Below are 55,750 nucleotides of genomic sequence, written 5' to 3' on the forward strand. Positions count from 1 at the left end.
CGGTGGGTCAGCAATGGAAATTGTCGGCTGATCGTCCGCATTCGCCAGCAAGCCGGCTCCTACAGGGCGCGCGATCTCAGTCAAGTCTTGGTGTAATCATTGAAAAACTTCTTAGTCTCCTTTTGTGGATTGCTGTCTCTTTAACGAGACTCGGCAATCCCCAACGCTGCCATCTTTTTATAGAGCGTCGAACGACCCAACCCCAACTGACGTGCCGCCAGCATCACATTGCCCTGACATTGCGCCAGTTTCGCCTGAATCAACGCTCGATCGAAGCGCTCGCGGGCTTCGCTGTAGGTTTCCTCTTTCGCGGGCTCCGTCCGGGTCATTGCACCACCTGCTGGCGCCATCAACGTACCGATGGCCGCGCGTATCTCCTCAGCGCTCAGTTGCAGGTCGTCACTGAGCAGTGCCGCCCGTTCCAGCACGTTACGCAATTCGCGGACGTTGCCCGGCCAGGCATGTCGCCCCAGCATCGCCATGGCGCCGGGTTCGAGTTCATGCTGGCTATGCAGGTCTTCCAGAATCGCTTCACTGAGTGCCGGCAGATCATCCAGCCGCTCGCGCAGGGGCGGGACTTCGATCGGTAGAACGCTCAAGCGGTAATACAGATCGGCACGAAATTCGCCACGTTTGATCGCAGCTTCGAGATCCTTGGATGTCGCCGCAATCAGCCTGACGTTGCTCTTGATCATCTTGTTGGAGCCTACAGGCTCGTATTCCTTTTCCTGCAACACTCTGAGCAATTTGCTCTGCAAGGGCAGCGGCATGTCGCCGATCTCGTCGAGAAACAGCGTGCCGCCTTCGGCCAGATACAACTTGCCCTGTCGACCGCGTCGATCCGCGCCGGTGAACGCGCCCGGCACCGTGCCGAAGAACTCGGCCTCCAGCAGCGTTTCAGGGATTGCCGCACTGTTGATGCTGACAAAGGGCTTGTGCGCTCTGGGCGAAGTGTTGTGAATGGCGTGGGCGAGCAGCTCCTTGCCAGTGCCGGTCTCGCCCAGCAGCAAAACCGCCGACTCGCTGCTGGCACTGCGCCGGGCACGACGCTTGACTTCGAGACTCGCCGCGCTGGTGCCGATGAAGTGCGCGAAACTGTATTTGGCCTGCCGTGCGCGCAGCAGCGAGCGGGTCGAGGCCAGTTCCTGCTGCATGCTTAGATAACGCTTGAGCAGCGGTGACAGGGCGTGCAGCTCGTCGAACAGGGCAAAGCCAATCGCCCCGATCACCCCTCCGCTGTCGTCATGGATTGGCAGGCGCATGACCACCAGCGGATCTTTGGCGGTATCCATCATGTCCAGCAGGATGGGCTGACCATTGCTGGCGACCTGACGCATCAGACTGCCCGGAATGACTTTCTCACAGGGCTGGCCCACGGCCCGACCGGGATCGTCCAGACCAAAGCGCCGGGAGTAGCGCTCGTTGATCCAGACGATCCGTGCATCCTTGTCCACGATCACAGTACCTTCACTGGACTGCTCGATGATTTCGAACAACGAACGGATCGCTAAGCGCCGAACGCGTCGGTAATCCTTGAGGCTGTCACTGTCTTTCATGCACTGTTCCGAAGTTTCCGTCCGGCATCTGGCCGCCCAGACTGCTGGTTGTGGTGTTTTTCAATTGAAGCCTGGGTGCGCCGCCGCCAGCAATTCCCGGGTGTAGGGATGCTGAGGCGCGTCGAATACATCGTGGCTCGCGCCGCGTTCGACAACCTTGCCGTCCTTGACCACGATCAGATCATGGGCGAGGGCCTTTACGACCGCCAGATCGTGGCTAATGAACAGATAGGTCAGACCGTGCTTCTCCTGCAGTTGACGCAACAGCGCCACCACCTGTTTCTGCACTGTGCGATCCAGTGCCGAGGTGGGTTCATCGAGCAAAATCAAGGCAGGTTTGAGCACCAGAGCACGGGCGATGGCGATGCGTTGCCGTTGCCCGCCGGAAAACTCATGGGGATACCGATGCCGGCTCAATGGATCGATGCCGACTTCCTCCATTACACGAATCACTTCGGCTTCGCAGCGTACTTTGTCCAGTTCGCTGTGCACTTCCAGGCCCTCGCTGATGATCTGCGCCACCGACATGCGCGGGCTGAGACTGCCGTAAGGGTCCTGAAACACCACTTGCATCTGCTTGCGCCAGGGACGCATCTGCTTCTGGTTCAGGCTATCAAGTGCGTGCCCCTTGAAGCGGATACTGCCACGTGATTCCAGCAAGCGCAGAATTGCCTGACCAAGTGTCGATTTTCCCGAGCCGGACTCGCCGACAATGCCCAGCGTCTTTCCGAGCTCGATGCTCAGACTGATGTCATCGACGGCCTTGAGGTATTCCTGATGGCGATTGAAGATGCCACCCCCCAGCGAGAACCAGACGCGCAGGTTTTCGACTTCGAGGACTTTCTCACGGGTATCGCGGGGCAACGGTTCGCCAGCGGGTTCAGCGTCCAGCAGCAATTGGCTGTAAGGATGTTGCGGATGCTTGAACAGGGTATGGCAGTTGGACTGCTCGACGATCTCACCTGCACGCATCACGCAGACCTTCTGCGCGATGCTGTGCACCAGATTGAGGTCATGGCTGATCAGCAGCAGTGACATGTTCAGACGTTGCTGCAACTCCTTGAGCAGAAAAAGAATCTTGCGTTGCACGGTGACATCGAGCGCCGTGGTGGGCTCGTCGGCGATCAGCAACTCCGGCTCGCAGGCCAGCGCCATGGCAATCATCACCCGCTGGCGCTGGCCGCCGGACAATTCATGGGGGTAGGCCTTCAGACGCTTTTTGGGGTATTGAATGCCGACCAGCTCCAGTAATTCGAGAATGCGTGCCTGTGCAGCCTTGCCGCTCAAACCTTTGTGCAGCAACAGGGTTTCGCCGATCTGTCGGGAGACCGTGTGCAGCGGGTTCAGCGAGGTCATCGGCTCCTGGAAAATCATCGCGATCTGGTTGCCACGAATGCGCCGCATCATCTTGCCGTCGGCACCCAGCAACTCCTGGCCGCGATAGCGAATGCTGCCGGTGCTGACCGTCCCGGACTGAGGCAGCAATTGGAGAATGGAGTGCGCCGTCACCGACTTGCCGGAACCCGACTCGCCTACTAACGCCAGACATTCACCGGCCGGGATGTCGAGGCTGATGTTCTTGACCACTGTATGGCCGTTGAAGGACACCGACAGGTCGCGGATTTCAATGAGATTTTCGGACATGTCAGGACCTCGGGTCGAAGGCGTCACGCAGCGCCTCGCCAATGAAAACCAACAGCGAGAGAATCAGCGCCAGGGTGAAGAATGCAGTGAAGCCAAGCCAGGGCGCTTGCAGATTCTGCTTGCCCTGGCTGATCAGTTCACCCAGCGACGCACTGCCAGCGGGCATGCCGAACCCCAGGAAATCCAGTGCGGTAAGGGTCGAAATGGCGCCAGTGAGAATGAACGGCAAGTAGCTCAGGGTCGCGTTCATCGCATTGGGCAGAATATGGCGCAGGATCACTTTGCGGTCATCCAGGCCTAACGCTCGCGCCGCTTTCACGTACTCCAGATTGCGTCCGCGCAGGAACTCGGCGCGCACCACATCGACCAGGGCGAGCCAGGAGAACAGCGCCATGATGCCCAGCAGCCACCAGAAATTCGGCTCGACGAACCCCGACAGGATGATCAGCAGATACAGCACCGGCAGGCCGGACCACACTTCAAGCAAGCGTTGACCGATGAGGTCGACCCAACCGCCGTAGTAGCCCTGCAAGGCACCCGCAGCGATGCCGATCAAGGCGCTAATGAAGGTCAACGCCAAGGCGAACAGGATCGAGACCCGCGCGCCGAAGATGACTCGGGCCAGCACGTCGCGCGCCTGATCGTCGGTGCCCAGCCAGTTGATCGCTGAAGGCGGGCTGGGTGCGGGCTTGTTGAGGTCGTAGTTAGGTGTGTCATCGCTGAACGGGATCGGCGCAAACAGCATCCAGCCGTCGCCTTTGCTGATCAACTGGCGCACGTAGTCGCTGCGATAATCGGGCTGGAACGGCAACTGACCGCCGAATTCCTGTTCGGTGTGGCGTTTGAAGGCAGGAAAGTACAACTCGTGTTGATAACTGAGCACCAGCGGTTTGTCGTTGGCAATCAGTTCGCCGCACAGGCTGATGATGAACAGGGCGCAAAACAGCCAAAGAGACCACCAGCCGCGGCGGTTGTTACGAAAACGCTCGAAACGTCGGCGAGCCACCGGCGACAGTCTGCGCATCAGGCATTCCTCGCGCTGAAGTCGATTCGGGGGTCAACCAGGGTGTAGCAGATGTCTCCGACCAGTTTTATCAGCAGCCCGAACAGCGTGAAGATAAACAGCGAGCCGAACACTACCGGATAATCGCGGGACACAGCGGCCTCGTAACTCATGCGGCCCAGACCGTCGAGGGAGAAGATCACCTCGATCATCAAAGAGCCTGCGAAAAACACGCTGATGAACGCCTGCGGAATGCCCGCCACCACTAACAGCATCGCGTTGCGGAACACGTGGCCGTAAAGCACTTGGCGTTCGCTCAAGCCCTTGGCGCGTGCAGTGATCACGTATTGGCGGGTGACCTCGTTGAGGAAGGAATTCTTGGTGAGAATGGTCAGTGTTGCGAAGCCGCCGATCACCAGTGATGCGACGGGCAGGACCAGGTGCCAGAAATAGTCAGCGATCTTGCCCAGGGTGGTCATCTGATCGAAGTTTTCCGAGACCAGCCCGCGCACCGGGAACCAGCTCAGCGAAGTCCCCCCGGCAAACAGCACCACCAGCAGCATGGCGAACAGAAACGCCGGCATGGCGTAACCGATGATGATTGCCGTGCTGCTCCAGATATCGAAATGACTGCCGTGTTTGACTGCCTTGCGAATGCCTAAGGGAATCGACACCAGATAGGTGATCAGCGTCGCCCAAAGGCCAAGGGATATGGAGACTGGCATCTTCTGCAGAATCAAATCGGTCACTTTGGCGCCGCGGAAAAAGCTGTTTCCGAAGTCCAGGCTGGCGTAGTTCTTGAGCATCAGCCACAGACGCTCGTGCAGCGGTTTGTCGAAGCCGTACTGGCGTTCGATTTCCTTGATCAGCTTGGGGTCCAGGCCACGGCTGGCACGGGACTGTCCGGTGTTCATGGTTTCGGTATGCCCAGCGCCGATGGTGCCTCCAGCCACGCCTTGCAGCTTGGCGATGGCCTGTTCGACCGGGCCGCCAGGCGCCGCCTGGACGATAAAGAAGTTCACCAGAAGAATGCATAGCAGCGTGGGAACGATCAGCAGCAGACGCCTCGTCAAGTAGCCGAGCATTACTTCACCTCCGACGGAATGGCTGAGGCGCCCCGTTGCTGGGCGAATTGCTCAGTGGTCAGCGCTTGCGGACTGATCTCCCACCAGGTGTCGATCGCTTCGCTGTTGCTGGCCTGCACCTTGGGAATGCCGAAGCGGTTCCACCAGACTGTGGAAGAGCCTGGCGGATAATAGTTGGGAATCCAATAGAAGCCCCATTGCAGCACGCGGTCCAGCGCATGTGCGTAGTCGATCATGGCGGGTTTGGTGTCTGCCTTGGCCAGGCCGTCGATCAGGCTGTCGACAGCAGGATCGCGCAGCACCATGTAATTGCTGGAACCGGAATCCTTGGCGACCTTTGAGCCGAAGTTGTTGTACAGCTCCATGCCCGGCGAGGTCGATACGCCGTAGCCGGTGACGATCATGTCGTAGTCGCGGGCCATTACCCGGTTCAGGTACTGTGCCGAGTCGATGCGACGGATTTCGAAATCGACGCCGATCTGCGCCAGATTGCGTTTGTAAGGCAGCAGGATCTTCTCGAAACCGCTTTGGCCGTTGAGAAAGGTGAAGCTCAAAGGCTCGCCAGCGGCGTTGACCAGCTTGTCTTCCCTGGGCATCCAGCCGGCCTCTTCCAGCAGCGCCAACGCTTGCAGCTGTTTGTCGCGAATGAAGCCGGTGCCATCGGTTTTCGGTGTCTGGAATACGGTGGTGAAAACTTCAGGAGGGACCTGGCCGCGCAACGGTTCCAGCACTTTCAACTCGGACTCGGTAGGTAATTGCGTGGCAGCCAGATCGCTATTGGAGAAGTAACTGTTCTGGCGCACATAGACGTTGCGCATCATCTGCTTGTTGGTCCACTCGAAGTCCCAGAGCATCGCCAGCGCCTGGCGCACCCGGCGATCCTGGAATTTGGGCCGATCCAGATTGAACACAAAGCCCTGAGAGCTTTGCACCGCCCCCTTGGCCAGGTGCGCGCGCTGCAGGCGGCCCTCCGTCAGCGCCGGACTGTCGTAGCCGATGGAATAACCGGTGGCAGAGTACTCGCGGTTGTAGTCGTAACCGCCGCCACGCAGCACTTGGCGGGCAACGTCGGTATCACCGAAGTATTCGACGCTGAAATGATCAAAGTTGTACATGCCTCGGTTCACCGGCAAATCCTTGGCCCACCAGTTCGGATCACGCTCGAAGGTGATGCTGCGGCCCGGGTCGACCTTGCCGATGCGATACGGGCCGCTGCCCACCGGAACCTCGAAACCGCCGCCGTTGGTGAAATCCTTGTCCTTCCAGTAGTGCTCGGGGAACACCGGCAGGGACGCAAGGTCCAGCGGCAGGGTGCGGCTTTCATTGCTTTTGAAGTCGAAACGCACCTGCGTCGGCGACTCGACCTCGACGCCTTGTACGTCACCAAATTCGGTGCGGTACGACAGGCTGCCCTGGGTCATCAGCAGGTTGTAGGTGAAGCGTACGTCCTCGGCGGTAATGGGCGTGCCGTCGGAGAAGCGCGCCTTTGGATTGAGGAAGAAGCGCAATGACATACCATCTGCGGCGCGTTCCATTTTTTCGGCGATCAGGCCGTAGACGGTGTAGGGCTCATCCAGTGACTTCACCGCCAGCGGCGAATAAAGCAGACCATTGACCTGGGCGACGCCGGTACCCTTGTCCAGGTACGGCATGATGTGATCGTACTGACCGATTTCCTGTGCGGACCGGCGCATGCTGCCGCCTTTTGGGGCATCCGGGTTCACGTAGTCGAAATGTTTGAAATCTGCCGGATAGCGGGGAGCTTCGCCATAGACAGTCAACGCGTATTGAGGCGCGGCGGACAGGGGTTGAAAACCTGAGACAAGGACCAGTGTGGCAACGATCAGCGATGAAAAAACAAAACGCATTACACGAATCCTGACTGACGTTGTCGCGCAACATCAGGGTTGAAGGTCATGGACGAGCGATCGCTGCCGTCCTGTGGTTTTTATTCGTTACCTCCGGTGGCAAGGTACCGCAACGCCGTGATCTTTGTAACCGCACAGTACCTGTGGCTGCCGACTCGCTGTATTGACGTTGAAGCTTGCGGGGCCATTCAAGCGCCCGCAAGCCAGTGAACATGACAAAGCGAAGCAAATTCTTTGCCGAAATCGGTTCGGCGGCGCATTCCTGTACAGCAAATGCGAACGGCCCGCTTTTCAGGGCGGGCCGTTCGAGATGAGCATCCGGCAGGATCAGTCCTGACGGCTGGTCACTTCCAGCAGGTGGTAGCCGAACTGGGTTTTCACTGGGCCTTGCACGACATTCACTGGGGCGCTGAACACGACGGAATCGAATTCCTTGACCATTTGGCCTGGTCCGAAGGATCCCAGATCACCGCCCTGGCGGCTGGAAGGACAACTGGAGTTGGATTTCGCTACTTCGGCGAAATCAGCGCCACCTTCGATCTGAGCTTTGAGTTCGTTGCATTTCTCTTCGCTGGAAACAAGGATGTGGCGGGCAGTGGCTTTAGCCATGTGGGGTACTCCTGTCAAAAAAAGGAAAGAGCCTACCGGATTAAGGGACGCTTTTCCCGAGAAAGTTCCAGCGCGCAAACCGAGCGGCTTCATCCTGTCGAGTACTACAAGCCTTTTCTGAACAACAAGGCCGCATGTTCGACATACAGTTGCACTGGGTCGATATCTTTGCGCACCGTGTCAGTCGTCTGATTCACGGTCGCCAAATGATCGAGGGGATAATCGGAGCGGATGACCTTGCCCAGATGCGAGCTGTAGCGTCCGACGATTCCATCGTTGTTGGCAGCTTCGCGCTCGAAAAGGAGGGCGAACTGCGCAGCGCCAAGTGTAGTGGGTCCAACGTATTTTGTTCGTCGTCGAGCGGCGACCGCTGAATGCAACTGCCCCAGGAATAATAGTGCACGCCGTCCATGCGCTCGGGCTTCCATCGATGGGTTGGGCAGAACGGGGAACAGGTCTGAGCGGCCGTTGCTGCGTTTCCTACGACCTGAGTCCAGAAGTCGGGAGTGGCGCGCTGTCAACGGCGACACGCGCCTGGGAAGCAGGTCGCAGAACCCTGGCCGGCTTCCCATGTGCACCTGTTACCTGTAGCGCAGTTTGTCCACTGCTCCACGCAGCAAGCGCTCGGTGCCATCCCAACCCAGGCAGCCGTCGGTGACCGAAACGCCATAGCGCAGTGATTCACTCATGGGCTGGCAACCTTCGAACAGATGACTTTCCAGCATCATCCCAATCAGGCTGCGGTCACCCGCCAGGCGCTGCTGCAGGACATTGTTGAATACGTGGGGCTGGCGCAATGGGTCCTTGCCGCTATTGGCATGGCTGCAGTCAACCATGATGCGAGCGGCGATGCGGTTCTTGTTCAGACTGGCATTGACCTTGGCCACGCTCGTCTCATCGTAATTCGGCCCGCCGTGCCCGCCGCGCAGCACGATATGGGTGTCTGGATTACCTTGTGTTTCGATGATCGACGGATGGCCATGTCGATCAATGCCGAAGTGGCGATGGCCATGGGAGGCCGAGCGGATTGCATCGCATGCCACGGAAACGCCGCCGTCCGTGCCGTTCTTGAAGCCGACCGGCATTTGCAACCCGCTGGCCATCTCCCGGTGAATCTGCGATTCGGTGGTCCGCGCGCCGATGGCAACCCAGCTCAGCAGGTCGTCGAAGTAGCCAGCAGCCATCGGTTGCAGCAGCTCGGTCGCAATCGGCAGACCGAGGCTGATCATTTCGCGCATCAAATGGCGTGACAGTGTCAGGCCAGCGGCCATGTCGTCGCTGCCATCAAGGCGCGGGTCGTATGCCAGACCCTTCCAGCCGACCGTGGTCCGCGGCTTTTCGACATAGGCGCGCATCACCAGCAGCATCTGATCGCTGACTTCGATGGAGAGGCCGGCCAGGCGTTCGGCGTATTCAAGCGCGGATTTAGGATCGTGGATGGAGCACGGTCCGACGACCACCAGCAGGCGGGAATCCTCACCGTTGAGAATGGCGCGCACCGATTGGCGATGGGCTGCGACTTGTGCGCTTAGCGCGGCGTTCAGCGGTAACTGGTTTTTCAGCGCCAGGGTGCTGGGCAGGCGTTGTGGGGCAGGGTGGCTGTCGATCAGGGTCACAGGACTGGACGACAGGTCAGACAGGCTTTTTGCAACGACGGACGAATTCATGATCAGGGCTTCCTGGCCGGCGGGCGATATCCCGCGCGGACCTACTGGGGTGTTCGACAATTTGCCGTAAGGGCTGTGTGTGTGGATTTGCCACCTGTCAGTGACCGATCGGAGGCGGCAGGCTCTCCCGAGCGGAGGTTGCTAAATCGCCATGCAAAGTCGATGTCGTTGCGGTAATAGGTGCTGTAGTTCATGTGGTGTTCCTCAATTCGAAGCGTTAGTCGGTTTTTACGAAGCGTCAGCTGGTTTTTAGGCAGCCCAGAAAAACAAAACCCCCGGTCGGGAGGCCGACCGGGGGTAGAGTTATCTCTGGTTGGCGTCCCGTGATTCGTGGGCGCCGGTTGGGTATCAGGCGCGCCAGTGGCTAAACCAATACCCATAAAAATAAGAAGCAGGTGACAAGATTGTCGTTGCATCCCACGCAGCGATGTCCGCTACCGGACGTGAGACGTCGGCAGGGCGCTGAAGCTGTTGAAGGATGGAAGGCAACATGATCTGTCTCCGTGGAATGTCGGCGAGCTTACTTCAGGGACGCGGGGTTATTCAATTGGAAATTTCAATCGCGACGATGGATCGCTGTTTGTAAGGTGGCGAAACGGCCGGAAGACTGGTCAAGCCTCTGCACAACAGTAGAATGGCGCGGTGATGATTCGGGTGTCGAAGGCCCAGGTAACGGGCGATCAGGAGGATCAGCAATGCGAATGACTCAAAGACCCAGCACACAGATGTTCGCTGTAGCCCAATCCCGCTTGGCGGTGGGGAATGTCGAGGCGAATGTACCGCGTCCTCTGCAGTCGGTCGCGTTGTAGATGGCGACCGTGACCAAGATCAAAGGCAAACCACTCCGATTGCAACCCGCAACCAACGAGGATCTGGCCTTCGCCCGTGAATTGACCCGAGTCAACATGCGCGAGTATTACATTCGTTATGGTCTGGTATGGCAGCCTGAAGCATTCGATGCAGAGTGGCCGAGGCGCGAGAGCTATCTGGTTGTCCAGGCGGGCAGAGCAATCGGCTTTCTCGGATTGACCATCGAAAGCGCCTACCTTTATGTGCGCGATGTCCAGTTGATCGAAGCTTACCGCGGCGAAGGCGTGGGGGAGTGGGTCATGACCTGCGTTGCGCAGATGGCCACAGAGCGGGGGTGTGCAAGCGTTCGGCTGAAGGTGTTCAAGAGCAACCCGGCCGTGGGGCTGTATGCCAGGCTCGGCTATCTCCATGCAGGAGAAGAAGCTGCGCTGTTCTGGATGGAGCGCGTGGTAAATCAGTGACGTCTGGCGCCCGCAAAGGCAACCTGCCCCGATCAGCTGCGGATTGAAAACGGGTGCGCGTGTATTTGTGCTTAATTAAGGCCAACTTTGCATAAAGGTCCTACAAAAATATGGGCCTAACTAATTTCCCAACGTATCCGCCTTAGTCGATGGCGCCGGTATCACGCCTACTTTCATGCCTAATAGCACCGCTACTTTATGTGATTCGCCTCGTCGGCCTTTTTTTCGGCCGGAAAGAATCTGATAGGTCGTGGCCGGGTCGACGCTGTTTTCCCGGGCAAACTCTTGAACAGATTTACCTTGTTGTTCCAACCAGGCCTTGGCTTGTGCTGCGCTGCGTATTCCGGGCATAGTTCAAAACCGTTCAAGTTTGTTCAAATTTATCTGGATTCTACCATTCGTAAGGATGGGGTCAACAAGGTTACGCATTCAAATGAGTGGAATTGGTGCCCGACTTAGGGAAGAAAGAGAACGCTTGGGACTTTCGCAACGAGCGTTTGGAGAAATTGGTGGTGTCGAGCCCAATGCGCAAGGCAAATATGAAAGCGGTGACCGCACGCCCAAGGCCAACTATCTGGCGGCCGTAGCTGCCAAGGGTGTTGATGTGCTCTATGTATTGACCGGCTCACGCACGCCAGCACCCCTTGATAATCTCAGCGAGGTGGAAGAGTGGGTGCTGGGCAGTTACAGGACGCTGGTCAAAGAAGATCAGGACGCCATTCTTCGGCTGACGACCACGCTGGCAGAATATAAGGCGACCTATGCGATGGAAAGGAGATTAACTTCAGAAGAAGACTGACATTTCATTACGCCTGCCTCCATGCGTTTGAAGATTTTTTGCAAGTTTCATGGTCGATGATGATAGCTTGTCGGTATCGTTGTAGATCATCTGGCACGGCCAGCCGAACATTGCTTCGCTAGGTTCTGCACTTTCTTTTTTGCTAATGTGACGAGCTGTCGTCATGAATCGTTTGGTGAGGTGTCTGCTTGATTAGGGTGCTGGTTGTCGATGACCATGATCTGGTTCGGACAGGTATCACACGCATGCTCGCCGACATCGACGGTCTGCAGGTGGTCGGGCAGGCCGACTCTGGCGAGGAATCGTTGAAAAAAGCCCGTGAGCTCAAACCCGATGTCGTGCTGATGGACGTGAAGATGCCTGGCATCGGCGGTCTTGAGGCCACCCGCAAGCTGTTGCGCAGTCATCCTGATATTAAAGTGGTTGCGGTGACGGTATGTGAAGAGGATCCGTTTCCCACGCGCTTGCTGCAAGCGGGGGCTGCAGGCTACATGACCAAGGGGGCGGGCCTGACTGAAATGGTCCAGGCCATTCGCCTGGTGTTCGCCGGTCAGCGCTATATCAGCCCGCAGATTGCCCAGCAGCTCGCGCTCAAGTCCTTTCAACCGCAAACCAGCAATTCACCGTTCGATCTCTTGTCCGAGCGCGAAATCCAGATCGCGCTGATGATCGTCGGTTGCCAGAAGGTGCAAACCATTTCCGACAAACTTTGCCTGTCCCCTAAAACCGTGAATACCTACCGATACCGCATCTTCGAGAAGCTTTCGATCGGCAGTGACGTCGAGCTTGCCTTGCTGGCCGTTCGTCACGGCATGGTCGATGCCAGCGCCTGAAATGACCCAGCCGTTTGATCCCAGCGCCTTTCTTGCCACCTGCAGTGGCCGCCCCGGTGTTTATCGCATGTTCGATACCGAGGGGCGGCTTCTTTATGTGGGCAAAGCCAAGAACCTGAAAAAGCGCCTCGCCAGCTATTTCCGCAAAACCGGCCACGCGCCGAAGACTGGGGCGCTGGTAGCGCGTATCTCTCAGATCGAAACCACCATCACCGCCAATGAAACCGAGGCGTTGTTGCTGGAACAGACGCTGATCAAGGAGTCGCGACCGCCCTATAACATCTTGCTGCGGGACGACAAATCCTACCCTTACGTGCACTTGTCCGACGGCGAGTTCCCGCGCCTGAGCATCCATCGCGGCGCCAAGAAGGCCAAGGGGCGCTACTTTGGGCCTTACCCGAGTGCCGGTGCGATACGTGAGAGCCTGAGCATCCTGCAAAAGACTTTCCATGTCCGTCAGTGCGAAGACAGCTTCTACAAGAATCGCACCCGCCCTTGCCTGCAATACCAGATCAAGCGCTGCAAGGCACCCTGCGTCAACTTCGTCGAACCGCAGGTTTACGCCGAAGACGTGCGTCACTCGGTGATGTTTCTGGAAGGGCGAAGCAATGCCCTTACCGATGAGCTGAACATGCTCATGGAGAAGGCGGCGATGGCGCTCAATTTCGAGCAGGCCGCCGAGTTGCGCGACCAGATCGGCTTGCTGCGCCGGGTCCAGGATCAACAGAGCATGGAAGGTGGCAGTGGCGACGTTGATGTGGTCGCAGCCTTCGTCAACCCAGGCGGCGCCTGTGTGCATTTGATCAGCGTGCGTGGCGGGCGGGTATTGGGCAGCAAGAACTTCTTTCCTCAGGTGGGCATCGAGGAGGAGGTCGGCGAGGTCATGTCGGCGTTTCTGGCGCAGTATTTCCTCGGCGGCGGCGAACGCGAGCTGCCGAGCGAAGTGATCGTCAACGTGGTCAACGAAGACTTCCCCGCGCTGATCGAGGCCATCGATGCCTCCCGTGGCAAGGAGGTCACCATCAGCCATCGGGTGCGCGGAACTCGGGCGCGCTGGCAGCAATTGGCCGTGACCAACGCCGAACAAGCTTTGGCGGCACGGCTGGCCAACCGTCAACACGTCGCGGCACGTTTCGAAGCGCTAGCCGAGGTGCTCAAGCTGGATGAACCACCGCAGCGGCTGGAGTGCTACGACATCAGTCACTCCAGTGGCGAAGCGACAGTGGCGTCGTGCGTGGTATTCGGGCCCGAAGGGCCGATCAAGTCCGACTATCGCCGCTACAACATCGAAGGTGTGACGGCGGGCGACGACTATGCAGCGATGCATCAGGCGCTGACCCGACGCTTCAGCAAGATCAAGGATGGCGAGGGCAAGTTGCCGGATATTCTGTTGGTCGACGGCGGCAAGGGGCAATTGAACATGGCCCGTGACGTCATGAATGAACTGGCTGTGCCCGACCTGATCCTGCTGGGTGTGGCCAAGGGTACGACGCGCAAGGCCGGTTTCGAGACGCTGTATCTGAATGACGCCGCCAATGAATTCACGCTGCGTGGCGATTCGCCAGCGCTGCACCTGATTCAGCAGATCCGCGACGAAGCGCACCGCTTTGCAATCACCGGGCACCGCGCGCGCCGCGGCAAGACGCGGCGTACATCGACCCTCGAAGGCGTGGCGGGCGTGGGGCCGACACGGCGTCGTGACCTGCTGAAGCACTTCGGTGGCCTGCAGGAATTGTCCCGCGCCAGCATCGAAGAAATCGCCAAGGCACCCGGAATCAGTAAAAAGCTCGCAGAGTCGATTTATGCGAGCCTGCACAGCGAGTAGAATGCCCGCTCACCTCGTAGCCAGTTGTGCCGATGAATATCCCTAATCTGATCACCGTATTACGTGTCCTGCTGATTCCGATCTTCATTCTGTTGTTTTATCTGCCTTATTACTGGAGCTACATGGCTGCCAGTTCGGTCTTCGCCCTCGCGGCCGCGACCGACTGGCTGGACGGCTATCTGGCCCGTCGGCTGGAGCAGAGCACGCCATTTGGCGCTTTTCTCGATCCGGTGGCCGACAAGCTCATGGTCGCCGTGGCGCTGGTGCTGCTGGTGCAGGCCCACGCCAATTTCTGGCTGACCTTGCCGGCAGCCGTCATCATTGGCCGTGAGATCGTGATTTCGGCGTTGCGCGAATGGATGGCCGAACTGGGCGCGCGCGCTCAGGTGGCGGTTTCGAATCTGGGCAAGTGGAAGACAGCGGCGCAGATGCTCGCGCTGGTTATCCTGCTGGCCAATCCGCCGGCGTTCACGTTCTGGGTCGTATTGGGTTACGTGCTGCTGATGATAGCGGCGGGGCTCACCCTCTGGTCGATGGTGCAATACCTCAGAGCGGCCTGGCCGCATCTGCGCACGACCACAGAGGAAAAATAAGTTTTTTTAAATCAAGGGCTTGACGGGGTCATTTGAATCTATAGAATGGCGCCCACACCAAGCGGGAATAGCTCAGTTGGTAGAGCACGACCTTGCCAAGGTCGGGGTCGCGAGTTCGAGTCTCGTTTCCCGCTCCAAATTATGATCTACAGACTTCCACTGGCGTCTGTAAGTCGTTGAAAAAAGGAGCTTCGGCTCCTTTTTTCATTCCAGCAAAAGCCACGGAAATCCACTGACAGCCACCGTTTTTGAGGCCAAAACTAAGGCCAGAGAATGCGGGTGGTGCCAGTTCCGGGTTGTTGCTGGGGTTGGATCGGGATGAGCAACAGCATCGAGCCTAAGTCTTATGACTTACGACTTAGGAGTTTGATGATGACACTCTCTGATCTAACTGTGCGACAAGCCAAGGCCGCCGAGAAAGCCTACAGTATCCCCGACACCGACGGCCTCGGCTTGGTGGTCACTCCCACCGGGGGCAAATCGTGGCACCTGCGCTACTACTGGCTCGGCAAGCAAAAGCGCATCTCTTTGGGCAACTATCCCGAGATCGGACTACGCGAAGCACGCACCTTGCGTGACGAAGCCAGGGCACTTCTGGCCCAAGGAATCAACCCCCATACCGACCGCAAGCAGAAGCGGCACGCGGTCAAGCTGGCCTCGGACTACACGTTCAAAGCGGTCTTCAATGCTTGGGTGGAGCACCGCGCCAAGGAACTCAAGGAAGGCAGGAACAGCACGCTGTCGCAGATTAAGCGGATCTTCGAGAAGGATGTGCTGCCTAGCCTTGGGAAGATGTCGATCTACGACATTCGCCGGCCCCAGCTCCTGGGGGTCTTAGCGAAGATCGAGGGGCGCAAGGCATTCACCACCGCAGAGAAGGTCCGCACCTGGCTGGGCCAGTTATTCCGCTACGCCCTGGTCATCGTGGAGGGGTTGGAAGTAAATCCAGCCTCCGACCTGGACGTGGTGGCCGAGCCCAAGCCCCCGGTCACCCACAACCCTTACCTGCATCTGCCAGAGCTTCCTGAATTCCTTCAGAAGCTCAGGCTCTACAACCCGCGCGGCTGGCAGACCCAGCTCGGCATCCGATTGCTGCTCCTGACCGGCGTGCGCACAGGCGAGCTGCGGCTGGCGACCCCGGAACAGTTCGACCTCGACCGTGGCCTGTGGATCATCCCGCCGCAGATCGTGAAGCAGCTTCAGGACGAGATGCGTAAGGCCGGCAAGCGCCCGCAGGACGTGCCGCCCTACATCGTGCCACTGTCCCTTCAGGCCATCGAGATCGTGCGCTACCTTCTGGAGGTGATGAGGCCAGCCCAGATTCATCTGCTCACTCACCGCAGCGAACTCAAGAAGCGCATCAGCGAAAACACCCTCAACGCTGCCTTGAAGCGGATGGGCTACGAAGACCAACTGACCGGCCACGGCATCCGCGGAACCATCTCGACCGCCCTCAACGAGGTCGGCTACCCTAAGATTTGGGTAGACGCGCAGCTCTCGCACTCTGACCCGAACAAGGTAAGTTCCGCATACAACCACGCTAAGTACGTGGAGCCTCGCCGCCGGATGATGCAGGACTGGGCCGACCGCCTCGACCTGCTCGAACAGGGCCGAGTGGAAGCAGCCAGTGCGCACCTCACCATCCATATTGAGGGCGTGCCTGCCATGGCGGAAGAGGACGGGCCTATCGCTATCACTGCAACTTCGTCTATTCCCCCGATGCCGCCGGTAATAGCCACTCCCATCGTCGTGACGCCGAGTGACGCCGGAATCACGTTCCAGCGGCTATCGCAGGTGCCACCGCCTCCGACGCATGCCCCGGAACCGGAAGTCTCGGCAATCCAGCGGGAGCGTGAGGAAATGCTGGCCATGTACGAGTCGCCGAACAATCTGCCGGTCCCGCTGTTCGGCAAACTGGCCGGGAAATCCAAGGACCAGATCAACCGCGAACTGAAAGCGGGGAAGCTGCTGTCCGTCAGCATGGGCAACCGCGGGCAGCGTGTTCCCGACTGGCAATTGGTGCCGCTCAAACACAAGCTGGCTCAGGTGCTCATGAACCGGTGTCCACACGCCGATTCCTGGGAATTGTATCGGCTTTTAACCATGCCCCATCCCCAACTGGGAAACCGTGCGGCGATCGACGTCATCACACCAACCAACCTGGGCAAAGTATTGCAAGCCGTCGTGCCTAATACGCAATTCGGGAACATTAGGACAGACGAGACGCAGCAATTCTGCGAGCCCGTTCGGCGAACCGTTCGGCGGCTGGAGAGCCAGCCTGAGGCGCTCGAAGAAGCAACGTGCTAAGTGCTAGCGGTCTCCCTGCCAGTGGGCGCGCGACGATTCCCCAAGCTTGCGCCTGCTCGATGCGTCGGAGGGGCGCGATACCTACGCAGTAACCTGCAGCCACGAGCAATGCCAGAAGCTCGAAGGACGCTATCGCCGTCATGTCGGCGACAGTGTCCTCTTTTTTGACAAGCTCCGTGCCAACCGCTCGATCAGCGTCTGGTGGCCATAGCTGTACAGGGTGGGTACGCAATAATTCGATGGTGATCTCGGCGCGCGTTGCCAGCACAGAGCGCTTGGGTAATGCCACGGCTAGCTCCTCCTGCCACAAAGGCTCCGCGTCCCAGCCGTGCATCGCCGCCATGTTGTCAAAGGCGATCGCCATGTCACAGCTGCCGTTCGCCAATGTGCTATGCAAACCTGCTGGGTCAACCTCTCGAAGCAACAATCCTGTCTCGGGCTCTTCGCTGCGATGCAACGCGAGCAGAGCGGCGGAGGATGAGCACGAGATTCCTGTAGTGACCGCAAGCGCAAGCGCCGCCCGAGGTCGGCAGAGTGTAGACATCGAGGCAGCCTCGTGTGGGGATTTAGCCAGCCCTAAGCCAAGAAGAATTAAATCATACCAAGAGTTAAATTTAACGTGGTTTAAATTTCCGCCGGCCTCCACGCTTTTGGCTATGCAAAAGCGCACCGTTCAGCGAGGCCGTCCTTCCGGCACTACTACATATGACCCCACTATCGCGGGAGCCTTTGGTCGAGCTGTGCGCGATGCACGGCTGGAGGGAGGGATTGCCCAGGAGGCTTTGGCGAGCCTGGCCGGAATAGAACGGTCCCACATGGGCAAGATCGAGCGTGGCGAGCATCTGCCGACGCTGGCGCTCGTGTTCAAGATAGCGGCCGCGTTGGACCGCTCCGTGACAGCCCTGATCCAATCGACGGAAAATAATCTCTGTCGAGCAGAGTTGAAAGACGATGGGGACCCTCTTTAGTCACTGAGTGTGCCATCGCTAAGATCTCGAATGGCCCGATCGATAAATGCGGTCAACGCCTCTGGAATGTCGCCGCCCGCTTTCCGTAATAGGTACGTTGTTAGCATCGGGTTTTTCATGGATAGAGGCCGGGTGACGACATCGGGGATACAGTAAGAGTCGATCTGACTCACTGTAGCGAACCCAACGCCATAACCGGCTGCGACCAGCGTCAGCAGCATGCTCAGCGACGTCACGCGTTCGACAACGTTTGGTTCCTTGTCAGACGCGCGCAGGATTCGCTCGACCCCGCGATGATAGCCTTCGCACGTTTCGGGGTGGCAACTCACTAATGGGTAGCACAACAATTCATTGATGGGAATGACCGGGTGCGCGAGTAGCGGGTGCCGTGCAGGTACCGCGACAACGAGGGCCTCCTGCCAAAGCGGCACAGAGACGATGTCGTCGCCACACTCGTCGGTCCGCGCGAAGCCGATGTCAAATGTGTCGTCGCGAAGGCCGCGTAGCTGTTCGGCCAGAGATACCTCGGTCAAACGAATAATAGTTGTCGGCTCTTCTGCACGGCATGACGCTAGCAGCGAAGCTAATCGGGGCTGGGCGATCCCATCGGAAATAGCAACCCGAAGGACGCCGAAGTGACCAGCGGCAGCTGCCTTGACGCTCTCCTGCGCTTGATCAAGCGCAAGAAAGACTCGACGCACGTCCTGTAGAAAAACCTCGCCCGCCCGCGTCAGGTGAGTTCCTCTGCGGTCACGATTAAAAAGACGAACCCCGAGCCGGTCTTCCAGTTCTTTGATAGTCCGCGATAACGGCGATTGTTCAATGTGCAGCCGCCCAGCCGCACGAGCGAAATGCAGCTCTTCTGCTAAGACAATAAAACATCGCAGGTGCCGTAGTTCCATCAGGCCGCATATACCCCGGCAATATTCGACGTTGTAAGGAAGTCGGCGCCTGGCATACGCGGCCGCACTCTACTTTCAACCTGAGCAGACATTTCTGAACAAGGACAATTTCTGCTAAATTCGAGACACTAATTCGATGTCGTCGACCAGCTTAGGCTCGATTAAACCCAAAAAAGCGCGCGTCTTTGCGGGCACGTGATTGGTCGGTAGTAGCGCATAGAGAGGCGTCGAGACCAAGCTCCACCCAGGAAGCACACGCTCCAGACCCGCCGCCTGCACGGCGCTCCGCATCATATGGAAGACGGGGATCGCAGTAATCCCGAAACCCGCAACCGCCAGATGCACCAGCGCCCCGGCATGGCTCGCGGACATTCTTCCACTGACATTGATAGCCTGAGTTTGGGCACCATCTCGTAACTCCCATACAGAGTGCTCTTCCACGGGGCTGATGCGTAGACATTCATGTTGGGGCAAGTCCTCCGGCTGATTCGGTACGCCATGTTCGGCTAGGTAACTCGGCGCGGCATAGAGTTCACGTGGCAACATGAGGATGCGGTGCGAAACCAGTTCGGAATCGGGTTGGTGTCCAAAGCGCAGCGCCAAGTCGAAGTGGTTTGAGATGGGATCGACAATCTCACTGCTCATATGGAAGTCGCACGCAATGCCAGGAAATCTCTTGCCGAATTCCCGCATCACCGTGGGGAGGAGCATCTGTGCCAGACCATCGGGCAAGGAGATTCGAAGCAACCCGCTCAGCGAGCTATTCATTTCGACTATCTGTTCATGCGCCACGCGCAGTTCCTCGACCAGGCGTCGGCAATGCTCGTAATAGAAGGCGCCCGCTTCGGTGAGACCGAGACGCCGAGTGCTTCGATTGAGAAGTCGGATGCCGATGTTCTGTTCCAGTTCAGTAACGCGGCGCGATAGCGTCGATGAAGGGATGTCCAATATATCGGCCGCGCGACTGAAGCTCTTTCGGCGAACCACTTCAACGAATATGGCCAGATCGTTCAGATTGACTTCCATATCTTTCACCCTCGCTTGCAGGGCCTCTGCGGAGGTTCGTTCCAACGACAGTTTCCGGCCCCGCTCGATAACGACCATCTGTTAGCTATAGAGATCCTGATGTAAAGGCGGAGAGCTCAATTCTTCTGCGGCACGCGCATTGAGAAGAATGTGCCTCAGGCATCGTCGCAATGTGTCTGCGTCACGCTCTTCAATGCCGTCGAGAAGGCACTCAAAAGCGCCGCCAAAGATGGCAGGCAACTGCGTGGCAATTTTCTTTCCCTCGCGCGTCATCTGGAGATAGATGACCCTCCGGTCACGCTCGCTGGGGAGCCTTTGCACCAGTTCGAGTCGAACAAGGCGATCCACCAGCCGCGTAACAGCACTCGAATGCAGTTTATATTCCCTTGCGAGATCCATCGGGGTCGTAGCGTGTCGAGACATCAGTAGCAGTAGTACGCTTGCCTGCATGCCTGTAATCCCTCCTACCGCGTAGGTTCTTTGCGTGACAAACTGCCAGACAGCGACGTTTGTTCGGCTCATGGCGTGGAGAAGGCTATGAGGAAAATCGAAGTCGGTGTCTTTTCCATGCGGCGGTTGCATGTGACTCTCCTCGTATGTACCTCACGCTATGACGGTTCTTGCTTTTGATGCCACCGCGTGCAGTTCAACAGGTTACGTCGAAAATGGTTAACGCCCATTTCGCCGGATTGTTAGTTCGTCTCCCCAAAGGGCGGTGCATGCTAATGAAGCGTGCACAGACAGGCACTCGCAATTAGTACGGGTCATCACGAGGCTAGTGCCCCGTGACTTTTTGCAGCGGCCCTTTAGGGCGCTTGATCAACCAAATGACGCCAATGGACGCGAGCATCAGAATCGTCGCTTCCTGGTAGAAGTCGTTGGTCGCGAGCATGATTGCCTGGCTATCGACTAATCGCGAGAACATGGCGATCGCACTCTCGGCCGGAACGCCTGCAGGGGTAAGCTGTGAGCCCATTGCTGCTGGGGCGGACGGATCAATAGCCGCGACGAGTTCTGCCCGGTTAAACTTGGTCATGTGTTCCCAATAGGTCTGGGTCAGCGATGATCCAATGGCCATACACAGGACGCGAAGGAAGTTCTGCAATCCCGATCCGCCGGCGATACGGTCAGGGGGTAGATCGGAGACACCCAGGGAAGTTAGGGTGATAACGCAAGCTGGAATGCCAGCGCCCAGCACGAACATGGGAATCGCGACCGACATGAAGTCGACCTGAGACGTCATCAACGCCCGCATAACGAAGGAGGCCGCCAGCACTCCCATGCCGTAGGTCACGAGCAACCGAGGATCGACCTTGGGCAAAAGACGGCCCACGAGCGGAGAAGTCACTACGGCAAGAATGCCCATTGGCGCGGTTGCGAGGCCCGCCCATGTCGCGGTGTATCCCATCCATTGCTGCAACCAGAGTGGGGTTAGCACGATGTTGCCGAAAAAAATGCCGTACATCAGGCAAAGGGTGATGGTCGATACCACCCAGTTGCGGGATTTCAAAACGCTCAGATCAATAACTGGCTGCTCATCTGTCAACTCCCATATGATGAACAGGATAAGGGAAATCGCCGACACAATCGCGCAAGTCAGAATGACGTTTGACGAGAACCAGTCTAGCTCACGTCCTTTATCGAGCATCACTTGGAAGGCTGTCACGAACACCACGAGCAGAGTTAGGCCGACACCGTCCAGACGAGAACGTTGAATCTTCGTTTCGCGTCCTTTCAATACCCACCAACTTCCGAGCCCAACCAATAGACCGAATCCGATATTGATGTAGAACACCCATTGCCAGCGCCAGTTATCAGAAATCAAACCGCCCAAGATCGGACCGATGATCGGCGCCACCACCGTCATCATGCCCCACAGGGCTAATGCGACGTTTGACTTCTTCTCGGGGAAAACAGACAGGAGCAGAGTCGCTGAAAGGGGAATCAGTGGACCGCCCGCGAAGCCCTGCAACACTCGAAAGAGGACGAGGCTAGGAAGTGACCATGACAGGCCGCAGCACACGGAAAACAACACGAAGAGCGCTACGGATACGATAAAGACCTTTACCTGACCGAATTGCCGGGAGAGCCAACCCGTGAGCGGCACCGTAATCGCCTCCGCAACGGCATAGGCCGTGATAATCCAGGTGCCTTCCGTCGTTGATACGCCGAGGAAGCCTGAAATCGTAGGCATTGCGACATTGGTGATGGTGGTATCCAGCACCACCACGAAGTTTCCCAATGAAAGCACCAGCGCAGCAAAAGCCAGTTTAAAGCCCGAGAGCGGCGAAAACTCCGACGAAGACATAGGCGCTACTCCTTCGCGTGTTCCTGACGATCACCCGAGGACGTCAGGTCAACGGAGACCTCCATCGACAAACCGATGCGCAACGGATGCTTCTTGAGTTGCTCAGGATCGAGACGGATCCGCACAGGCAAGCGCTGTACGACCTTGATCCAATTTCCGGTTGCGTTCTGAGCAGGGATCACCGATAACGCTGAACCCGATCCGCCCGCAAATCCTTCAACCCGGCCGTCATACTCCACGTCATCCCCGTAAATATCAGCGGTGAGGCGTGCCTTCTGTCCAGGCTTCACATTCCGTAGTTGACCTTCCTTGAAGTTCGCGTCTACATAGATCTGTTGGATGGGCACAATGTTCATCAATCGCATGCCTGCCTGGACCTGTTGTCCGATATCGACAGAGCGCTGTGTGACGATGCCGTCGACAGGTGCACGCAATACCGTTCGATCAAGATTGACGCGTGCCTGGTCCGCATGCGCCTTAGCAGTCACCACGATCGGATTAGTCTCCACGGTGCTGTCCAAGAACAGCGCCTCGTTGGCTTGCCGTGACCCCTTGGCCGAAACACTCGCTGCGCCTGCCGCTTTCAGGTTGGCTTCGGCTTGTCCAAGAGCAGCCGTTGCTTCTCGGAGTTCGGCTTGCGAATCAGTGAAGTCCTGTGCCGATACGGCCCCGCCTTCAACAAGGTTGCGCCGCCGCTTTTCGTCAAGAACAGCCTTGTCATACCTTGAACGCGCCCGGGTCACTTCGTGCTGTGCGCTCTGTATGGCGGCCGCCCGCTGATCCATCTGTCCGGCCAGAGTGGTGTCATTGGCAACGATCTGACGTACCTGGCGGCGCGCCCGTCCCAGATCGGCCTCTGCTTGCTCAAGGGCGATCTTGGCGTCCGTGTCGTCGAGTACGACCAGGACATCGCCGGCATGAACCGCTTGGGTATCGACCACCTTGACCTCTTTTACGGGGCCACTGACCAGCGGCGTGACCTGTGCAACCTCTACGGCGGTATAGGCGTTATCGGTTGTTACCGTCTTGCCCGCGAAGAAAATCAACCAAATGAAGTAGCAAGCGAGAACGACGAGTAGCGCAGCGCCAAAGGCAATGAGCATCTTCTTTCGCTTTTTCTTCTTGGCAGGATCGGCAGCGGATTGCGACTGCTCCTGGGGTTCGTCGTGTTCAGTGCTCACGGGTTTACCTTTGCTTCAAATGTTGAATGGGATTCGAATCCGCCACCGAGGGCTTTGACCAACGCCACATCGAGCGAATAGCCACGGGCGTGAATGGCCGCATCAGCAAGTCGCGCCTGAAGCAAAGCATCCTCAGTAGTGAGCACCGTTAAATAGTCGGCGATCCCCCCCTGATATCGCGCTTTCGCTAAGCGATAGGACTCCTCGCTGTGGTTCAGTGCCGAATCGGTCGCCGCTGATCGATCGGTGAGAGCAGTGAGACTGCGGAGGGCGTCTGCGGTCTCGTGCAACGCCTGAGTCAAGGCCTCGTTATAGGAAGCCACGGCAAAATCGTATTCAGCGCGTGAACCGCGGTAGTTGGCGCGTAACCTGCCGCCTTCAAATATGGGCAGACTGATGGCCGGTCCCACGCTGCCGACATCCGAACCTGAATTGAAGAGGTTGTTGAGCCCCAACGACTGGAAGCCGACGAATGCCATAAGATTGACGTTCGGATAAAACTCGGCTCGGGCCACGCCAACGCGCTTAGCTGCGGATTCAACACGCCAGCGTGCGGCGACCACCTCGGGGTTCCTGCCGAGGAGATTTGCATTTAGCGAGTCGGGAAGGCCCACACGGCGTCGGGCCGACATCGACGGTCGCGTAATTTCCAAACCCCGGTCGGGACCTCTTCCCAATAAGGCAGCGATGCCGTTCTGCGCGAGTTGTATTCGCTCATTCGCTTCGGTGAGTGCGGCCTTGGCCGCGTCAACCCGGGCTGAAGATTCTTCGATCTCCGTGCGGGCATTCAGGCCTTGCGTTACACGCCGCTGTATGAGCTGGGCGGATTCTTGTCTGTTGCGCAGCGTTGAAGCGGCGACTTCTCGATACTCGTAGAGATACTGGAGCTGGACGTAGGCGCCCGCGAGCGTTGTGGTCAGTAGTAGGCGCGCGGCGGCAGCATCCGCTTCCATTGCTTTCGCATCGGACGTCGCTGCACGCAGGGCGTCGCGGTTCTTTCCCCAGAAGTCCAGTTCCCAACTGAAATCGAGGGTGACCTCTCCCATGTCGTTCCAGCCGCGCGGTACCGCTGTTTGGGGAAAGATGTAGTTGTAGCTGAGCTTTTGTTTAGTAACCGATGCGCCAGCACCAACCGTTGGAAGGAGCGCCGACCGAGCAATCTGGGCGCGTGCCATCGCTTCGCGCACGCGCGCCTCGGCCTGCGCCATCGAGGGTGAATGGGCCAAGGCTTCGGCCATCAAGCTATCAAGTTGAGTGTCGCCAAATTCGCTCCACCAATGATCGCTTGGCCAATCAGCTTTTGGGGCGGTAAAGCTTCGCTCCGAGGCTAACTCGGAAGCCGGAGTGGGTTGCGGCGGAGGACCGACGTCGGGCACCAGCGCGCACGAGCTTAGAGCCGCGCAAAGCAACGGTATTCCGGCAGCCACCAAACGCCGACGGATTCCGCTTTCTCCGCCGGGAGGACTTGCGCCGAAGGGGGCTTGCTGACACCGCATCATTGACCGCCTTTCAGTCAGAAAGAAACATGAGCGAGTCTAAACCGATCGGTTCGGTACAGTCAAGTGATTGACGCATCAATCGCTTATTTTCAGCTTACAAGCCCGACTGCTTTAGCGAACCGGTCGGTATGTTTCATGCTGACGATGTGATATTGTTCAGGTTTACATCAGTAGCAATGGAAGAGATGCCATGTCGTCAGTACGCTCAAAAACCTCGACGCCTAACGATGCCCCGAAAGAAGGCGCAGCAGTGTCTGAGAAGGCACGGGTGGTTCTCGCTGGCGCCCGGGCCGTTTTTCTGGCCAACGGCTTCGCAGCCGCGACTACCGATATGATCCAGCAAGCTGCAGGTGTCTCCAAATCGACGGTGTATGCGTACTATCCGAACAAGGAGGCGTTGTTCGTAGCCGTCGTTGAAGCGGAGTGCGCGCGGTTTTTAAAGACAATCAACGAAACGCAGTTTTCCGGAAAACGCCTAGGGGAAACTCTGCTTGCGATGGCACGAGCGTATCTTGAGATTGTGTTGTCGAGCGACGCACTAGCGCTGTTTCGCATGGTTATGGCCGAAGCACCCCGCCTTCCGGAGCTCGGGAGACGTTTCTATGTAGCGGGTCCCGCAAGGATCAACGCAATCGTCGCTCAGCGGCTAGAAATTGGCATCTCGAATGGTGAGCTGGAACTTGGCGGAATAGGCCTGGATTCCGCTGCCTCGTTGTTTGCGAACATGGTACGTGGGGAAGCCCAGATGCAGTGCCTGACGCACCCGAACGCGCAGGCATCCGCTGTTCAACGTGACCAGTGGGCAAAAGATGCAGTTATTGCGTTTCTGCGCGCTTTTCCCACAAAAAGGCGAGCGCCTGGCAATCGGCACGCTGACGATGCCTGAGGATCGCGCAGGGCTCCGTTCATGCCAATCAAGACCTGGGTGGCGGATATCGGCCCATCATTGAGATGCAGAATCCCGCGGTATTTTGTGACTGCTCTGCTCTCGTCCGTGCACCCCGTACAAGAGCAGATCAACAGCCGATACAACGCGGCGTTCAATTTCCACTTCGTCCGGAGCATCGCGGCAACCCATCATAATCTCCAGATGCAGATTGCCTCTTAGCATCAACAGGAAATGTCTCGCCAGCTTTTCAGCGTCCCATCGATCACTAAGCTCTCCTTTGGTTTGAGCGTGCTGAAATATGAGAGTCAACTCTTCGATCACGCGATTGGGTCCATGTTCGAAGAAAGCGGCGGATGCCGTTGGAAAGTGAAATGCTTCCGAAGCAGCCAGACGGTGCACTCCGAGCCCGAGTGGGGAGGTCGTTATCCTCATGAGCCGAATACCAACGGTATACAGTGCGTCTATCAACGTCCTTTGCCGATAGATGTCACGGTCGATGACAACACGCGATGCCTGCTTATTCGCGATGTCATGCAGTAGCTTTTCTAGGAAGCCAGCCACGTCCACATGCTCCGTTTCCGGCTCTCGCACGAGTGCCTGGTAAAGTCCATGAGGCGTCCAGGTCCAATAGGATCGACCAAGGAGAAGGGAGACTAATACCGCGCAGTTAGCCCAGCCCCGGGTCTGACTGCCGCTACCTGGAATGGACTCTTTTATCCGTAGCACGCTTCCCACGCCTCCCCATCGCAAAAACTTTGCCGCTTCATCAAGCGTCAGCGTAGTATTCATGATGCGGGTCCACCATGGTTCGAATAGTATCCAACTATCATCGCTTACCATGCGTAGTGCGAAGACATGCTTGTGCCTCGGGTCGGTGAAGCGATGCCACCACTGTTTCTGCAACCCCGGCACGAAACAAACAAACCATTCTTCCGGTTGCATGGAAACTGGCGATCCATCGGGATCGACCTCGATCGTCAGTTCGTCAGGAACGCCCGGGATATGTGAGCGTCCGTCTATTGAAGAGCGAGGGTTGAACTTGCGTGGACGAAAAAGCTTTATCAATTTGCCGAGTGTCATGTGTGTTCCCCTTTGATGCCCCAGCATGTGATTCGCACCGCTTCGTCTACAAGGGCATCTAGCTCTCCTTCGGAAAGAGCCTTGGCGTTCGGGATCTCGACTTTGCTACGAAGGATGGCAAGAAAGTGGTCGGCGCGAAGCTGCATGTCTCCATCGCTGATTTCTCCGACCCGCCGGTACTTGTCAAATACCTCGGCGAGTCGGTTTGTAATTAGACCGGGCCCATGTTCGAAGAACGCCTTACATGCCTCCGTGTGTCGGGTGGCTTCCGTCAGGGCAATACGATAGAGACCGATAAGGTAAAAGTCCTGGTACGCCCGGGCCATGCCTTTTCCAAAATGTCTCAGTATGTTTGCGAATGCCGCTTCCGTGCTCGAATGTCCACCGAGTGGTATCAGGAGGTTTTCCGATAGAGCCGTCACCATGTGCATCATGAGTTGATTCAAACTACCGAAGTGGTCGGTCACCTCTTCCGGCGCGACATTTGCGTTAAGGATGACTATTTCCAAATCAGATGCCTGGCCGTTTAGCGCGCGTAACGATTCTTCTACGAGGCGCATAATTTCTTTCCTGCGTCCGTCCGTCTCGGGTGTCGCTGTTGTGCAGTTCATCGCGTATCTCCGCGTTGCTGGCGCTTCCCATTCAGCGCGCCGGTGACCGGGACGTCATCTTCGGTGCGGTTCGAAACCCGTTGTAGCCGCTGTGATTAAGGTGAGGTATGTCCGGCCTGCGTAGCCATTGCGTGAAAGCGCTAAGCCGCTTCACGCCCACTTTAGCGTCATGCAGTCGCGGGGTTTCTTGTCGGCAATTCATCTGGCGCTCGTGAAGTCGAGGCGGCGCTTTGGCTCAGGCGCGATTTGGTTTGATATGCGGAGGGCTACGTGACACATTGTCCTGCCGCCCCGATTCCGCTTTTGACGTCGCTCTATGGAGAGCGAAAGCCGAATTAACTAGCGCGACATGGCTGAAGGCCTGCGGGAAGTTGCCAAGCTGACGCTTTGCCCGAGGGTCATATTCTTCGGCAAGCAATCCCACATCGTTGGTGAGGGAAATGAGGCTCTCGAACAAGCGTTGCGCATCTTCGTATCGGCCTTGCAATACGTAGATGTCGACCAGCCAGAAGCTGCACGCTAAAAACGCACCTTCCCCTGGTGGCAGTCCGTCTATGCCGCTATCGGTCTCATAACGCATTACGAATCCGTCATGGACCAATCGTTCCTCGACTTCCCGCACTGTGTTGACCACGCGCTCATCATCTGGCGGCAGAAATCCGACGATGGCGAACAACAACGCAGAAGCGTCGATTTCGGTAGATCCGTAGGACTGGACAAAACATTGTCGTTTCGGGTCCACGCCATTCTTGCAGATGTCCGCATGGATACGGTCGGCTACTCGCCGGTAGTGTTTCTGCTTCGGCCCATCGCCATCTAGATAATTGCTTGTAGCCGCGCGATCAAACGAGACCCATGCCATAACCTTTGAATGTACGAAATGTCTCGGGTCGCCACGTATTTCCCAAATTCCCGCGTCCGGCTCTTTCCATACCTTTTCCAAGTGGACAAGCAAAGCGGTGCGCAGGGTCAGGCCCCTGGCCGGCGGGGGAAGCCCTCCCATGGCAGCTACTGCCATGGCATGCGACAGCTCGCCGTAGATGTCGAGTTGTGTTTGCTTCGCGGCCATGTTTCCAACGCGCACGGGTGATGACTTCCGATAGCCGCTCAGCCAGGGAACTGTCCACTCGTCTAGGCGGCGCTCTCCACGCAGGCCGTACATGATCTGTATTTGCTCTGGTCGACCAGCGACAGCCTTGAGTAGCCATTCACGCCATAGGTCCGCTTCCTCTTCATATCCGCCATTGAGAAACGCGAGGAGCGTAAACGTGGCATCGCGTAACCAACAATACCGGTAGTCCCAGTTGCGTTCGCCACCTAGAAATTCGGGAAGCGAAGTCGTAGGAGCCGCAACGATACCGCCAGTCGGATGAAAGGTGAGCGCCTTGAGAGTTAACAGTGATCGCCGAACAACGGTTGTCCAGGGCCCGGCCTCGGCGCCTCGCATCGACCATCCTTGCCAAAAGGCTTTCGTACGCTGGAAGCTACGGTCAGCGTCGATGACAGCCGGCGATTCCTGATATGACGGACTGTACCCCAGAACTGCCGAAACCGTTTCTCCGTCCTTGACGGTAAATTGGGAACTGAGGACGCCATTTTCAGCACGAAGTGCAAGGGATGTCCGGAGTACAAGTGAGTCCGGACCGGCGACCATCGTGTGGGTGTGGTCGTCAATTTCGTTCAGCCATGGCACCGTCATGCCGTAGTCAAAGCGGGCCGCAAGTTCGAACTGAATCTTCACCTTCCCCTTGGTGCCACGAACACGTCTAATAATGTGTCTATCCCGCTGATCCATAGCCATGAAGTCGATCAGTTCTACCTCGCCATCTTTCGTTCGGAACGTTGTTACGAGGATCATGGTGCCCTCGATGTATCGGCGGGTAATCTTCCTGACCTTCGCCACAGGGGCGATGCGCCAAAATCCATTTTCTCTCGTTCCGATAAGCGCAGCTAGGCATGCCCCAGAGTCGAAATGCGGCAAGCACAGCCAGTCAATGGAACCGTTCCTTCCTACAAGCGCTGCGGTGTGACCGTCACCGATGAGGCCGTAATCTTCGATTCGCTGCCTCATACCCGATTCCTCTGCGTTGATGATCGAGTAACCGTACGCAGCGTTGCGACGCATTCCAGGTCTTTAGGACGTTTCACAGCTGAAAATCCTTCGTGTGTGGCCAGCGTGGGCATGTGGCCCGCCTTTGCCGGGTCGGCGAGATCGCATGGAAAAGGCACAAGACGAGGCGTATCTGTCCACTAAAGCGCGCCAATCGCGGTATTGTACCGAGCGGTTCGGTATTATAGACTAACGGCTTTCCTATGCAACTGTGGGCAGCGAGCCCTGAGGAAGGCGACGGTATGACATCTTCATACAGAGAAGCAGCTATCCGTCGCGTGCCGGATCGGACGTGCGCGTTCTGGGACCCCCGAGAGAGCCTGCGACGGACAGGCAAAACGACATGAGCGGCGGGTCACGCCAGTACACCAAGGGACAGGTCAAGCCCACCGCGCCGCCAGGGCGTGTGCTGCCTGGCCGATTGACAAGCTATTTGCGGCTTCAGAACGCATCGAAGCGACTTGCCCTTGAAGTCCATCATGCGCTTGGGGCGGTGGGCATCGAGGAGAGCGCTTTCCTCACACTCTCGCTCTTGGACACGGCCTGCGCAGGCGCCTCAACGCCGGCCGTAATGGCGGCCCTTTCCGGCCAAAGTCGAACAAACCTGACGCACATATGTGACTGGCTACTAAAGCAAGGCTTCATCACGCGGCGACAGGCCGAAGCGGATCGGCGCCGCGTGGAAGTGCAGATCACGGAAAAGGGAAGGCAGCGCCTTCCCGAACTGAGGCGTGCATTCGAGGCCGCGTTGACTCAGGCCGTGAGGAGCCTAAGCGAAGAAGAGGCTTGCCGCGTAGAGATGCTGCTGGCCTGCTGTGACCACGACGAGTAAGCGGCCTCGAACGGCGGTGCCAGATTTCTCCGCTGGCCCCTTGTCTTCGCGGCGCTGGAGGACGAGCCAGATCGCATAAGTAGGTGTAGAATGCGAAAGTGTACCGGTCGGTACGGTATAGCTCATTTTTACAAACGAAATACCCTGCAGCTGGCGGCCGTATAGCCGCTCCCTAAGGCTACATAGGAATCAATCGTGATTGCTTCATCCAATCCATGGCTCGGGCGCCTAACGTGGAGCGCGTTCCCTTCCGAAGAGCCAATCGTCGTGGCGACGTTCTTTGTCGTCATTGCAATCGCAGCAGCCATTCTTGTCGCAATCACGCGCGCAAAATTATGGAAGCCACTCTGGGGAGATTGGCTCACAAGCGTCGACCACAAAAAGATCGGCATCATGTACATGGTGCTGGGCGTCGTGATGCTGCTACGTGGTTTTGCGGACGCCCTGATGATGCGTGCTCAGCAGGCCATAGCCTTTAATGGCAGCGCGGGATACTTACCGCCGCATCATTACGACCAGGTATTCACCGCACACGGTGTCGTGATGATTTTCTTTGTGGCGATGCCTCTCATCACAGGCTTGATGAACTATGTGGTGCCGCTACAGATCGGCGCACGCGACGTGGCCTTTCCCTTCCTCAACAACTTTAGCTTCTGGATGACCACTGCGGGCGCTGTGCTCCTGATGATCTCCATGTTCTTTGGTGTCTTTGCACGCACAGGGTGGTTAGCCTACCCACCACTGTCCGGTTTGGCTCAAAGCCCTGATGTGGGCGTCGATTATTACGCTTGGTGCCTTCAAATCGCGGGAGTCGGCACGACGCTATCGGGCATTAATTTGCTTGTGACCATTATCAAGATGCGCGCTCCAGGCATGTCGATGATGAAGATGCCCATTTTTACGTGGACATCGCTTTGCACGAACGTCTTGATCGTCGCGGCGTTCCCTGTGCTGACCGCCGTACTGGGATTACTGCTACTCGATCGTTACGTCGGAATGCATTTTTTCACCAGCGACTTCGGCGGCAACGCCATGATGTACGTGAACCTGATCTGGATCTGGGGCCATCCGGAAGTCTACATTCTTGTGCTCCCAGTGTTTGGCGTGTTCTCGGAAGTGGTTTCTACCTTCAGCCAAAAGCGGCTCTTCGGGTACGCCTCGATGGTTTACGCGACTGTCGTGATCACAGTGCTTTCGTATCTCGTGTGGCTGCATCACTTCTTCACGATGGGGTCCGGCGCGAGCGTAAACTCATTCTTCGGCATCACCACGATGATTATCTCGATTCCCACGGGAGCGAAGATCTTCAACTGGCTGTTCACAATGTATCGCGGCCGAATCAAGTTCGAAGTGCCCATGCTGTGGACGATGGGCTTCATGGTCACCTTCGTCATTGGTGGTATGACCGGCGTAATGCTGGCGGTACCACCGGCCGACTTTGTTCTGCACAACAGTCTGTTTCTTGTCGCGCACTTTCACAACGTGATCATCGGCGGCGTAGTGTTCGGCATCTTCGCAGCCATCAACTACTGGTTTCCTAAGGCCTTCGGCTACAAGCTCGATCCTTTTTGGGGGAAGTGCTCTTTCTGGTTCTGGCTGGTCGGCTTCTACCTCGCCTTCATGCCACTCTATGTACTCGGCTTCATGGGCGTTACGCGCCGCATGAATCATTTCGATGATCCGTCGTTGCAGATTTGGTTCCAGACCGCCGCAGTAGGTGCCGGCCTTATCGCTCTGGGCATCGGCTCCTTCCTGGTGCAACTGTGGGTCAGCTATAAACGCCGCGACCAGTTGCGCGACGTCACCGGCGATCCATGGCACGGCCGCACGCTTGAGTGGTCGACATCGTCGCCGCCGCCCGACTACAACTTCGCCTTTACCCCTCTCGTGCATGACGCCGACGCGTGGTGGCAGATGAAGGAACATAACGCCAAACGCCCGATGGCCGACTTTCGGCCGATTCACATGCCGGGAAATACCGGCGCCGGTGTGTTCCTTGCTGCCTGGTCCCTGGTGTTCGGTTTCGCTGCCGTATGGCACATGCCAATACTTGCCGCCGTATGTTTCTTAGGTATCGTGGCAACCGCCATCATCCACAGTTTCCAAAAAGACCGCGCATATTACGTTTCGGCTAATACAGTAGAGGCAACCGAGCGAGTCGCCTGGTCTCAATAGTTTTTCTACCGTCGGTTTCTTTTCGGAAAATCCATGTCACTCGATCACCTGTTCTCTCGCCTCTTTGGCAGGACCGGCCGGGGAATTATTCTCGGTTTCGGGGCTGTGCTGTGTTTAATGGTGCTACTGACGGTCATTGGTATTGTGCAGGTCAACCGCATGAACAGCGCGCTAAGCGCCATCAATGACATCTATAGCGTAAAGGAACGCTACGCCATCATCTTCCGCGGCAGCGTTCATGACCGTTCGGTTGCGGTACGTGACGTCGTTATCGCGAGCCCGGAAGAGTTGGCCAATCTGGTGGTCGATATCCGTCGCCTCAAGCGCCAGTATGACGATGCGGCAGTGCCCTTGGATGTACTGTTGAAATCGGGAGCGAATATCGCCCCGGCGGAAGTCGACGCACGCGCCGAACTCAAGAAAGTCGAGGCGAGCATTCTTCCAGTTATCGAGGGCCTCGTGGCGGCCAAAGAACGCGGTGACGAGAACAGCGCCCATTCCCTATTGGCACAGGCTCGCCCGCTCTTTGTGCAATGGTTGGCTTCCGTGAATCGCCTGATTGACCTGGAGGAGAGCCTGAGCAAGGAACAGAGCGACATGGCGCGTGAGATCGGTATCGAATTCAAGCGGCTCATGATGATACTCACGGCGGCGGCTATCGTGCTGAGCGCCGGTTTGGCGTGGCTCATAGCACGACGTATTACGCGTGCACTGGGAGCCGAACCCGCTGAACTTAGGGAAATTGCGAAAGCCGTCAGCGCCGGCGACTTGACGGGCGCCATTTGCGTCAAGCGCGGGGACAACGGGAGTATTCTGGCAACGCTTGCGCGCATGCAGCAGAATTTGGCATCTGTCGTGGGTGGTGTTCGCCAGCATGCGGACGCGGTGTCGGTCGTTAGCATTCAACTGGCCGACGGGAGTGCCGGGCTCTTGGCCAGCACAAGTGAGGAGGCGCGTGCACTGCGGCTGACGGCTGAGTCCATGGATGAGCTGATCACCACCGTTAAAAGCAATGCGCAGGAGGCCCGGAACGCGAGCTCGACGGCGGGACAAGCCGTGGATGTAGCACGCCAGGGCAGCCGGACGATGCACGACATGGTTGTCGCTATGCAGGATCTGTCCGCAGCTTCGGAACAGATCTCCGAGATCACATCCGTCATCGAGGGCATTGCCTTCCAGACAAATATCCTGGCGCTCAACGCGGCGGTAGAAGCTGCCCGGGCGGGCGAACAGGGCAAAGGTTTTGCCGTGGTCGCCAGTGAAGTCCGTTCGCTAGCTCAGCGTTCCGCGGATGCTGCAAAGGAGATCAAAACGCTGATAAGCCAATCGGTCGAGATTGTGCAGCGGGGCGTGGACCGTGTCGGCGAGGCGGGTGAAACCATGGACCTGATCCTTGGCCGAATCACGGAGACGACGGTGACCATGGACGGCATCGTTCAGGCATCGGCTGAGCAAACCGCGCAGATCGAGAACGTAGCGATTGTGATCGCCCGACTGGACGCAGACACTCAGAAGAATGCGCGCCGGGTCGCAGAAGCCTCCACGGGAGCCGACTCCTTGCGTCAACAGGCTGCCGAACTACGGGAGGCCGTCGCCACCTTCCGCTTGGACGCCTCAACGACCACTCCAGCAGCGCCGCCGCGGCCCAGTCCTGTTTTGATTGAAGTCTGACTGTTGCATCGGCTAGTCAAGCGCGGCCTGGCACATTGGGAGAACCGTGCGACCCATATAAAAAACCTAGTCAAACGATGGAAAGGGTGAAGGCTTGAAGGGATCGAACATGCTACCGAGTTGCAACGGTCCCGTCCCCTCAATCCTCTAATCGAAGGGATAAATAAGGGTTGTTGGGCGGCACCTCATCGAACAATGGCCGTGGGCCATGGAGGAGGTATCCATGCAACTGGCGTGACTTGCGCGGCCCCGAAACCGCGCAGGTCCAGATGTTCAGGCCGTTGTCGTGTTTCCGGTGCAACTGCAGCCTCTCGAACCGCTTCTGCACCCACTGCCAATCCTGTTGGCTTTCGTGTTTGGCCAGCGTCCCCACCTGCGGATACTCCTGGGCGTAGCGCTGGAACACGCCCGGGCTAACCAGGTAAGCAGTGTCGCTCACGGTATGCACGAGTGCCTTCGCATCGTTAATGATGAGCTTCCGCGACGTGATACCGTGACGCAGCCATGCGATGAAATGCTCGCCGGATGGCTGCTCAGCCGAGGCTTGCGGCGCAGCCATGGATACGGGCGGCGGCGGAGCAGCCGTCGCCGACATGGCGGCTTCGGAGGTAGGAGCAGGCGCATCTACTGACGCGGCCTCCCCATCCTGGGAAGCGTTGGACGGGTCGGCCATGCCCACCATCTCCAGCAAATCCTCCACGACGTCGGGCGAGGTCTGGGCGGCAGGCGGCCGAGCCGGGGCAGCGGCGCCGCCCATGTTTTCCCACAGAGGGGGTTCCTGATTCTCGGCGGGCGGCTTTGACGCGATCGTCGGCGTGGATGCCGAAGCATCGGCATCTTGGTCGGAAGGTGCGGCGTCGATCGCCACCGTGCCAGCAAACGGTGCCGGCCGCTCGCCAGACTCCCAGATCAGCGCAGGCGCCAGTCGCAACAGGGTGAACGAGTGGGACCAGCCGGTGGAACTGGTCACAGTGGCGCGCCAGATCGCCTTGCCGTCCGGTGTCGGTTGCAACATGCCGTGGTCCTGCAGCACGTTGAATACCGCGGTGTTGTTCGCGGGGATGCCATCGATGCCCTGGGACAGCAAATGTGCGCGTAGTTTGTCGGAAACGGTCTTGCTGACCAGCCACAGCGTGTCCTCGGTGAGCCAGCCATCGGAGGCCTCCGGCTGGTTCAGCTTCAACTCCTCCTTGAGCAGGTAGCGCAACCCATCGAGCAGCTTGCGTTGCAGCGCATGCTTGGGCGTAGCCATGGCGCGCGCAGGATCGCCGCCTAGTTCCTGGGCCACGGAAGCGCGGTCGGCTTGCACGACCAGTTCGCCCAGCATGCCGGCGTGCTCGTATTGCCCGGCCAGGACGTAGAGCATCGGCGCCCACAGGGATGGATAGCCGCTGAGCCAGTCCAGAAGATCGCAGTCGAGCAGTTGCCGGTAGAGCAACCCCGTCGCAGCACTGTGGAGGCGGTACTCTCGATCTTCGCGGTAGCGGAATCGGTATGGTTGGTGCAGCGGGCCGTGCCAGGGGTGCCACACCGAGCCGTCGGCCAGCTCGACGTGCAGGTCGACGGCGATCTTGCCGATGTCGTGCAGCAGTGCGGCGTAGGCGACCGCGGCAGTCCAGGCCTCGGACTGCGCCGCCTGATCCTCGGGGCTGGCGCCGATGGGCAGCAGATGGGACTGCCGCAGCTTTAAGCTATAGGCGACGATTTCCAGACCGTGGTCCAGCATTCCGCCTGGGTAGGCATGGTGATGCGCTTCGGAAGCCGGAAAGGCTTGGACCAACTCGGCGTAGCGCTCCAGCGGTGCGTGGTACAGGGCGGCGAACTGCTTGCGCGAGAGCGACGTTCGCTGCCAGATGTGCTCCAGCAGCCTCTGCCGACGCGGCGTGGCCAGCAGCGATGCGGCCGACTCGGGCCGCATCAGCCCTTTCGGGCGGTCGGTGGCAGGTGCTGGCGACGGCGCGGCAGCGAACGGGGCCCGCTTTCGCTGGAACAGGGAGAGCATGTAAGTGTCCTGGTAGCGGGCCGGGCTGGAGACCTTTTGGCCTTTTCGAGGTAGGGCCTTTCCCCTTGCACCCCATTCCCTTGCCGTTTCGACCCTTTGGCCTTTAACCGTTTCGGTATAGCGGGGCCTGGGCTGCGGCTCCAGCGTCAATGTGGAACCCGCATGAATGGATTGGACGGCGACCTGGCGCTGGCCCCGGCCTATGCTGCCGGGACGCTACACCGCCAGGTAGGCTCCCACCTAAGCGACCAAGTTGACAAAAGCGACAAAGGCGACTAAAGTGAGTCCTGTCTCAAACCTACCTGGGAGCTGACCATGCCCACTGCGATCGAATTCATTGCCGACCGGTTGCCGCGCGTCACGGTGGAGGATGTGCGACGCTTCGCCGATACCGTTGAAATCCGAGATGCGCCGGCTTTCGCGGCCGAGTTGCAGGCGTTCATTCACGAACGCGTTGAGGCGGTAAAACTGCCAGTCCACCTCGAAGACGAAGCGGTGGAGCAGGCCTTGAAGCGCAAGACGGCTGCGCTGCGCGCCGAAACGCGCTGGGCGCCGAATGAAACTGATGTCCAGCGAGGCCGCGCCGTGCTGCTGGAAACCTTCAACCAGCCGCACAACCTAACGCCCCCTGAATTCGCCAAGTTGGCGGATAAGTCGCGCCAGCAGATCTACAAGGACATCCTCGCCCGTCGGCTGCTGGCGCTGAACGTGGGGCCGCGCGGCCAGAAGCTGCCCGACTGGCAGCTCGACCCAGTGAAGCAGCAGTTGACCCAAACCGTGCTTCAGGAAGTCGAGGGCATCGACCACTGGACGATCTACCGTGCGCTGTCAGAACCGCTCGAAGGCTTGGGCGGGCGCTCGCCGGTGGATGCGGTGAGCCCTGGATCGATCGACGACGTGGCCGAGGCCGTATTCAATGTGTTGGGCGTGCAGGTGCATTGAAGCGTGATTGCCATGAGTCGCGAGCTGCCATCGTTCCTGATCGACGCGGGTGAACTGCTCCAGCACGTGAGCCGCGTCATCTATCGAGGTAGCCCGCTGTACTATGGCCGCAGCAGCGCCAATCGCTACGACGACCCGGCGCGTGCCTACGGCGTGCTCTACCTGGGCCGTGACCTGCCGACGGCGCTAATGGAGTCGGTGTTTCACAAGCACCAGTGGCTTACGGACGCGAAGCGCTCGATTGCGCTGAAAGAAGTTCAGGGCAGGATGGTGCGCGCCGTAGGCGTTCTAGAAGACGTGCGCCTGGCCGACCTCACGGCACCGGGCGTCATGGCGGCCTACTTCGGTTTGAATCTGGAGCAGTTGGCCAGCCGGGACTACGTGTATACGCAACAGGCGTCCGCCCAGGTGCATGCGATCCTCGGAGACGACGGCCAGCCACTGTTCGACGGTGTACTCTATCCGTCGCGCAATAACTATCCCGCCAAGAGCCTCGCACTGTTCGAGCGTGCGGAAACGAAGGTCAGCGTCATCGAGGACATCGACCTGGTAGACCATGCAGACTGGCCGCGCTTCGTTGCCGCCTATCGCATCGGCGTGGAACCTGACCCCGGCCCGGTGGAACCGGATGACGAAGCGTCCTGAAGCAGCAAGAGAACACATTGAAGCCCCGAACCGAATGAATTGAAGCAAACTGGAATAGGCATTCCTCCTGTAGCAGGTGATGACCATGAGCACGAAAAGCCATCGCAGCAACGCAGAGCGCCTTGGTCGTTGGCTGGGCGGAATGTGGCGTGGGTATGCGCGCCGCGAGCGCCAAGCTGCGGCTTGGCTGATAGGTCGAGGTGTGCCTGCTGGCGGCGCCGCTGCCGTGCTGTGGATCTTCAAATTTGGCGTGCTGGTTATCCTTTTCTATGTCGCTTTCTGGCTGGCACTGCTAGCCGTATTTGCCGTCGCCACGGCATGGGGGGCTAGGAACTCCGACTGGGACGGAAAGCCCGATCTTGAGTGGCGCGAAGGACATGGCGGGTTCGGGCTGTACGACAAGAACGAATGGCGCCACGACCCGGGCGACCCAGATAAGCCATAAAATAGGCCTATTTCATGGCTGATTTGGCAGCCCCCAACGCTGTTTTGCTGCCGCTTCCGCCTGCAGCTTTTGCATCACCAGTCGCAGCCGTAAGACCGCCAAGGATGTTTCCTGTCCGAACTCCAACCCATCCAAGAGCGACGACCCAAAACCCCGGCAGCAGGATGAACATCGTGGCCGTGACGAAGTTCAGCAGCATATCCCCGAAAGTGTTGTTCAGGCCGATCAGCGGGTCGAAGTTCGTGTGAGGCCGCCCGGCACCGAATCCCCAGCCGTAAAGCGCATCGAGGATCGTACTGTCGATCCAGCGTGCGAGCTGGAACCAGAAATCCACGAAGAAAAGTGCGAACTCGACACAGCTCACCGTCACCATCGCCTTCAACTCGTAGGTGCCGATTACCAGCACCAGCGGGATGCAGATGATGAGCGCCATTTTCAGGAACGAAAGCACCATCGGCAGCGCTTCTCGCACCACGTCCATCGCCGGGAACATACCCAGCGCACCCACAGCCAGTCCGACGTCGCTGGTGCCGCGCGTGACGACGTTCGGCAAGGTCATGCCAACCTGGCCGCCGTAATCGGCATAGACCTGACCCTGATTCATCTTCTGCTGCTGGGGCGAGATGATGGCCCGGATCACCGAGTCGTCGACCTCCGTCTGCGACAGGAAACCCGCCCATTTCCCGATGCGACTCAGTAAGTCGGGATCGACTTGAGCCAACAGGCGGCTGCGCAACCCCTGGCTGCCGTCCGTCCACCATTGCTGACACGTTGGATATCCGCCGCCGCTGTCCACCTGAGCCAGCCCCGCGTCGCGGTTGGCATCGTAGGGCCAGGCCGTGCGTGCCGTGCTGGAATGGTAGGTGTCGTAGAAGCCACCCGTGTTGAGGAAGTAGGTCGAGCCGATCCAGGTCACGTCGTTCATCTGCGCGTCGGACAGCGTGGGCCGGTTCATGAACAGCTTGGCACGCGACGGCCCGTAGCAGTCGTGGGTGAAGTCGGCGACTTCCTGAGCCAGCACTGGATCATTGATGCGGGTGGCGTCCACATCCATGCGGATCTGCCGCAGGTCGGTGCCACACGGAATCGCCGCGACTGCCGCGCCGGTGACGGCCTTGGAGATCGCGTGCATGAAGAACCACCAGACTGGCACCAGCGCGCTCTGGTTGTTGAGTGCGGTGTACGAGGTATTCCAGCCTGTGTCCGCCGGCTGCGGGACGTTGATCTGGCATTGCGAGGAGCGGGTCGTGTCGAACTTGATCGTGGAGAGATCGACCGGGATGAATGGGATGCCGGCGAACATGATGACCACGATCGCCACGAATACCCGATTCTCGATCCGCATCGAGGACAGCACGCCCTTGTTGCCTTCATCCGCGCCTTCGGTTCGCGCACGCAGCCACTCCTGGATCACGATGGCGAGAAACGGCAACGCGAAGACGCCGCTGGCGACGAGGATGTTCCAGATACCGTTGTTGACCACCCAGCCCACCAGGGTCAGGTAATACTCCAGGTAGTCGGTCGTGTAGAGCGTCATGTCCGCCTCCTCGTTCTAGCCGTGCTGCAGCCAACTGCTGCCTTCCATGAGCACAATAGCCGCCACGGCGGCAACCTCGATGCGCAGGAAGCGTTGGCGCGTTTCCGAGGCCGATTCACGTTGCTGCACCCGCCGGCGCATCCACCACCAGCCCCAGGCCGTACACGCGTACAGGCATAGCCGCCAGGCGAGGAAGACGATCGCGTGTGCCCGCAGCCAACGCTCCCAGCCGTCGATGCCACCGACGATGCGGATGCCGGCCAGGTTGACCAGCACCGCAGCACCAATGACCAGCCCGCTCCAGAACAGCGCCGCCCCGACCCGGCGGTTGAACAGCAGGGAGAACCGCCACCAGTTCGAGTGCGTCATGGCGTGTTGCTCCGGGGCTTCTGGATCTGTTGCAGGCGGTCCGGCGTCGTGTCGCCCTGGAAAATGGCGCGCGAATCGTCGGAGCGCGTCTTGTAACGTCCGATCAGGGTCATGGCCGAGTTGCCAGCCAATTCCCTCCTCAGCTCCAATTCGGTCTTCAGGTTGTTGATCTCCTGTTCCAGCGTGGTGTTCTCAGAATCCACCGCCTTCACCGCGAGATCGTTGGCCGCCACATTCGGCTCCTTCGAGCCGGTGAGCAGCGTGCGCTGCAACAGCAGGGCCTTCTCCAGCACGCTTGAAAGTGCCACTTCCGAAGCCAGGCGCTTGCCCAGCACGTCCTGATCGGGTTCGTCGCGCAGCGCCTCAACCACGCCGCGCGTGACCGGCAACGAGTTGCTGCCCGCCGCATCGAGATTCGCCGCTGTGGTCGGCTTCGCGCCCGTCACCAGGTCTTGCAGCGCCTTCAGCTTGGTCTCGTACTCCTCCTGGATCAGCGGCGTCAGGCCCACGCCGGGCGTGGTCTGGGTCTTCGTGCAGCTTTCGCAGGTCTGCTGCTCGCGCTCGCCGAGCACGCGCGTGGCCCAATCAGAAGCCGCCTGCGGCGACGACCAGGTCTGGCAGGTCAGCCGATTGCCGCAGGTCGTGGGGTCGATTGACGAGGTATCGGTGGCGCTGCGGCCGTTGAGCAGGTTGTAGCCGGCGCGCGTCACGTCCGAGACGACCTTGATCGAGCGCTGGCCGCTGCCGCCCGCATTGCCGCCGCCGACCCACGGCACACCGTTGTTGCCCTTGCTGGTCTCGGCCTGCTCGATCGCAGAAACGGCGTCAGTACTGCTGACGGCTTGCTTGAGTGCCATGCCCTCGGCGAGTTGGTCCCAGCTCGTCTGGCCGCCCGCCATGTCCGCCATGCGGTTGGCGATGGCGCGGCAGGTCATCTTGCTGCGGTCGAAATCCAGACGCGCCTGCAGGATGCCGTTGGTCAACAAGTTGTAGAGGCCAGGATCGGCCCGCTGGATGATGAGCGCGGGCAGCGACGCCACCGCGCTGGTGGCGTTCTGGATCACGCTGCTCATGATCGTCTGGAAGCCGTTGGTAACGCCGTTGAGCTGGTTCTGCAAGGTGTTCGACAGGCTCATGTCGCCGCAGATCAGGTTGCTGTTCCAGCCAACACCTACACCAAGGCTCTGCATGTTGCCCGCACCGCCCATGGACACGGCACGGCCGCCGCCGACGCTGTAGAGCACGTCATCGCCGATCACGCTACCGTTGATGCTCGCGCCGTTGCTGTCGATACGGGTCTGCTGCGCCCACGCAGCACCAATCACCACCACCAACCCGGCAGCCGTGAGCAGGCTGCGCCAGATGTAGGGTTTCGCCCTGCGGGCGAGCTTCGTCATGTGCATGTTCATCGGCACGTCCTCACATGAAATCGGTGCTGCCAAGGAAGACCTGGCCACGGCGCTCGCAGCAGGCGTATGGGCGCCACAGCGCCCAGGCGTAGTCGCCCTGCGTGGCCTGCACATGTACGTTGCTGTTGGGGAAGACCGCGCAGGTGGTCGAAAGCGTCGGCGTCAGCTCCTGCCACTTGCCGGTCGATGCGTCGCTCTCGGTCAGCGCACCGGCCGGCCAGTAGCCGTCGTGCGCGCTGGCCAGCAGCGGCTGGTAAACGTGGATCTGACCGCTGCGCGTCACCACGTCGCCGGCACGCTGCGCGACGACGGCGCCGCTCTTGTAGTCGTCGGTCTGGTGCAGGAGCCCGCCGCGCGGATAGACGTTGCCCCACAGGTTCATCGTCAGGCGGCCGCCGATCTCCCGCATGCCGGGGATCAAGGCCTCGGGATAGACCGCCTCGGGCACGTCATAGCGCCAGGCCACCGTATCGAGCGTGCTCAACAGATACGGCATGAAGGCAGTGCCGGCGCCGGTGCAGGTGTAGCCGAACTGGCTGGCATAGCGGCTGAAGACCGTCGCTGCCGGATGGCCGATCACGTCCGCATTCTTGAACTTGGCGAGGTTGTTCTCGCGGTCCTGGTTGGTCGTGCCGTCGCCCCCTGCCTGAGCGGTCGGGTTGGGCAGGCTCATGAGCCGCATTTCGATCCAGGGGTTCTCGCCGGTGTTCGAGTAGCTCGACACCACCGCGTCCGGAATGTAGTGCCGCACCTTGACCGACGTGCGTACCGTGCAACCGCCCCACGAGCAGAACAGCCAGTAGCAGATGCCGACGACGCGGTACTCCAGGCAATCCGGCGACAGCGCCGAGGTGATGATGGTCGCGGTGTTCAGCGCAAGCGCCGAACCGGCGACGCACAGCATCAGGGAGGCGATGACGGAGCGCAGACGGCGGGAGCGTGCAAGCAGTCGTGCGCTCATGGCCGCGCACTCCGGTAGGCGTTGATACTGGCGACCGCGTGCGCGACGTCAGGATCGCCGTAGATAACGAAGCGGCGATCCACTACCACAGCGGGAATCGTGGCGATCCCCAGCCCCCAGGCGTCGGCGACACCCTGGTAGGCCGCAGCGAGTTGCTGCTGCAAACCGGCGCTGCCTTGGGCGAGACGTTGCCGGACGATGGCTTCGGCCTGCGCGGGATCAGCCGGAAGCTGCGCGCCGAGCGAGGCTTCCAGGCCGGTCGGCGCATCGAGCAGTACCACGCGGGCACCGCCCGCGTTGCTCACCGGATGCTGGGCGTCGGTGAAGGCGATGACGTCGGCGGCCTGCGCGGACGAGAACAGCAGTGCGGCGAACATGGCGAGCACGCCGCGGCTCACGCCGGTCCGGCGAAACGATGGAATGGATGGGCTCGGAATCATCGTGGCACACGGCAGAAAAAGGACATGCACAAGTCAATCGCAGGTCCGCTCGGCTCACTAGCAAGAAACCGAACAGCGGGCGTGCCGCATTCAAGGCCGGGATGGCGCTGTATCCGCCTGGCCGTCGCTGGCGATCATGTCGATGGCCGATAACAAGGCATCGCCTTCGACAGGACCGGGCAGCACGATGGCCTTGCCGGACTGGCGATCGCGTACTTGCAGGGTCGGCGTGGCCTGGATGCCGAGCTTGGCGGCCTCGGCGGATTGAGCCCGGATAGCCGCGTCGGGACGGTTGCTGCCGAGACAGCGTTGCACGTCAGGCGAGAGGTCGGGATACGGCACGCCGGGCGGTAGCCCCTGTCCATCGCCACGGGTGTGCGTGTAGATCCACGTCACCGCTTCCCAGAAGGCAGCATGTCCGCCGGTCTCGCCCGCGCACTCCGCGATCCGCGCCTCGGCGGTAGCCGCCGGATCGTGCATCGCCAGCGGCAGGTGGTGCCACTGCCAGTTCACCTCGGGATGGGCGTCGATCCAGCCCTTGAGCACCGGGAAGTAGGCCCGGCAATACGGACACTCCAGGTCGGCGAACTCGACCACCGTGAAGCGGGCGTCGGCGCGCCCATAGATCCAGGGCGGCCCTGCCGGAGCCTTGGGTGGTGTCTCGCTCGGGGCGTCGGGCGATGCAGCGGTGATTGAAGTTGCCTCGCTCGGTGCCGTGCGATGACATGCCCACCAGCCGGCAGCACCCAGCAACACAGCCACCGCCAGGCCGACCAGAAGCCGTGGGGAGCGTGACAAGAACGGGAGCTTGCGCATGGTTTCCTCCCTTCAGGCCAACGCATCGAGCGGGAGCGAGGCGATACCGCGCGCGTGGTCGATCTTCTCGGCCACTTTGAACGCCGCATCAAGTTCGCTGATGCCGTACTGCTGCATCAATTGATACCGTTCGGCCTTCTCCTCGGGTTCGGTCATCGCCATGGCGAGGTAGAGGCTGGGCGGGACGGCACGAAACAGCACTTCCATGCTCTTGGAGAGGATGACGCCCTCGCTGAACTTGCCGGCCTCCTTGCGTGCCGACAGCATCAGCGCTTTCTGCGAAGGGTTCAGCTCGCGGAAGCGCGCGATCTTCTCGACTTCATCGGGTGGCATGGACAGGCAGATCCACCACTCGATCATGTTGAGCATCGGCTCGGCCGCCATCGGCAGGTCGTCCAGGTTCTGCGTCGCCAGCCAGAACCACGCGCCGAGTTTGCGCCACATTTTCGTAATTTTGACCACGTAGGGCGCGAGCAACGGGTTCTTGGTGATGATGTGGCCTTCGTCGGTGACGTTGATGATCGGCCTCCCAAGGAACTGGTCGCGCTCGGCGATGTTGTTCACCGTGTTGATGAGGCTGATGTAGGCGATCGAAAGCTGTGCGTTGTAGCCCTCGCGCGCAAAGGTGGCGAGGTCCACCACGGTAACGTCGGCTTCGGGCCAGGGCGTGCCAGGCCGGTCGAACATCTCGCCGTCGACGCCCTGGCAAAACAGGTTCATGGCGTCGGCCATTTCGAGTAGCCGGGTGCGCCGCATTTCGGGGAGCGTTGCGTCGCCGCCGCGCTCGCGCAGCGCGTCGCGCACGTCTCGCGTGAGCACCGGGCGCTGGTCTGCCACGCAGCGCTGCGCCGCGTCCAGGATGCACTGGCGAATCAGGCTACGGTCGGCGCGCGTCATGCGCGCTTCTTCCTTGTCCTCGCCGCCGGTAATCATCAGCCGCGCGGTGATCTCCAGTTCACCGAGCACGTCGCGCTGCTCGTCACCCTCGGTCGCGGCATTGGCATCCGGCGCTTCGTCCAGCGCATCGGCATCGAGCGTCTGCACCTGGCTCGGCGTGGCCACCAGCCGCCACGCATCGGCGAACGGCGCGAGGCTCACCCCAGAGCCGGGCGAGAGCTTGACCCGATGCACCGACAGTCCGAGCCGCGCGGCGAAATCCCCGAACAGTCCGAACGAGTTGCCGGCCTCGACGATGAAAAGGCGTGGCCGGTAGATCGCCGTGATCTGGTTCAGGATGTTGTTGAGCGTGGCGCTCTTGCCCGAGCCGGTCGGCCCGAACAGGAACAGGTGCGCGTTCATCTGTCGGTCCAGGCGATTGAGCGGGTCGAAGGTGATCGGCCCACCGCCGCGGTTGAAGAACGTGATGCCTGGATGCCCTGTACCCATGCTGCGGCCCCAGACCGGCGCGAGGTTCGCCGCGTGCTGCGCGAACATGAGCTGCGTGTACCACTGTCGCTTGTCGGCGGACGGGTCGAACACGGCGGGCAACCAGCGCAGGTAGCTGTTGAGCGGTGCAACTTCGTCTTCCTCACGTACCGGCTGCACGCCCGCGTTGAGCATCACGTTGACCAGTTGCAGGCCGCGCGCGTCGAGTTCGTCCAGGTCGCGCCCGCGCAGGTAGAACGCGACCGCGCCGCGGTACAGCTTGTGGGCGCTGCCGATCAGGCTGCGCGCCTGTTGTACGTCCTGACGGGTCTGTTCGGAGGCGAGCGTTTCGCCGACCGACTTCTTGCTCAGGTGGTTCAGATGAGCTTCGAGCACGTCCTGCGGCGTGGCGACGAGCGTGAGGCACAGCACCGTGTCCTCGGGCATCTGGTCCATCAGCGCATTGAGCGCGTCACCCTTGCGCGTTTCGCCGGTCAGGTGGCCAGTCGCCGGTGGCGTGCGCAGCCGGTCCATAGAGATGATCCGGTGCGGCATACCGTCGAACATCCACGTGCCGTTCGCCAGGTCGGAGCGCGGCTGGCCGAAGAACAGTCGCTGCGCGAAGTCCGTGCCGCTCGCCAGCTCGATCTCGCCCTCATCGTGCTCGTCCGGGTAGCGGGTGAGCGCGTAGAAGCGTTCCCGGTCCTCCGGCGTGTCGCCGAGCATCGTCGGCGCCGGGTTGAACCAGCGCAGCAGCCAGGCATGGATGGCCGCCGCGTCAAGCCGCCGAGTCTTCACCCCGGCGTTTGCCAGACCGCCGGTAAGCCGGTCGCAGATGGTGGTGAGCGCCTGTTCGGGCGTCTGGCCGCGACGCGCATTGGCGACCGTGGGCGTGCGCCGGTAGACCACCATGCGGACGCGCCGGACCTGTCCGCGCCAAGGCAGGCGCGTGACGGTCGTATCCTCGAAGAGGCCGCCCGGCGTGGCGATCGCGCGCAGGTGGTGCGCGAAGAACCGGAGATAGAACGCGCTGAAAGCGCTGTCTTGCGAACGGGGGCGCACGTAGTCTTGCAGCACCCCCATGTAATCGTCGAAATCCGGCTCATCCTGGGCGTAGAACTGCACCACCCACGGATGCTCGTCGAGTTCGTCGAACGAATCCTGCAAGGCGTTCTCCACCGCATCGCGAGCGTGCCACAGCCAGCCCATCTCGCGGCCTTCGGTGCCGATCGGCAGCAGCTCGAAAAAAGCGGCGACGGATTGCCCGTCGTCCAGCAACATGCTCTTCGAGCCAGGCAGGTATTCGGCCCAGGGCAGCAGATCGACGAATGATGGCGAAACGTCGTAGAGCGCCTCGACGTCGGCCTGGGTCGCCGGCTTGCGTTTGCCACGATGCAAGGCTTCGCCCGGCGCGGGAATCCCATGGGCGTTCAGCGTGGCAACGTGCCGCTCCCACGCATCGGGCTCGCCAGCATCGGTTGGGACAGGCGAGATGGCTTTGCGCGGCCACGGCAGCGACCAGGCCATCTCAGTAGTCCTCCAGTCGTTCGCCCGGCATCGCGTACTGCACGCGCTGGTACAGGGGAAAGACGGTCGTGTAGCCGGGCACCGGCACCGGGTCCGTGCCCGCAAGGTGCGGGAACACGTACATCATGAGGTCGGGGTTCGGCAGCCTGTGGAACTGGCGATAGATTTCGTTGGATGCGCTGCGGGTGTACGTCGCATTGACGGCAGGTGCGTTCTGCACGTCAGCGGCGGTTAGCGGACGACGCAGTTCCTGGCGTGCGTCGAGCAGTTGGCGCGCGGCCTGGCCGCCGCCCGCGCTGCCGCCGGTCTCCTGGTTCCAGACATCAAGCATCGTGTTGTCGCCGTGCGGTAGCAGCTTTTCCTTGCTGGTCGCGCAGCCGCCGAGCGCGACGAGGATTGCAGCGGCCAGCAGGCCGCCCGCGGCGTCAGTCCAGATCCGGCGCATGAGCTTCTCCGATGCGGTGGTTGACCCGGCGGCCCTTGGCGTCGTAGTCGATGTTGAGCGGATGGTCGAGATGCACGGCGACCTTGGCGCCGGGCTGCACGTAGATCGCAGCGAAGGCTTGGCCGTAGAGCTTGTTGACCCACTGGCTCATCTCCTGCACGCCACCGGCGAGAATGCGACCCATCGCCTCGTTGCCCGAGATGCCGACGGTGCCGAGCGAGCCGTTGCTGTTGCTGATGTAGGAGACGTTGCCGCTGTCCGACTTGATGAGCGAGGCCGCACCCGCGCCGGCTGCGGTGATGAGCGCCTGCGAGCCGAGGTACTGCACGGCGTTGCTGCGCCGCTCGCCGGCTACGCATGGGATGCCGTAGGGGTCGCTGATCCAGCCGAGACCGCCTTGGATCGTGCTGTTGTTGCCGTTCTGGCCGCTGGTGTTGCTGGTGTTGCCGTTGGCGTTGCCCGAGTCCTCCGGCACGGTGCGGATCGTGCCGTCCTGGAAGACGAACGTGACCGAACGAATTTGCCCGCGCACGCACGAAAGCGTCCAGTCGCCCGAGGCGGTGCCACTGACCACGGCACCGGCCACGTCGGGAATGTCGATGCCGTTGGCCGTGAGGTTGTCCGGGCCGATCAGCACCTTGAACGGATACGGGTCGTTGACCGTGCCATCGATCGGCACGCGGCCGATCAGCGCGGTCATGGCGATCGAACCCATCAACGTGGCGTTCGTCGGTACGGTGTAGACCGCCTTCGCCGACGCGCCAGCCGGCTTCTCCCCGGCGTCGGCGACCGCCGTGGCCGTGGTAGACGACGTGTTTTGCGCAAGGCCGAAGCTGGTCGGGAAACTCGGCCCTTTGCCGTTGCTGGCGCTGCTGCTGTTCTTGGCGTCGGGCTTGGTGTCGTCGGGCTCCACCCAGCGCGTGCCGCCAGTGCCAGCACCGAAATTCTTGCCGTCACCGTCCTGAAGCCCAAGGCCTACCGGCAGATCGGCCTGATTACCTTTGCCGCTCAGTCCGTCCAGGCGCTTTTGCAAGTCCTGCAACAGGCCCTGCGTCTGCTGGCGGTCACTGGCGACCTGATCGCGGTCCTGCTGCAAGCGGCCGCGTTCGCCGTCGAGCGCGGCCTGGATGCGCTGGTCAACGGTGCTTTCGCGGGCGCGTAGTCGGTCGTTCTCGGTCTTGGCGTTCTTGTTGTCGTTGAGCGAGGTCTGCAACTCGTTGCGCAGTTGCTTGACCTGCGCGACCAGCGTGGCAACGGTATCGCGCGGCGTGTCGCCCTCGATGCCGAGCGCCTTCATCTCCTCCGGCGTGAGCTGGCTGGCCGCCGTCTGCGACGCGGGCTTGCTGCCGGAACTGCTGGAGAAGAGCTTGATGCCGATGAGCACGACGGCCAGCGCCATCGGGATCATCAGCCATTTGAGCAGGCCGTTACTTTTCATCGCGGCCTCCTTCGGCCTGGCCGGCCGCTGCGGCGGGCGGCAGGTTCACCGCGGGGTCGATGGGCGCAACCGCGGGCAGCAGCGACTCGGCCAGGCCGTGGCCACGGGTAACGAGATAGACCACGGTGGTATCGGTTGACTGTCCCGCCGGCCCCAAGGTCGGGTGCTGGAACGTCGCCGCCACGACGTCGCCTTGGAGCGCGCGCGGGTCGAGATCGAGCCAGCGATCAGCGGTATTGGTGAGCTGCACCGCCGTCACCCACTGGTCTTCGAGCCGCCAGGCACCGAGCGCACGCGCCCGCACGGGCAGCGTCGGCAGCAAGGCGTCCAGCGCAAGGCCGCGGCGCAGGTTTGCCCGGGTGATGCCGGCGACCGGCTCCACCGTGCGCAGCGGTGCGTAGAGGTTCTGCGCGGCGTAGCGCGTCAGCACGACGGGAATGGGCGTCTCGCGCGCGGCTGCTGGCCTGCCAGGCGAGGCGGCAGCTTCGTCGGCATCGCTTGCCGGGGGGGCGGCCTTGCTTCCATACCGCGTGCCGGTAGCGGCTTCTTCCACGATGCGTGCCGGCTCCAGCGGGGCCTGCCCGTCCTTCGGCGGGGTGGCGGCAATATCGATCAGGATCAGCGCGCCGGATTCCACGTCCTGCAACTGCAACCGGGTCGGCGCGATCGCATCGCTCGCGCGCAGGTAGATAGCGCCGCCTGCGCTCTGCACGCGCAGGCGGTCGGCGATGTCCGGCGGCACGCCGACACGCACGTTGCGGTCGATGAACACCACGCGCTCCTGGCCGACGACGAGCGGCACGGCCAGCGGCATGCGCGCCCAATGCAGGATTTCGACCGCATGGCCGGTGGAGGCGAGCCCCAGGCTCAAGGCGAAGCCGGCCAGGGCCGACAGGACAAGACGCTTCATGGGGTATCTCCCTGCGGATGATCTGCCGTGTTGGCGGGCGCGGTACTCGATGCGCTGATCGGCCCGCTGATGGGCGTGCTGGTCGGGGTTGGTGCCGGTGCAGCTTCAATGCGCTGCGGCGTGCCCGCGTAGCAGTCGAGCGCCAGGCCAAACGGGTTGTGTTCCGGGTCAACGTCCATGCGCACAACCTTCAGCGGGTAGCGCACGAGCGCGCGCTTGACCTGATCGCCGCCGTAGTACTCGTCAGCCGTCACGTCGAGGGTGACGATCCAGTCGCTGTTGGAAACGACCTTGACGCGCGTGTTCGGATCGTCGCCGTAGCCCCGGCCCGGAATCTCGTAAATACCGCGAACCCGCTGACGCAGCTCGCCGTTGCTGCGCCGGTATTCGTAGTCCTGTTGCAGGAAGGCTTGGCAACCGGGCGTGAGGTAGGCCGACAGCGCGCGCAGGTTGCGCGGGTAGTCCGCCTCGCCATCCGTGGGCCAGCGCTGAAGCTGCTGCCAGATGTAGAAGCTGAAGGCGTACACGCTTTCGGGCGGTACGTCCCACCAGCGGCGCGTGCTGCCCGAGCGCAAGTCAGGCGGAACGTGGATGGTGAGATTCTTCGGGGCGCTCCACCAGCCGAACGCGAGCAGCAGCGTCACCACGAACAGCGCACCAGCCGCGAGCCGCAGCGTCTTGACGTGCGCCTGCAGGTGCGTGATCTCGTTGCGGAAGCGGCTCATGCGGCACTCCGGGAAGCAGGAGGTGGGCTGGCCTGGCGCCGGGTGGTCCAGATGCCCGAACGGGTGATGAGGGAGCGTCCGCGCAGCAGCGCGGCCAATGCCGGGTGGTGCAAGGCCAGCCACCACTGAAGCTGCCGGTAGAGCCAGGTGTCAGGCCTGCCTCGTTTCTGCCGCCGCAGGAAGCCGCCGCCGGCAAAGACACCCATCGCGATGCCGACGACGATCAGCGTCGGCACCATGGCGATGCTGCGGGTGATCCAGGCGAGCGGCAGGCCGAGTGTCAGCCCCGCCGCGGCCGACAAGCCGGCGCAGATCCACAACTCGTCGGCGGTCAGCCCACGCACGACCACCGGCTGACGATTCAGCCGGTGCGGCAGAAACGTGACGAGCCCGTCTTGCAGGTTCTCGGACGCGGCGGCCATGAGTCGCTGCCCTTACAGAACGCCGGTGGCCTTGGTCAGCAGCCAGATGCCGACCACGAGCAGGATGGCGCCTACGGCCACGGTCAGGCCGAACTGGCCCCAGGTGGCGCGGCCGGTATGGATTTCCGAGTAGCGCGTGTAAGCGTGGTAGCAGACGCCGATGAACATCGAGGCGACCACTAGCAGCGCGATCAGCATCACGATGTCGTAGCCGTAATTCTGGAGCGTCTGGATGATGCCGCTGCCTTCTCCGCGCGATGGATCTTCCATGGTCGGCAGACCGGCGGGAAACGCCGACAGCGGCATGGCGGCGAAGATCAGCGGGATGAACGGCGCGACGACGCGCGCGGCGGTGCGACGGGAGAGGAGATGGTTGCGCATGGCAGTACGGCCTTTCGGTGCTCAGGACAGGAGGAAGAAGGTCAGCACCACGTACATCGCGAGGAAGCGCACGATGACCCCGAGGAACTGACGTTGGGAGATGCGTTGTTCGGCCCAGCCGACGTAGGCAGTCCGCATCGCCCACACGCCCCAAAGGAGGAGCACGGCGAATACGATGCTGAGCACGACACTGGAGACGGCCGTGGGAGTGAAGCCGCCGTTGGCCTGGAAGGCGGCGGTCTGGTCGGCAGAGGGCGTCATGGCTTCGATGCCCCCTTGCCGTCGTGGGAGTCGGTGTCGCTGCGCACGTAGTCGCCGGCGAGAGACACGGGGGCGCGTGGTTGGGCACGCTGGGGGACGAGATAGTCCTGCACGCCCGCGCGGACGCGCTTCACGTCGTCGCGCAGGCGGGCATAGTCGAAGTGGTAGCGGGTACGCTCCTGGGGCGAGACGTCGGCCGCGTGTTCGGCCAGGCGGTCGAGCAGTTCGAGCTGGCGCGAGAGCGCGGCCAGTTGTTCACGCTCGGTCGCGTCGTCCGCGGCAATCGCGGGTTGAAGTCCCGAAGCAACGAGCAGCATCGCGACGAAGGCGTGTCGCCAGGTCGGTGCGTAGCTGGAAAGGGATGCCATCGTGCCGTGCTCCGGGAATACGGATGGCACGATGCTGAGGCGCAGCGCGGATGCGCGCCGCAAACAATCGGGACTGGATCGATACCGCTTTGAACTACAGGTATTTCTTGAAGGTCGCCGCGGCGACATCCGTGGCAATTCCCAGCAGCGCCGCGCTCGGCAACAGGACCAGCAGCGGATGCACGCTGATCGGCAGCGCCAGGTACGTTACCCATGGCAACACGGCCAGCGGCATCAGGCTCGCCTTGGCGCGGTGGTAGATGAAGCCGGATTCCCGGCCCGCGCCGAAGCGGCGAACGTCCCGGCGCACGAGACCGTCCACGAATCCGACAAACGCCGCGAGCAGAAACAGCGGCAGCGTCAGCACCAGCACGAAGAACCGCACCAGGAAGGTCAGCACCGTGTAGGCCGAGGCGATCAGGTACGCCTCCACATGCACGTAGACCAGTGCCATGTAGTAGCGGAAGTCATGCGCCTGGTTGCGCGTGCCGGCACTGGCCTGTGCCGAAGCGTCGCGTATCCATTCGAGCAGCCCGCTTTTCACGAACAGCCAGTCGTAGGCGTGCTCGACCAGCGCACGCGCGGTGCGTCCCGGCTCCTGAACCAGTGCGCTGCGCGTGAAGTTGACCGAGAACTGATCCAGCTCGTGACTGAGCATTGCCTGGGCGTGATGCCAGCCTTCCTGCGGCCAGAAGAAGTGCATGCCGACGCACTCGATCACGATGCACAGCAGCAGCGAACCGCACAGCACGCCGAATAGACGGAATGGCAGTGTGACGAGGCTGGCGACGGCCCCCTGTTGTTGCTGCTGCGCGCGCTGTGCGGCGACGGCCGGGTCGCTCACGATCCGGCCTCGTCATCGGCGGTCGCCAACTGCTTGAAATCGTCCAGCAGATCGTCGGGCAGCGCGCTTTCCTGCAAGCCTGGCAACCCCTGGTTTTCCCACCAGTCGCCGGCCTCGACGTAGTGCTGTCGCATGTAACCGGCCAGCTCCTGCAAATTTTTGGGCATGATCTCATCGGGATCGGGTGCCGGCAGCGGCATGCGGACTTTCCAGAGGTTGCCGCCCTCGACCAGTGCGAAGCATTGCCCCTTGGGCAAGGCGACGACGTGCGCCGGCTCGATCAGCGGCACGCTGGTGCTGCTGATGCGGTCCTGGGTGTTCGAGGTGAACGCCGTGTTTCCACGCGGGTCGGAACTGTCGGTCGCTCCACTGACCAGCGCGGTTGCATACACCTCGACGTTCGGCAACTGGCGTGTGAGCAGTTCGGCGGTGACGGTCTCGCGCACGCGCAGCATGAACAGATTGTTGAAGTTGCCGACCACCTGGCCGGCCTTGGCGCGGTTGCCGATCCGTGCCTCGATGTCGGAAAGCGTCTGCGTGTAGGCCGTGACCTGCACTCCCGCGCCGCCGCCCTTGTTGACCATGGGGATGAACTCGTCGCCCATGAGTTCGTTGAACTCGTCGGCATGCACGTTGATCGGCACCTTCACGCCCGATCCGGCACCGGGCAAACCGTCGTCGATGCCGAACTTGTAGATGTGCCCGGCTACCGAGACCAGATCCGCGAACATCGAATTGCCGACCGCCGAGGCCACCTCGGCGTCGGACAGTGCATCCAGTCCGACATAGACCACCGCGCGTTTGCGGATGATCTGCATCCAGTCGAAGATGGGGCGCGGGTCGTTCAGGTCTGAGTAGTCCGGCGCGAGCAGTTGCGCGATCTTGCCGGTGGTGAGCTTTTCCAGGAGCGGCAGCAGCGACGCGACGATCTTGTCGAAGTAGGTGCGGTCGTAGCGAACGGCGCTGCGCAGACCATCGAGCACCGGGTCATAGACGCGCACCTGCGACAGGTATTGCTCCAGTGCCACCACGCGCTTCTCGCGCCCGATCATGTTGCGCGGGATGTTCTTCTCGTTGAGCCGGCCCTCAAGCTGGACGATGATTTCCCACGCTTTCGGTTCGGTTTTGGCAAAGAAGTGCTGGGCATACTCGATGAACAGCGCGTCGATGTTGATGACGTGGCGCTGGATCAGCAGGTAGTCCGGGCGTTGCCCCAGCTCGACCAGCGCACGCGCGATGATGTTGACGAACCTCCACGCAAATTCGCGGAAAGCGGCGCTGTTGCCTTCGCCGGAAAGCTGGCCGGCGATGCGCGTTGCGACCTCGCTAATGCGGCCGAACCGGCCCACGGCGTTGTAGCGTGCCGAGACATCCGGCCAGCCCAGGTGAAAAATGTAGAACTCGCCCTCGCGCCCAGCGCGCTTGGCTTCCACGTACATGCGTTTCAGGAGATCGGCGTCGCCCTTCGGGTCGAAGACGATGACCACCTCGTGCTCGCCAGCGGCGTTCTTGCGGCGGATGTCCTGGGTGATGAACAGTTCCGCCAGGCGCGTCTTGCCCACGCGGGTCGTGCCGAGTACCAGGCTATGGCCGACGCGCTCGCCCAGCGGCAGCGTGACGTCGACCTCGTGCGGCTCGATGCCGTGTAACCGTGGCAGGCCGCCGACCGGCGGCAACGGCCGTGCGGGATTCAGCGGGCTGTCCCAGGTCAACGCCTTGGCGAGTTTGGAAAGCGGGAACGGCGCGAACTCCAGCCGTTCCTCCAGCCGGCGCGCGACCCGGTAGATCGTGGTTGGCTCGACGTAGCGCCGGAATTCGGGCCGGTAGGTTTGCATCAACCGATGCGTGTGCCGCTGGTCCCAGCGGAAGCCGCGCCCGACGAATAACCGCTGCTGGCTGACCGGCACGTCGCGGCTGGTCATCACGTAGCGCGGCAGACGGCGGATGTTGCGGCGATAGCGCAGGATGCCCCAGGCATCCCGCAGCCGGATCACGCCGAAAGCCAGGAAGGCCAAGGCGCTGCCTAGGCCCAGCAACGGACTCAGCGCGAGCGACCACGGTGCCGCCACGCACAGAAGCGCGGCGCCCGTGCAAACGGCAACGGTGTATAGCTCCACCGCTGGCCGCAGCAATACCTCGATGGCATGGGGCTGGGCCATGGTGAACGCCTCACGTCAGGGCTCGATGCCGGTGGCAGTGATCAGCACCGGGTAGTGGCGGATGCCAAGCCGCCCGGCGAGGTCGTCCCCCGACACCGGGGACAGCATCAAGCCCGGTGCCAGGTGTCGCAGCGATGCCAGCGCCTCGGCCGACGCCACGTTGACCACTAGCCCCACGGCTTGAATGTCGTGCAGCGCGGTTTGCCGCTGCCGCAGCCAGGCGCGCGAGCGATCGTCGTCGCCGACCAGGAACAGCGGCGTCAGGCCCGGCGCGCGAATCACGCGACGCGGTTCGTCGCCCGGAGAGAGACGTGCCGAGCGCACCGGCAGCATGGCCGCCTCAGCGTCGGCTGGGCTGCCAATGCGGGGGCTTGGTGTCGTCGGTGCGGCGGCCGCTGCATCCTGGGGATTGAGCGCCTGGTAGTACGGCAGCGCAGAAACCCCGCCGTGGTCTTCGACCACAACGAGCGGGGTGGTGACGCTCTGCGCGTGAGTGATCGATGCGGCGTGCAGCCCGAGGGCCAAGGCGAAAGCGATACGGTTCATGGTGTCGTGCTCACGGAAGGAAGGGAGCCGCCGGGGCCAAGCACGCGCGTCAGGTGCCGATGGACGCTGCGCCGGTAGCGGGCCGCCGCTTCGCCGCCGGCAGGACGGTGGTAGCGGCCGATGGCGAGCAGCCAGTCCTCGCCTGGCAGGTGCTGCTCGCGCAGGATGTCGGCGGCGATCGCCAGGTTCCGGTATGGGTCGAGCAGCTCGCAAGGAACGGAGTAGCGATGGGCCTGGTAGCCGAGATTGACCTGTCCCAGGCCGGCATCGATGCGGCTGGCGGGTGCGCGGGCCAGGGCGCGGCGCAGGCCCGCGCAGGCTTCGGCACGGGTGGCGTAGCGTTCGCTCTGGCCGGCGACGTTGAGCGTCCACGGCCAGGGGACCAGCCGGCCGCGCAGCTTCGTACCGCTCTCCTGCAAGGCGACTGCGAACAGCACCGGCGACGGTACGCCGGCCTGCTGCGCGGCGATCTGGTAGGCGG

53 protein-coding genes and 1 tRNA gene (1 of these 54 cut by a window edge) are annotated in these 55,750 nt (G+C 60.7%); 16 read left to right on the forward strand and 38 right to left on the reverse strand.

The window, feature by feature from the left end:
• Positions 1-140: 140 nt before the first annotated feature.
• The 6 genes from ACRER8_RS10985 to ACRER8_RS11010 all read right to left on the reverse strand — a co-directional run bounded on the left by ACRER8_RS10985 (position 141) and on the right by ACRER8_RS11010 (position 7,765).
• Complete coding sequence (locus tag ACRER8_RS10985) at positions 141-1,556, reverse strand: sigma-54 interaction domain-containing protein (protein ID WP_431746361.1); 1,416 nt, start codon at positions 1,554-1,556, stop codon at positions 141-143.
• Positions 1,557-1,616: 60 nt separating this feature from the next.
• Positions 1,617-3,200 carry an ABC transporter ATP-binding protein gene (locus tag ACRER8_RS10990; RefSeq protein WP_431746362.1) on the reverse strand — a complete coding sequence of 528 codons (1,584 nt, stop codon included), beginning with the start codon at positions 3,198-3,200 and terminating at the stop codon, positions 1,617-1,619.
• A gap of 1 nt (position 3,201) precedes the next feature.
• On the reverse strand, positions 3,202-4,224 hold the full coding sequence (locus ACRER8_RS10995; RefSeq protein ID WP_431746363.1) for an ABC transporter permease: 1,023 nt from the start codon (positions 4,222-4,224) through the stop codon (positions 3,202-3,204).
• Positions 4,224-5,288 (reverse strand): microcin C ABC transporter permease YejB, encoded by a 1,065-nt coding sequence (locus tag ACRER8_RS11000; RefSeq protein ID WP_431746364.1) that lies wholly within the window; start codon positions 5,286-5,288, stop codon positions 4,224-4,226. The genes ACRER8_RS10995 and ACRER8_RS11000 overlap by 1 nt, the downstream gene beginning before the upstream one ends.
• Positions 5,288-7,156: an extracellular solute-binding protein gene (locus ACRER8_RS11005; RefSeq protein ID WP_431746365.1), complete on the reverse strand. Its 1,869-nt coding sequence runs from the start codon at positions 7,154-7,156 to the stop codon at positions 5,288-5,290. Before ACRER8_RS11005 ends, ACRER8_RS11000 begins: the two co-directional genes overlap by 1 nt.
• Before the next feature lie 327 nt (positions 7,157-7,483).
• The gene (locus ACRER8_RS11010) at positions 7,484-7,765 is read right to left on the reverse strand and encodes a peptidylprolyl isomerase (RefSeq protein WP_431746366.1); all 282 of its coding nucleotides are present in this window, start codon (positions 7,763-7,765) and stop codon (positions 7,484-7,486) included.
• A gap of 134 nt (positions 7,766-7,899) precedes the next feature.
• Here ACRER8_RS11010 and ACRER8_RS11015 point away from each other — a divergent pair, with 134 nt between their 5' ends.
• Positions 7,900-8,139, forward strand: coding sequence for a hypothetical protein (locus tag ACRER8_RS11015; protein WP_431746367.1), 240 nt, complete (start codon positions 7,900-7,902; stop codon positions 8,137-8,139).
• 207 nt (positions 8,140-8,346) lie between these two features.
• Here the strand turns inward: ACRER8_RS11015 and ACRER8_RS11020 are convergent, their stop codons facing one another.
• Positions 8,347-9,432 carry a 3-deoxy-7-phosphoheptulonate synthase gene (locus ACRER8_RS11020; RefSeq protein ID WP_431746368.1) on the reverse strand — a complete coding sequence of 362 codons (1,086 nt, stop codon included), beginning with the start codon at positions 9,430-9,432 and terminating at the stop codon, positions 8,347-8,349.
• Between the two features lie 818 nt (positions 9,433-10,250).
• On the opposite strand from ACRER8_RS11020, the gene ACRER8_RS11025 reads away from it, so the two are divergent.
• Positions 10,251-10,703, forward strand: coding sequence for a GNAT family N-acetyltransferase (locus ACRER8_RS11025; protein WP_431746369.1), 453 nt, complete (start codon positions 10,251-10,253; stop codon positions 10,701-10,703).
• A gap of 120 nt (positions 10,704-10,823) precedes the next feature.
• Here ACRER8_RS11025 and ACRER8_RS11030 read toward each other — a convergent pair whose 3' ends face one another.
• Complete coding sequence (locus tag ACRER8_RS11030; RefSeq protein WP_431746370.1) at positions 10,824-11,054, reverse strand: DNA-binding protein; 231 nt, start codon at positions 11,052-11,054, stop codon at positions 10,824-10,826.
• A gap of 82 nt (positions 11,055-11,136) precedes the next feature.
• Between ACRER8_RS11030 and ACRER8_RS11035 the strand changes: the two genes are divergently transcribed.
• From ACRER8_RS11035 to ACRER8_RS11060, 6 genes are all read left to right on the forward strand, one after another.
• Complete coding sequence (locus ACRER8_RS11035; RefSeq protein WP_431746371.1) at positions 11,137-11,502, forward strand: helix-turn-helix domain-containing protein; 366 nt, start codon at positions 11,137-11,139, stop codon at positions 11,500-11,502.
• A gap of 188 nt (positions 11,503-11,690) precedes the next feature.
• Entirely contained in the window at positions 11,691-12,335 is a 645-nt protein-coding gene (gene gacA / locus ACRER8_RS11040) for a response regulator transcription factor GacA (RefSeq protein ID WP_346830687.1), read from the forward strand.
• 1 nt (position 12,336) lies between these two features.
• Positions 12,337-14,160 carry an excinuclease ABC subunit UvrC gene (gene uvrC / locus ACRER8_RS11045; protein WP_431746372.1) on the forward strand — a complete coding sequence of 608 codons (1,824 nt, stop codon included), beginning with the start codon at positions 12,337-12,339 and terminating at the stop codon, positions 14,158-14,160.
• Between the two features lie 32 nt (positions 14,161-14,192).
• Positions 14,193-14,753 (forward strand): CDP-diacylglycerol--glycerol-3-phosphate 3-phosphatidyltransferase, encoded by a 561-nt coding sequence (pgsA, locus tag ACRER8_RS11050; RefSeq protein ID WP_404619614.1) that lies wholly within the window; start codon positions 14,193-14,195, stop codon positions 14,751-14,753.
• A gap of 61 nt (positions 14,754-14,814) precedes the next feature.
• Positions 14,815-14,890: transfer RNA gene (locus ACRER8_RS11055), tRNA-Gly, on the forward strand.
• A 235-nt stretch (positions 14,891-15,125) separates the two neighbouring features.
• Positions 15,126-17,060: a tyrosine-type recombinase/integrase gene (locus ACRER8_RS11060; protein WP_016253234.1), complete on the forward strand. Its 1,935-nt coding sequence runs from the start codon at positions 15,126-15,128 to the stop codon at positions 17,058-17,060.
• On the opposite strand, the gene ACRER8_RS11065 is transcribed toward ACRER8_RS11060, so the two are convergent.
• Positions 16,963-17,604: a substrate-binding domain-containing protein gene (locus tag ACRER8_RS11065; RefSeq protein ID WP_071537416.1), complete on the reverse strand. Its 642-nt coding sequence runs from the start codon at positions 17,602-17,604 to the stop codon at positions 16,963-16,965. The genes ACRER8_RS11060 and ACRER8_RS11065 overlap by 98 nt on opposite strands.
• A gap of 112 nt (positions 17,605-17,716) precedes the next feature.
• On the opposite strand from ACRER8_RS11065, the gene ACRER8_RS11070 reads away from it, so the two are divergent.
• Complete coding sequence (locus tag ACRER8_RS11070; RefSeq protein WP_031758919.1) at positions 17,717-18,028, forward strand: helix-turn-helix transcriptional regulator; 312 nt, start codon at positions 17,717-17,719, stop codon at positions 18,026-18,028.
• Here the strand turns inward: ACRER8_RS11070 and ACRER8_RS11075 are convergent.
• The 6 genes from ACRER8_RS11075 to ACRER8_RS11100 all read right to left on the reverse strand — a co-directional run bounded on the left by ACRER8_RS11075 (position 18,025) and on the right by ACRER8_RS11100 (position 24,944).
• The gene (locus tag ACRER8_RS11075; protein ID WP_016253236.1) at positions 18,025-18,930 is read right to left on the reverse strand and encodes a LysR family transcriptional regulator; all 906 of its coding nucleotides are present in this window, start codon (positions 18,928-18,930) and stop codon (positions 18,025-18,027) included. The two genes, ACRER8_RS11070 and ACRER8_RS11075, sit on opposite strands and share 4 nt — an antisense overlap.
• Positions 18,931-19,044: 114 nt before the next feature.
• The gene (locus tag ACRER8_RS11080) at positions 19,045-19,956 is read right to left on the reverse strand and encodes a LysR family transcriptional regulator (protein WP_016253237.1); all 912 of its coding nucleotides are present in this window, start codon (positions 19,954-19,956) and stop codon (positions 19,045-19,047) included.
• Between the two features lie 81 nt (positions 19,957-20,037).
• Complete coding sequence (locus tag ACRER8_RS11085) at positions 20,038-20,538, reverse strand: MarR family winged helix-turn-helix transcriptional regulator (RefSeq protein WP_045952850.1); 501 nt, start codon at positions 20,536-20,538, stop codon at positions 20,038-20,040.
• A 193-nt stretch (positions 20,539-20,731) separates the two neighbouring features.
• Entirely contained in the window at positions 20,732-22,264 is a 1,533-nt protein-coding gene (locus ACRER8_RS11090; RefSeq protein WP_016253238.1) for a DHA2 family efflux MFS transporter permease subunit, read from the reverse strand.
• 5 nt (positions 22,265-22,269) lie between these two features.
• On the reverse strand, positions 22,270-23,445 hold the full coding sequence (locus tag ACRER8_RS11095; protein ID WP_016253239.1) for an HlyD family efflux transporter periplasmic adaptor subunit: 1,176 nt from the start codon (positions 23,443-23,445) through the stop codon (positions 22,270-22,272).
• Positions 23,442-24,944 carry an efflux transporter outer membrane subunit gene (locus tag ACRER8_RS11100; protein ID WP_016253240.1) on the reverse strand — a complete coding sequence of 501 codons (1,503 nt, stop codon included), beginning with the start codon at positions 24,942-24,944 and terminating at the stop codon, positions 23,442-23,444. Before ACRER8_RS11100 ends, ACRER8_RS11095 begins: the two co-directional genes overlap by 4 nt.
• A 190-nt stretch (positions 24,945-25,134) precedes the next feature.
• On the opposite strand from ACRER8_RS11100, the gene ACRER8_RS11105 reads away from it, so the two are divergent.
• Positions 25,135-25,830, forward strand: coding sequence for a TetR/AcrR family transcriptional regulator (locus ACRER8_RS11105; protein WP_016253241.1), 696 nt, complete (start codon positions 25,135-25,137; stop codon positions 25,828-25,830).
• A gap of 57 nt (positions 25,831-25,887) precedes the next feature.
• Here ACRER8_RS11105 and ACRER8_RS11110 read toward each other — a convergent pair whose 3' ends face one another.
• The 3 genes from ACRER8_RS11110 to ACRER8_RS11120 all read right to left on the reverse strand — a co-directional run bounded on the left by ACRER8_RS11110 (position 25,888) and on the right by ACRER8_RS11120 (position 29,595).
• Positions 25,888-26,913, reverse strand: coding sequence for a TetR/AcrR family transcriptional regulator C-terminal domain-containing protein (locus ACRER8_RS11110; RefSeq protein WP_016253242.1), 1,026 nt, complete (start codon positions 26,911-26,913; stop codon positions 25,888-25,890).
• Positions 26,910-27,473, reverse strand: coding sequence for a TetR/AcrR family transcriptional regulator C-terminal domain-containing protein (locus ACRER8_RS11115; protein ID WP_049874471.1), 564 nt, complete (start codon positions 27,471-27,473; stop codon positions 26,910-26,912). Before ACRER8_RS11115 ends, ACRER8_RS11110 begins: the two co-directional genes overlap by 4 nt.
• A gap of 286 nt (positions 27,474-27,759) precedes the next feature.
• Entirely contained in the window at positions 27,760-29,595 is a 1,836-nt protein-coding gene (locus tag ACRER8_RS11120; RefSeq protein ID WP_016253244.1) for a glycoside hydrolase family 15 protein, read from the reverse strand.
• Between the two features lie 382 nt (positions 29,596-29,977).
• On the opposite strand from ACRER8_RS11120, the gene ACRER8_RS11125 reads away from it, so the two are divergent.
• The 3 genes from ACRER8_RS11125 (at position 29,978) to ACRER8_RS11135 (ending at position 34,312) form a co-directional block, all read left to right on the forward strand.
• Positions 29,978-30,466 (forward strand): MarR family winged helix-turn-helix transcriptional regulator, encoded by a 489-nt coding sequence (locus tag ACRER8_RS11125; protein ID WP_049874472.1) that lies wholly within the window; start codon positions 29,978-29,980, stop codon positions 30,464-30,466.
• Between the two features lie 195 nt (positions 30,467-30,661).
• Positions 30,662-32,641 (forward strand): cytochrome o ubiquinol oxidase subunit I, encoded by a 1,980-nt coding sequence (gene cyoB / locus ACRER8_RS11130; protein WP_088171434.1) that lies wholly within the window; start codon positions 30,662-30,664, stop codon positions 32,639-32,641.
• A gap of 981 nt (positions 32,642-33,622) precedes the next feature.
• Positions 33,623-34,312, forward strand: coding sequence for a methyl-accepting chemotaxis protein (locus ACRER8_RS11135; RefSeq protein ID WP_425595011.1), 690 nt, complete (start codon positions 33,623-33,625; stop codon positions 34,310-34,312).
• Positions 34,313-34,451: 139 nt separating this feature from the next.
• Here ACRER8_RS11135 and mobH read toward each other — a convergent pair whose 3' ends face one another.
• On the reverse strand, positions 34,452-36,314 hold the full coding sequence (gene mobH, locus ACRER8_RS11140; RefSeq protein WP_016253247.1) for a MobH family relaxase: 1,863 nt from the start codon (positions 36,312-36,314) through the stop codon (positions 34,452-34,454).
• Between the two features lie 315 nt (positions 36,315-36,629).
• Between mobH and ACRER8_RS11145 the strand changes: the two genes are divergently transcribed.
• The 3 genes from ACRER8_RS11145 (at position 36,630) to ACRER8_RS11155 (ending at position 38,346) form a co-directional block, all read left to right on the forward strand.
• Complete coding sequence (locus ACRER8_RS11145) at positions 36,630-37,256, forward strand: hypothetical protein (protein WP_016253249.1); 627 nt, start codon at positions 36,630-36,632, stop codon at positions 37,254-37,256.
• A 12-nt stretch (positions 37,257-37,268) separates the two neighbouring features.
• Positions 37,269-37,901 (forward strand): RES family NAD+ phosphorylase, encoded by a 633-nt coding sequence (locus ACRER8_RS11150; protein WP_016253250.1) that lies wholly within the window; start codon positions 37,269-37,271, stop codon positions 37,899-37,901.
• Between the two features lie 85 nt (positions 37,902-37,986).
• On the forward strand, positions 37,987-38,346 hold the full coding sequence (locus tag ACRER8_RS11155) for a DUF3742 family protein (protein WP_088171436.1): 360 nt from the start codon (positions 37,987-37,989) through the stop codon (positions 38,344-38,346).
• A gap of 7 nt (positions 38,347-38,353) precedes the next feature.
• Here the strand turns inward: ACRER8_RS11155 and ACRER8_RS11160 are convergent, their stop codons facing one another.
• The 19 genes from ACRER8_RS11160 to ACRER8_RS11250 form a co-directional block, all read right to left on the reverse strand.
• On the reverse strand, positions 38,354-39,883 hold the full coding sequence (locus tag ACRER8_RS11160; protein WP_016253251.1) for a conjugal transfer protein TraG N-terminal domain-containing protein: 1,530 nt from the start codon (positions 39,881-39,883) through the stop codon (positions 38,354-38,356).
• A gap of 15 nt (positions 39,884-39,898) precedes the next feature.
• The gene (locus ACRER8_RS11165; protein ID WP_016253252.1) at positions 39,899-40,252 is read right to left on the reverse strand and encodes a hypothetical protein; all 354 of its coding nucleotides are present in this window, start codon (positions 40,250-40,252) and stop codon (positions 39,899-39,901) included.
• Positions 40,249-41,661 carry an integrating conjugative element protein gene (locus ACRER8_RS11170; protein ID WP_016253253.1) on the reverse strand — a complete coding sequence of 471 codons (1,413 nt, stop codon included), beginning with the start codon at positions 41,659-41,661 and terminating at the stop codon, positions 40,249-40,251. The genes ACRER8_RS11165 and ACRER8_RS11170 overlap by 4 nt, the downstream gene beginning before the upstream one ends.
• 10 nt (positions 41,662-41,671) lie before the next feature.
• Positions 41,672-42,622, reverse strand: coding sequence for a TIGR03756 family integrating conjugative element protein (locus ACRER8_RS11175; protein WP_016253254.1), 951 nt, complete (start codon positions 42,620-42,622; stop codon positions 41,672-41,674).
• Positions 42,619-43,059 carry a TIGR03757 family integrating conjugative element protein gene (locus ACRER8_RS11180; protein ID WP_425595012.1) on the reverse strand — a complete coding sequence of 147 codons (441 nt, stop codon included), beginning with the start codon at positions 43,057-43,059 and terminating at the stop codon, positions 42,619-42,621. The genes ACRER8_RS11175 and ACRER8_RS11180 overlap by 4 nt, the downstream gene beginning before the upstream one ends.
• A gap of 93 nt (positions 43,060-43,152) precedes the next feature.
• Positions 43,153-43,878, reverse strand: coding sequence for a thioredoxin domain-containing protein (locus ACRER8_RS11185; RefSeq protein WP_016253256.1), 726 nt, complete (start codon positions 43,876-43,878; stop codon positions 43,153-43,155).
• A gap of 12 nt (positions 43,879-43,890) precedes the next feature.
• Complete coding sequence (locus tag ACRER8_RS11190; protein ID WP_016253257.1) at positions 43,891-46,770, reverse strand: conjugative transfer ATPase; 2,880 nt, start codon at positions 46,768-46,770, stop codon at positions 43,891-43,893.
• A gap of 1 nt (position 46,771) precedes the next feature.
• The gene (locus tag ACRER8_RS11195) at positions 46,772-47,215 is read right to left on the reverse strand and encodes a TIGR03751 family conjugal transfer lipoprotein (RefSeq protein WP_016253258.1); all 444 of its coding nucleotides are present in this window, start codon (positions 47,213-47,215) and stop codon (positions 46,772-46,774) included.
• Positions 47,196-48,653: a TIGR03752 family integrating conjugative element protein gene (locus ACRER8_RS11200; protein WP_016253259.1), complete on the reverse strand. Its 1,458-nt coding sequence runs from the start codon at positions 48,651-48,653 to the stop codon at positions 47,196-47,198. Before ACRER8_RS11200 ends, ACRER8_RS11195 begins: the two co-directional genes overlap by 20 nt.
• A complete protein-coding gene (locus ACRER8_RS11205) occupies positions 48,643-49,563 on the reverse strand; it encodes a TIGR03749 family integrating conjugative element protein (RefSeq protein ID WP_016253260.1) in 921 nt (306 codons plus the stop codon). Before ACRER8_RS11205 ends, ACRER8_RS11200 begins: the two co-directional genes overlap by 11 nt.
• Entirely contained in the window at positions 49,560-50,288 is a 729-nt protein-coding gene (locus ACRER8_RS11210) for a PFL_4703 family integrating conjugative element protein (protein WP_016253261.1), read from the reverse strand. The genes ACRER8_RS11205 and ACRER8_RS11210 overlap by 4 nt, the downstream gene beginning before the upstream one ends.
• Complete coding sequence (locus tag ACRER8_RS11215; protein ID WP_016253262.1) at positions 50,285-50,710, reverse strand: TIGR03750 family conjugal transfer protein; 426 nt, start codon at positions 50,708-50,710, stop codon at positions 50,285-50,287. The genes ACRER8_RS11210 and ACRER8_RS11215 overlap by 4 nt, the downstream gene beginning before the upstream one ends.
• A 12-nt stretch (positions 50,711-50,722) precedes the next feature.
• The gene (locus ACRER8_RS11220; RefSeq protein ID WP_016253263.1) at positions 50,723-51,091 is read right to left on the reverse strand and encodes a TIGR03745 family integrating conjugative element membrane protein; all 369 of its coding nucleotides are present in this window, start codon (positions 51,089-51,091) and stop codon (positions 50,723-50,725) included.
• A gap of 21 nt (positions 51,092-51,112) precedes the next feature.
• On the reverse strand, positions 51,113-51,352 hold the full coding sequence (locus tag ACRER8_RS11225) for a TIGR03758 family integrating conjugative element protein (RefSeq protein WP_016253264.1): 240 nt from the start codon (positions 51,350-51,352) through the stop codon (positions 51,113-51,115).
• On the reverse strand, positions 51,349-51,669 hold the full coding sequence (locus ACRER8_RS11230) for an RAQPRD family integrative conjugative element protein (protein ID WP_223719926.1): 321 nt from the start codon (positions 51,667-51,669) through the stop codon (positions 51,349-51,351). Before ACRER8_RS11230 ends, ACRER8_RS11225 begins: the two co-directional genes overlap by 4 nt.
• Positions 51,670-51,814: 145 nt before the next feature.
• A complete protein-coding gene (locus ACRER8_RS11235; RefSeq protein ID WP_016253266.1) occupies positions 51,815-52,564 on the reverse strand; it encodes a TIGR03747 family integrating conjugative element membrane protein in 750 nt (249 codons plus the stop codon).
• Positions 52,561-54,723: a type IV conjugative transfer system coupling protein TraD gene (traD, locus tag ACRER8_RS11240; RefSeq protein WP_431746373.1), complete on the reverse strand. Its 2,163-nt coding sequence runs from the start codon at positions 54,721-54,723 to the stop codon at positions 52,561-52,563. Before traD ends, ACRER8_RS11235 begins: the two co-directional genes overlap by 4 nt.
• 15 nt (positions 54,724-54,738) lie before the next feature.
• On the reverse strand, positions 54,739-55,269 hold the full coding sequence (locus ACRER8_RS11245) for an integrating conjugative element protein (RefSeq protein ID WP_016253268.1): 531 nt from the start codon (positions 55,267-55,269) through the stop codon (positions 54,739-54,741).
• On the reverse strand, positions 55,266-55,750 hold the 3' portion of the coding sequence (locus ACRER8_RS11250) for a hypothetical protein (RefSeq protein WP_016253269.1). It continues 115 nt past the right edge of the window; the window shows 485 of its 600 coding nt (coding positions 116-600); its start codon lies off the right edge, out of view; it ends in the stop codon at positions 55,266-55,268. The genes ACRER8_RS11245 and ACRER8_RS11250 overlap by 4 nt, the downstream gene beginning before the upstream one ends.

Origin of the sequence: Pseudomonas sp. (assembly GCF_050739935.1) — a bacterium.
GTDB lineage: Bacteria > Pseudomonadota > Gammaproteobacteria > Pseudomonadales > Pseudomonadaceae > Aquipseudomonas.

Coding starts and splice junctions, on each gene's coding strand:
- ACRER8_RS10985 (WP_431746361.1), bottom strand. CDS start 1,556: ATGAAAGACAGTGACAGCCTCAAGGATTACCGACGCGTTCGGCGCTTA.
- ACRER8_RS10990 (WP_431746362.1), bottom strand. CDS start 3,200: ATGTCCGAAAATCTCATTGAAATCCGCGACCTGTCGGTGTCCTTCAAC.
- ACRER8_RS10995 (WP_431746363.1), bottom strand. CDS start 4,224: ATGCGCAGACTGTCGCCGGTGGCTCGCCGACGTTTCGAGCGTTTTCGT.
- ACRER8_RS11000 (WP_431746364.1), bottom strand. CDS start 5,288: ATGCTCGGCTACTTGACGAGGCGTCTGCTGCTGATCGTTCCCACGCTG.
- ACRER8_RS11005 (WP_431746365.1), bottom strand. CDS start 7,156: ATGCGTTTTGTTTTTTCATCGCTGATCGTTGCCACACTGGTCCTTGTC.
- ACRER8_RS11010 (WP_431746366.1), bottom strand. CDS start 7,765: ATGGCTAAAGCCACTGCCCGCCACATCCTTGTTTCCAGCGAAGAGAAA.
- ACRER8_RS11015 (WP_431746367.1), top strand. CDS start 7,900: ATGTTCGACATACAGTTGCACTGGGTCGATATCTTTGCGCACCGTGTC.
- ACRER8_RS11020 (WP_431746368.1), bottom strand. CDS start 9,432: ATGAATTCGTCCGTCGTTGCAAAAAGCCTGTCTGACCTGTCGTCCAGT.
- ACRER8_RS11030 (WP_431746370.1), bottom strand. CDS start 11,054: ATGCCCGGAATACGCAGCGCAGCACAAGCCAAGGCCTGGTTGGAACAA.
- ACRER8_RS11035 (WP_431746371.1), top strand. CDS start 11,137: ATGAGTGGAATTGGTGCCCGACTTAGGGAAGAAAGAGAACGCTTGGGA.
- uvrC (WP_431746372.1), top strand. CDS start 12,337: ATGACCCAGCCGTTTGATCCCAGCGCCTTTCTTGCCACCTGCAGTGGC.
- pgsA (WP_404619614.1), top strand. CDS start 14,193: ATGAATATCCCTAATCTGATCACCGTATTACGTGTCCTGCTGATTCCG.
- ACRER8_RS11060 (WP_016253234.1), top strand. CDS start 15,126: ATGACACTCTCTGATCTAACTGTGCGACAAGCCAAGGCCGCCGAGAAA.
- ACRER8_RS11065 (WP_071537416.1), bottom strand. CDS start 17,604: ATGTCTACACTCTGCCGACCTCGGGCGGCGCTTGCGCTTGCGGTCACT.
- ACRER8_RS11070 (WP_031758919.1), top strand. CDS start 17,717: ATGCAAAAGCGCACCGTTCAGCGAGGCCGTCCTTCCGGCACTACTACA.
- ACRER8_RS11075 (WP_016253236.1), bottom strand. CDS start 18,930: ATGGAACTACGGCACCTGCGATGTTTTATTGTCTTAGCAGAAGAGCTG.
- ACRER8_RS11080 (WP_016253237.1), bottom strand. CDS start 19,956: ATGGAAGTCAATCTGAACGATCTGGCCATATTCGTTGAAGTGGTTCGC.
- ACRER8_RS11085 (WP_045952850.1), bottom strand. CDS start 20,538: ATGCAACCGCCGCATGGAAAAGACACCGACTTCGATTTTCCTCATAGC.
- ACRER8_RS11090 (WP_016253238.1), bottom strand. CDS start 22,264: ATGTCTTCGTCGGAGTTTTCGCCGCTCTCGGGCTTTAAACTGGCTTTT.
- ACRER8_RS11100 (WP_016253240.1), bottom strand. CDS start 24,944: ATGATGCGGTGTCAGCAAGCCCCCTTCGGCGCAAGTCCTCCCGGCGGA.
- ACRER8_RS11105 (WP_016253241.1), top strand. CDS start 25,135: ATGTCGTCAGTACGCTCAAAAACCTCGACGCCTAACGATGCCCCGAAA.
- ACRER8_RS11110 (WP_016253242.1), bottom strand. CDS start 26,913: ATGACACTCGGCAAATTGATAAAGCTTTTTCGTCCACGCAAGTTCAAC.
- ACRER8_RS11115 (WP_049874471.1), bottom strand. CDS start 27,473: ATGCGCCTCGTAGAAGAATCGTTACGCGCGCTAAACGGCCAGGCATCT.
- ACRER8_RS11120 (WP_016253244.1), bottom strand. CDS start 29,595: ATGAGGCAGCGAATCGAAGATTACGGCCTCATCGGTGACGGTCACACC.
- ACRER8_RS11125 (WP_049874472.1), top strand. CDS start 29,978: ATGAGCGGCGGGTCACGCCAGTACACCAAGGGACAGGTCAAGCCCACC.
- ACRER8_RS11135 (WP_425595011.1), top strand. CDS start 33,623: ATGGATGAGCTGATCACCACCGTTAAAAGCAATGCGCAGGAGGCCCGG.
- mobH (WP_016253247.1), bottom strand. CDS start 36,314: ATGCTCTCCCTGTTCCAGCGAAAGCGGGCCCCGTTCGCTGCCGCGCCG.
- ACRER8_RS11145 (WP_016253249.1), top strand. CDS start 36,630: ATGCCCACTGCGATCGAATTCATTGCCGACCGGTTGCCGCGCGTCACG.
- ACRER8_RS11150 (WP_016253250.1), top strand. CDS start 37,269: ATGAGTCGCGAGCTGCCATCGTTCCTGATCGACGCGGGTGAACTGCTC.
- ACRER8_RS11155 (WP_088171436.1), top strand. CDS start 37,987: ATGAGCACGAAAAGCCATCGCAGCAACGCAGAGCGCCTTGGTCGTTGG.
- ACRER8_RS11160 (WP_016253251.1), bottom strand. CDS start 39,883: ATGACGCTCTACACGACCGACTACCTGGAGTATTACCTGACCCTGGTG.
- ACRER8_RS11165 (WP_016253252.1), bottom strand. CDS start 40,252: ATGACGCACTCGAACTGGTGGCGGTTCTCCCTGCTGTTCAACCGCCGG.
- ACRER8_RS11170 (WP_016253253.1), bottom strand. CDS start 41,661: ATGAACATGCACATGACGAAGCTCGCCCGCAGGGCGAAACCCTACATC.
- ACRER8_RS11175 (WP_016253254.1), bottom strand. CDS start 42,622: ATGAGCGCACGACTGCTTGCACGCTCCCGCCGTCTGCGCTCCGTCATC.
- ACRER8_RS11185 (WP_016253256.1), bottom strand. CDS start 43,878: ATGCGCAAGCTCCCGTTCTTGTCACGCTCCCCACGGCTTCTGGTCGGC.
- ACRER8_RS11190 (WP_016253257.1), bottom strand. CDS start 46,770: ATGGCCTGGTCGCTGCCGTGGCCGCGCAAAGCCATCTCGCCTGTCCCA.
- ACRER8_RS11195 (WP_016253258.1), bottom strand. CDS start 47,215: ATGCGCCGGATCTGGACTGACGCCGCGGGCGGCCTGCTGGCCGCTGCA.
- ACRER8_RS11200 (WP_016253259.1), bottom strand. CDS start 48,653: ATGAAAAGTAACGGCCTGCTCAAATGGCTGATGATCCCGATGGCGCTG.
- ACRER8_RS11205 (WP_016253260.1), bottom strand. CDS start 49,563: ATGAAGCGTCTTGTCCTGTCGGCCCTGGCCGGCTTCGCCTTGAGCCTG.
- ACRER8_RS11210 (WP_016253261.1), bottom strand. CDS start 50,288: ATGAGCCGCTTCCGCAACGAGATCACGCACCTGCAGGCGCACGTCAAG.
- ACRER8_RS11215 (WP_016253262.1), bottom strand. CDS start 50,710: ATGGCCGCCGCGTCCGAGAACCTGCAAGACGGGCTCGTCACGTTTCTG.
- ACRER8_RS11220 (WP_016253263.1), bottom strand. CDS start 51,091: ATGCGCAACCATCTCCTCTCCCGTCGCACCGCCGCGCGCGTCGTCGCG.
- ACRER8_RS11225 (WP_016253264.1), bottom strand. CDS start 51,352: ATGACGCCCTCTGCCGACCAGACCGCCGCCTTCCAGGCCAACGGCGGC.
- ACRER8_RS11230 (WP_223719926.1), bottom strand. CDS start 51,669: ATGCTGCTCGTTGCTTCGGGACTTCAACCCGCGATTGCCGCGGACGAC.
- traD (WP_431746373.1), bottom strand. CDS start 54,723: ATGGCCCAGCCCCATGCCATCGAGGTATTGCTGCGGCCAGCGGTGGAG.
- ACRER8_RS11245 (WP_016253268.1), bottom strand. CDS start 55,269: ATGAACCGTATCGCTTTCGCCTTGGCCCTCGGGCTGCACGCCGCATCG.